Source organism: Streptomyces sp. 17_S59 (genome assembly GCF_056930295.1).
In genome coordinates this window covers 2,051,371-2,109,041 of the sequence record NZ_JBXOWD010000001.1, presented here as the reverse complement: position 1 = coordinate 2,109,041, position 57,671 = coordinate 2,051,371, and the positions used below count along the sequence as shown (strand labels likewise).

Annotated in this window: 44 protein-coding genes (2 of these 44 only partly in view); 26 read left to right on the top strand and 18 right to left on the bottom strand. The window is 70.0% G+C overall.

The annotated features are described in order from the left end of the window. The 5 genes from AC1Z4A_RS09295 to AC1Z4A_RS09275 form a co-directional block, all read left to right on the top strand. Window positions 1-846 carry the 3' portion of a carbohydrate kinase family protein gene (locus AC1Z4A_RS09295; protein ID WP_483677406.1) on the top strand. 288 nt of this gene lie to the left of the window's left edge, so 846 of the gene's 1,134 nt are visible here — the last part of the coding sequence; its start codon lies off the left edge, out of view; it ends in the stop codon at window positions 844-846. A gap of 168 nt (window positions 847-1,014) precedes the next feature. Then, complete coding sequence (locus AC1Z4A_RS09290; RefSeq protein WP_483677405.1) at window positions 1,015-2,019, top strand: PhoH family protein; 1,005 nt, start codon at window positions 1,015-1,017, stop codon at window positions 2,017-2,019. Between the two features lie 12 nt (window positions 2,020-2,031). After that, window positions 2,032-2,529, top strand: a complete 498-nt coding sequence (gene ybeY, locus AC1Z4A_RS09285) for an rRNA maturation RNase YbeY (RefSeq protein WP_483677404.1) — start codon at window positions 2,032-2,034, stop codon at window positions 2,527-2,529. Then, entirely contained in the window at window positions 2,526-3,830 is a 1,305-nt protein-coding gene (locus AC1Z4A_RS09280) for a hemolysin family protein (protein WP_483677403.1), read from the top strand. The genes ybeY and AC1Z4A_RS09280 overlap by 4 nt, the downstream gene beginning before the upstream one ends. Before the next feature lie 103 nt (window positions 3,831-3,933). Beyond that, complete coding sequence (locus AC1Z4A_RS09275) at window positions 3,934-4,332, top strand: DoxX family protein (protein WP_483677402.1); 399 nt, start codon at window positions 3,934-3,936, stop codon at window positions 4,330-4,332. Window positions 4,333-4,540: 208 nt separating this feature from the next. Here AC1Z4A_RS09275 and AC1Z4A_RS09270 read toward each other — a convergent pair whose 3' ends face one another. Further along, window positions 4,541-5,989, bottom strand: coding sequence for an MFS transporter (locus AC1Z4A_RS09270; protein WP_483677401.1), 1,449 nt, complete (start codon window positions 5,987-5,989; stop codon window positions 4,541-4,543). Between the two features lie 46 nt (window positions 5,990-6,035). Here AC1Z4A_RS09270 and AC1Z4A_RS09265 point away from each other — a divergent pair, with 46 nt between their 5' ends. Genes AC1Z4A_RS09265 through era form a run of 3 tightly spaced genes read left to right on the top strand, consistent with a single transcriptional unit; the run spans window position 6,036 to window position 8,326 of the window. After that, the gene (locus AC1Z4A_RS09265) at window positions 6,036-6,947 is read left to right on the top strand and encodes a helix-turn-helix transcriptional regulator (protein ID WP_483677400.1); all 912 of its coding nucleotides are present in this window, start codon (window positions 6,036-6,038) and stop codon (window positions 6,945-6,947) included. Window positions 6,948-6,980: 33 nt separating this feature from the next. Further along, window positions 6,981-7,328 (top strand): cytidine deaminase, encoded by a 348-nt coding sequence (locus AC1Z4A_RS09260; protein ID WP_483677399.1) that lies wholly within the window; start codon window positions 6,981-6,983, stop codon window positions 7,326-7,328. 56 nt (window positions 7,329-7,384) lie between these two features. Then, window positions 7,385-8,326 carry a GTPase Era gene (era, locus tag AC1Z4A_RS09255; protein WP_483677398.1) on the top strand — a complete coding sequence of 314 codons (942 nt, stop codon included), beginning with the start codon at window positions 7,385-7,387 and terminating at the stop codon, window positions 8,324-8,326. 8 nt (window positions 8,327-8,334) lie between these two features. Here the strand turns inward: era and AC1Z4A_RS09250 are convergent, their stop codons facing one another. Both AC1Z4A_RS09250 and AC1Z4A_RS09245 read right to left on the bottom strand, forming a co-directional pair. Then, the gene (locus AC1Z4A_RS09250; RefSeq protein ID WP_483677397.1) at window positions 8,335-8,604 is read right to left on the bottom strand and encodes a protealysin inhibitor emfourin; all 270 of its coding nucleotides are present in this window, start codon (window positions 8,602-8,604) and stop codon (window positions 8,335-8,337) included. A gap of 70 nt (window positions 8,605-8,674) precedes the next feature. Then, entirely contained in the window at window positions 8,675-9,739 is a 1,065-nt protein-coding gene (locus AC1Z4A_RS09245) for a M4 family metallopeptidase (protein WP_483677396.1), read from the bottom strand. Between the two features lie 292 nt (window positions 9,740-10,031). Here AC1Z4A_RS09245 and leuA point away from each other — a divergent pair, with 292 nt between their 5' ends. The 5 genes from leuA to AC1Z4A_RS09220 all read left to right on the top strand — a co-directional run bounded on the left by leuA (window position 10,032) and on the right by AC1Z4A_RS09220 (window position 15,135). Beyond that, a complete protein-coding gene (gene leuA, locus AC1Z4A_RS09240) occupies window positions 10,032-11,801 on the top strand; it encodes a 2-isopropylmalate synthase (protein WP_483677395.1) in 1,770 nt (589 codons plus the stop codon). A 207-nt stretch (window positions 11,802-12,008) separates the two neighbouring features. After that, window positions 12,009-12,740, top strand: a complete 732-nt coding sequence (locus AC1Z4A_RS09235; RefSeq protein WP_483677394.1) for a tellurite resistance TerB family protein — start codon at window positions 12,009-12,011, stop codon at window positions 12,738-12,740. A gap of 248 nt (window positions 12,741-12,988) precedes the next feature. Beyond that, window positions 12,989-13,735 carry a DNA repair protein RecO gene (gene recO / locus AC1Z4A_RS09230; protein ID WP_483677393.1) on the top strand — a complete coding sequence of 249 codons (747 nt, stop codon included), beginning with the start codon at window positions 12,989-12,991 and terminating at the stop codon, window positions 13,733-13,735. Window positions 13,736-13,766: 31 nt separating this feature from the next. After that, window positions 13,767-14,603: an isoprenyl transferase gene (locus AC1Z4A_RS09225; protein WP_483677392.1), complete on the top strand. Its 837-nt coding sequence runs from the start codon at window positions 13,767-13,769 to the stop codon at window positions 14,601-14,603. Then, window positions 14,596-15,135 (top strand): YcxB family protein, encoded by a 540-nt coding sequence (locus tag AC1Z4A_RS09220; protein ID WP_483677391.1) that lies wholly within the window; start codon window positions 14,596-14,598, stop codon window positions 15,133-15,135. The genes AC1Z4A_RS09225 and AC1Z4A_RS09220 overlap by 8 nt, the downstream gene beginning before the upstream one ends. 72 nt (window positions 15,136-15,207) lie before the next feature. Here AC1Z4A_RS09220 and AC1Z4A_RS09215 read toward each other — a convergent pair whose 3' ends face one another. From AC1Z4A_RS09215 to AC1Z4A_RS09200, 4 genes are all read right to left on the bottom strand, one after another. Further along, window positions 15,208-15,618 (bottom strand): Fur family transcriptional regulator, encoded by a 411-nt coding sequence (locus AC1Z4A_RS09215; RefSeq protein WP_483677390.1) that lies wholly within the window; start codon window positions 15,616-15,618, stop codon window positions 15,208-15,210. 112 nt (window positions 15,619-15,730) lie between these two features. After that, window positions 15,731-16,621, bottom strand: a complete 891-nt coding sequence (locus AC1Z4A_RS09210; protein WP_483677389.1) for a metal ABC transporter permease — start codon at window positions 16,619-16,621, stop codon at window positions 15,731-15,733. Beyond that, window positions 16,621-17,424, bottom strand: a complete 804-nt coding sequence (locus AC1Z4A_RS09205) for a metal ABC transporter ATP-binding protein (RefSeq protein WP_483677388.1) — start codon at window positions 17,422-17,424, stop codon at window positions 16,621-16,623. Before AC1Z4A_RS09205 ends, AC1Z4A_RS09210 begins: the two co-directional genes overlap by 1 nt. A 38-nt stretch (window positions 17,425-17,462) precedes the next feature. Beyond that, the gene (locus tag AC1Z4A_RS09200) at window positions 17,463-18,440 is read right to left on the bottom strand and encodes a metal ABC transporter substrate-binding protein (RefSeq protein ID WP_483677387.1); all 978 of its coding nucleotides are present in this window, start codon (window positions 18,438-18,440) and stop codon (window positions 17,463-17,465) included. 153 nt (window positions 18,441-18,593) lie between these two features. Between AC1Z4A_RS09200 and AC1Z4A_RS09195 the strand changes: the two genes are divergently transcribed. Beyond that, the gene (locus AC1Z4A_RS09195) at window positions 18,594-19,976 is read left to right on the top strand and encodes a glycine--tRNA ligase (protein WP_483677386.1); all 1,383 of its coding nucleotides are present in this window, start codon (window positions 18,594-18,596) and stop codon (window positions 19,974-19,976) included. Between the two features lie 81 nt (window positions 19,977-20,057). On the opposite strand, the gene AC1Z4A_RS09190 is transcribed toward AC1Z4A_RS09195, so the two are convergent. Further along, window positions 20,058-20,672: a Uma2 family endonuclease gene (locus AC1Z4A_RS09190; RefSeq protein WP_483677385.1), complete on the bottom strand. Its 615-nt coding sequence runs from the start codon at window positions 20,670-20,672 to the stop codon at window positions 20,058-20,060. A gap of 72 nt (window positions 20,673-20,744) precedes the next feature. Further along, window positions 20,745-21,164, bottom strand: coding sequence for a hypothetical protein (locus AC1Z4A_RS09185; protein WP_483677384.1), 420 nt, complete (start codon window positions 21,162-21,164; stop codon window positions 20,745-20,747). A gap of 188 nt (window positions 21,165-21,352) precedes the next feature. On the opposite strand from AC1Z4A_RS09185, the gene AC1Z4A_RS09180 reads away from it, so the two are divergent. Both AC1Z4A_RS09180 and AC1Z4A_RS09175 read left to right on the top strand, forming a co-directional pair. Next, on the top strand, window positions 21,353-22,582 hold the full coding sequence (locus tag AC1Z4A_RS09180) for a sensor histidine kinase (protein WP_483677383.1): 1,230 nt from the start codon (window positions 21,353-21,355) through the stop codon (window positions 22,580-22,582). After that, the gene (locus AC1Z4A_RS09175; RefSeq protein WP_483677382.1) at window positions 22,570-23,214 is read left to right on the top strand and encodes a response regulator; all 645 of its coding nucleotides are present in this window, start codon (window positions 22,570-22,572) and stop codon (window positions 23,212-23,214) included. Before AC1Z4A_RS09180 ends, AC1Z4A_RS09175 begins: the two co-directional genes overlap by 13 nt. 170 nt (window positions 23,215-23,384) lie before the next feature. Here the strand turns inward: AC1Z4A_RS09175 and AC1Z4A_RS09170 are convergent, their stop codons facing one another. The 3 genes from AC1Z4A_RS09170 to AC1Z4A_RS09160 form a co-directional block, all read right to left on the bottom strand. Beyond that, the gene (locus AC1Z4A_RS09170) at window positions 23,385-23,969 is read right to left on the bottom strand and encodes a TetR/AcrR family transcriptional regulator (protein ID WP_483677381.1); all 585 of its coding nucleotides are present in this window, start codon (window positions 23,967-23,969) and stop codon (window positions 23,385-23,387) included. Window positions 23,970-24,021: 52 nt separating this feature from the next. After that, on the bottom strand, window positions 24,022-25,026 hold the full coding sequence (locus AC1Z4A_RS09165) for an aldo/keto reductase (protein WP_483677380.1): 1,005 nt from the start codon (window positions 25,024-25,026) through the stop codon (window positions 24,022-24,024). A gap of 185 nt (window positions 25,027-25,211) precedes the next feature. After that, window positions 25,212-26,759, bottom strand: coding sequence for an MFS transporter (locus tag AC1Z4A_RS09160; RefSeq protein ID WP_483677379.1), 1,548 nt, complete (start codon window positions 26,757-26,759; stop codon window positions 25,212-25,214). Between the two features lie 53 nt (window positions 26,760-26,812). Here AC1Z4A_RS09160 and AC1Z4A_RS09155 point away from each other — a divergent pair, with 53 nt between their 5' ends. From AC1Z4A_RS09155 to AC1Z4A_RS09135, 5 genes are all read left to right on the top strand, one after another. After that, window positions 26,813-27,718 carry a helix-turn-helix transcriptional regulator gene (locus tag AC1Z4A_RS09155; protein ID WP_483677378.1) on the top strand — a complete coding sequence of 302 codons (906 nt, stop codon included), beginning with the start codon at window positions 26,813-26,815 and terminating at the stop codon, window positions 27,716-27,718. A 52-nt stretch (window positions 27,719-27,770) separates the two neighbouring features. After that, window positions 27,771-28,901, top strand: a complete 1,131-nt coding sequence (gene dusB, locus AC1Z4A_RS09150; protein WP_483677377.1) for a tRNA dihydrouridine synthase DusB — start codon at window positions 27,771-27,773, stop codon at window positions 28,899-28,901. A 375-nt stretch (window positions 28,902-29,276) separates the two neighbouring features. Then, window positions 29,277-31,997 (top strand): pyruvate, phosphate dikinase, encoded by a 2,721-nt coding sequence (ppdK, locus tag AC1Z4A_RS09145; protein ID WP_483677376.1) that lies wholly within the window; start codon window positions 29,277-29,279, stop codon window positions 31,995-31,997. A 660-nt stretch (window positions 31,998-32,657) separates the two neighbouring features. Then, on the top strand, window positions 32,658-33,686 hold the full coding sequence (locus tag AC1Z4A_RS09140) for an ArsR/SmtB family transcription factor (RefSeq protein WP_483677375.1): 1,029 nt from the start codon (window positions 32,658-32,660) through the stop codon (window positions 33,684-33,686). Window positions 33,687-33,941: 255 nt separating this feature from the next. Then, a complete protein-coding gene (locus AC1Z4A_RS09135) occupies window positions 33,942-35,960 on the top strand; it encodes a glycosyltransferase family 2 protein (protein WP_483677374.1) in 2,019 nt (672 codons plus the stop codon). A 66-nt stretch (window positions 35,961-36,026) separates the two neighbouring features. Here AC1Z4A_RS09135 and AC1Z4A_RS09130 read toward each other — a convergent pair whose 3' ends face one another. Continuing rightward, entirely contained in the window at window positions 36,027-37,901 is a 1,875-nt protein-coding gene (locus tag AC1Z4A_RS09130; protein ID WP_483677373.1) for an APC family permease, read from the bottom strand. Between the two features lie 223 nt (window positions 37,902-38,124). On the opposite strand from AC1Z4A_RS09130, the gene AC1Z4A_RS09125 reads away from it, so the two are divergent. Beyond that, a complete protein-coding gene (locus tag AC1Z4A_RS09125; RefSeq protein ID WP_483677372.1) occupies window positions 38,125-38,712 on the top strand; it encodes a hypothetical protein in 588 nt (195 codons plus the stop codon). A 140-nt stretch (window positions 38,713-38,852) separates the two neighbouring features. Here AC1Z4A_RS09125 and AC1Z4A_RS09120 read toward each other — a convergent pair whose 3' ends face one another. Then, window positions 38,853-40,160 (bottom strand): ricin-type beta-trefoil lectin domain protein, encoded by a 1,308-nt coding sequence (locus tag AC1Z4A_RS09120; RefSeq protein ID WP_483677371.1) that lies wholly within the window; start codon window positions 40,158-40,160, stop codon window positions 38,853-38,855. A 122-nt stretch (window positions 40,161-40,282) separates the two neighbouring features. Then, a complete protein-coding gene (locus tag AC1Z4A_RS09115; RefSeq protein ID WP_483677370.1) occupies window positions 40,283-41,224 on the bottom strand; it encodes an oxidoreductase in 942 nt (313 codons plus the stop codon). Between the two features lie 348 nt (window positions 41,225-41,572). Here AC1Z4A_RS09115 and AC1Z4A_RS09110 point away from each other — a divergent pair, with 348 nt between their 5' ends. Together AC1Z4A_RS09110 and AC1Z4A_RS09105 are read left to right on the top strand one after the other, a co-directional pair. Next, window positions 41,573-45,841 carry a LamG-like jellyroll fold domain-containing protein gene (locus AC1Z4A_RS09110; protein ID WP_483677369.1) on the top strand — a complete coding sequence of 1,423 codons (4,269 nt, stop codon included), beginning with the start codon at window positions 41,573-41,575 and terminating at the stop codon, window positions 45,839-45,841. 199 nt (window positions 45,842-46,040) lie between these two features. Next, window positions 46,041-52,907 (top strand): RHS repeat-associated core domain-containing protein, encoded by a 6,867-nt coding sequence (locus tag AC1Z4A_RS09105; protein WP_483683542.1) that lies wholly within the window; start codon window positions 46,041-46,043, stop codon window positions 52,905-52,907. 686 nt (window positions 52,908-53,593) lie between these two features. Here the strand turns inward: AC1Z4A_RS09105 and AC1Z4A_RS09100 are convergent. After that, the gene (locus AC1Z4A_RS09100; protein WP_483677368.1) at window positions 53,594-54,778 is read right to left on the bottom strand and encodes a helix-turn-helix domain-containing protein; all 1,185 of its coding nucleotides are present in this window, start codon (window positions 54,776-54,778) and stop codon (window positions 53,594-53,596) included. 130 nt (window positions 54,779-54,908) lie between these two features. Between AC1Z4A_RS09100 and AC1Z4A_RS09095 the strand changes: the two genes are divergently transcribed. Next, the gene (locus AC1Z4A_RS09095) at window positions 54,909-55,472 is read left to right on the top strand and encodes a flavoprotein (RefSeq protein ID WP_483677367.1); all 564 of its coding nucleotides are present in this window, start codon (window positions 54,909-54,911) and stop codon (window positions 55,470-55,472) included. 81 nt (window positions 55,473-55,553) lie between these two features. Here AC1Z4A_RS09095 and AC1Z4A_RS09090 read toward each other — a convergent pair whose 3' ends face one another. Then, complete coding sequence (locus AC1Z4A_RS09090) at window positions 55,554-56,900, bottom strand: hypothetical protein (RefSeq protein ID WP_483677366.1); 1,347 nt, start codon at window positions 56,898-56,900, stop codon at window positions 55,554-55,556. 26 nt (window positions 56,901-56,926) lie between these two features. Further along, window positions 56,927-57,418, bottom strand: coding sequence for a DNA-processing protein DprA (locus AC1Z4A_RS09085; protein WP_483677365.1), 492 nt, complete (start codon window positions 57,416-57,418; stop codon window positions 56,927-56,929). A 36-nt stretch (window positions 57,419-57,454) separates the two neighbouring features. Here AC1Z4A_RS09085 and AC1Z4A_RS09080 point away from each other — a divergent pair, with 36 nt between their 5' ends. Then, window positions 57,455-57,671, top strand: partial view of a hypothetical protein gene (locus AC1Z4A_RS09080; RefSeq protein ID WP_483677364.1) — the start only. 245 nt of this gene lie beyond the right edge of the window; the window shows 217 of its 462 coding nt (coding positions 1-217); it begins with the start codon at window positions 57,455-57,457; its stop codon lies beyond the right edge, outside the window.

The following is a 57,671-nucleotide window of genomic DNA, read 5'->3' as shown; positions in this document are numbered from 1 at the left end:
GGCGACGACATGTACGGGGAGTACTGCTGGGAGGCCCTGTCGCGCGGCGAGGGCATCGACCTCGGCCTGTCACGCATGGTGCCCGGCTGGCACTCGCCGGTCACCGTCTCGATGGCGTACGAGGGCGAGCGCACGATGGTCTCCCACGGGCACGAGGCCCCGCCGCCGGAGGAGCCCGCCCCGGAGTGCCCGCCGGCCGCGCGGGCCTGTGTGGCGCTGCTGGTGCCGGGGCGGCAGGAGGAGTGGATCGCCAGGGCGGCCCGCAAGGGGAGCCGGGTCTTCGCCGACGTGGGCTGGGACGAGACCGGCCGCTGGGACCCGGCGGACCTGGCCGACCTGGAGCACTGCGAGGCGTTCCTGCCCAACGCCGAGGAGGCCATGCGCTACACCCGCACGGACTGCCCGCGGGCCGCCGCCCGGGCGCTCGCGGACAAGGTGCCGGTCGCCGTGGTCACGATGGGCGAGCGCGGCGCGTACGCGGTGGACGGGGCCACGGGCGAGAGCGCCGAGGTGCCCGCCATCGCGGTGGAGGCGCTGGACCCCACCGGCGCCGGGGACGTCTTCGTGGCGGGCTTCGTCACCGGCACCCTCGCGGGGTGGCCGCTCGCGGACCGGCTGGCCTTCGCGGGGCTGACCGCCGCCCTGTCCGTGCAGGAGTTCGGCGGCTCGCTGTCCGCCCCCGGCTGGGTGGAGATCGCGGCCTGGTGGCAGCACGTGAAGTCGTTCAACGACCAGTCGCCGTCCGCGCTGCGCCGCTACGCCTTCCTGGACGGCGTGCTGCCGGCCGCGGCCCGGCCCTGGCCGCTGCGCCGGGCGGTGCCCACGCTGGGCTTCCGGCAGCCGTAGCGGGAAGGTGCGGGAGGGTGACGGGCCGTGGCGGGCGGGACGGACGGGCGGGGTGGCCCGGGGGCACCCGGAAAAAGCCCTCGGGCCTGCCGGTGCACCGTCGTACCCTTGGATTGTCAAGGTTCTTCGGACACGGAAAGAGGGATGAGCAGGCCCGAGCGCCGGCCCATGACTCAGACACCCACACGCCCGCAGGCGACAGCCCGCTTCACGGTCCCGGCCAAGCACCCCATGGTGACGGTCCTGGGTTCCGGGGACGCGCTCCTGCGCGTTATCGAGAAGGCCTTCCCGTCGACGGACATCTTCGTACGGGGCAATGAGATCAGCGCTACGGGGGAAGAGCGGGAAGTCGCCCTCGTCCAGCGGCTGTTCGACGAGATGATGCTGGTGCTCCGCACCGGACAGCCGATGACGGAGGACGCGGTGGAACGCTCGATCGCCATGCTCAGGGACGAGGAGAGCGGGGTCGAGGCCCCCTCCGAGGTCCTCACCCAGAACATCCTCTCCAGCCGCGGCCGCACCATCCGCCCCAAGACCCTCAATCAGAAGCGGTACGTCGACGCGATCGACAAGCACACGGTCGTCTTCGGTATCGGCCCCGCCGGTACGGGCAAGACCTACCTCGCCATGGCCAAGGCGGTCCAGGCCCTGCAGTCCAAGCAGGTCAACCGGATCATCCTGACCAGGCCCGCCGTCGAGGCGGGCGAGCGGCTCGGCTTCCTGCCCGGCACGCTCTACGAGAAGATCGACCCCTATCTGCGCCCGCTCTACGACGCCCTGCACGACATGCTCGACCCCGACTCCATCCCGCGCCTGATGGCCGCCGGGACGATCGAGGTCGCGCCCCTGGCGTACATGCGCGGCCGGACGCTCAACGACGCGTTCATCATCCTCGACGAGGCGCAGAACACGAACCCCGAGCAGATGAAGATGTTCCTCACCCGGCTCGGCTTCGACTCCAAGATCGTGATCACGGGTGACATCACCCAGATCGACCTGCCCGGCGGCACCAAGAGCGGCCTGCGCCAGGTGCGGGAGATCCTCGACGGCGTCCCCGACGTCCACTTCTCCATGCTCACCAGTCAGGACGTGGTCCGGCACAAGCTCGTCGGCCGTATTGTCGACGCCTACGAGCTGTACGACAGCCGCAACGGAAAGCAAAACGGAAAGTAACCCGCAAAACCCATGTCAATCGACGTCAACAACGAATCCGGCACCGAGGTCGACGAGCAGGCGATCCTCGACATCGCGCGCTACGCCCTGGCCCGGATGCGCATCCATCCCCTCTCCGAACTCTCGGTCATCGTTGTCGACGCCGAAGCCATGGAGCAGCTCCACATCCAGTGGATGGACCTCCCCGGCCCCACCGACGTGATGTCCTTCCCCATGGACGAGCTGCGCCCGCCGGCCAAGGACGACGACGAGCCGCCGCAGGGCCTCCTCGGCGACATCGTCCTCTGCCCCGAGGTCGCGAAGAAGCAGGGCGAGGAGGCGCCCACCGGTCACTCCATGGACGAGGAGCTGCAGCTCCTGACCGTCCACGGCGTGCTGCACCTCCTCGGCTACGACCACGAGGAGCCCGGCGAGAAGGCCGAGATGTTCGGCCTCCAGGCGGCGATCGTCGACGGCTGGCGCGCGGAGCGCGGCATCGAGGGCCCCTCCCCGGCCCCCACGTTCACGTGACCGGCCGGCTGATCGCCGCGGCGGTCCTGCTGCTCGTCGTCGCCTGGCTCGCGGCCTGCGCGGAGGCCGGCCTGGCCCGGACCACCCGGTTCCGGGCCGAGGAGGCCGCGCGGCTGGGGCGGCGCGGCAGCGCCCGGCTGATGGCGGTCGCCGCCGACCCCACCCGCTATCTCAATGTGGCGCTGCTGGTGCGCGTCGCCTGCGAGATGGCGGCGGGGGTCTTCGTCACCTACGTCTGCCTGGAGTCCTTCGACGCCACCTGGCAGGCGCTGACCGTCGCCGTCGCGGTGATGGTCCTCGTCTCGTACGTGGCCGTCGGGGTCTCCCCGCGCACCATCGGCCGCCAGCACCCGCTGGGCACGGCGACCGCGGCGGCCTATGTGCTGCTGCCGCTCGCCCGGATCATGGGCCCGGTGCCCCGGCTGCTGATCCTCATCGGCAACGCCCTCACCCCCGGCAAGGGCTTCCGCATGGGCCCGTTCGCCTCCGAGGCGGAGCTGCGGGCCATGGTCGACCTGGCCGAGAAGGAGTCCCTGATCGAGGACGAGGAGCGCCGCATGGTGCACTCGGTCTTCCAGCTGGGCGACACGCTCGTCCGCGAGGTCATGGTGCCGCGCACCGACCTGGTCGTCATCGAGCGCGGCAAGACCATCCGCCAGGCCCTGACCCTGGCCCTGCGCTCGGGCTTCTCCCGCATCCCGGTGACCGGCGAGAACGAGGACGACATCGTCGGCATGGTCTACCTCAAGGACCTCGCCCGCAAGACCCACATCAGCCGTGACGCGGAGACCGAGCTGGTCTCCACGGCCATGCGCCCCGCGGTCTTCGTCCCGGACACCAAGAACGCGGGCGACCTGCTGCGCGAGATGCAGCAGCAGCGCAATCACTGCGCGGTCGTCATCGACGAGTACGGCGGCACGGCTGGCATCGTCACCATCGAGGACATCCTCGAGGAGATCGTCGGCGAGATCACCGACGAGTACGACCGGGAGCTGCCGCCCGTCGAGCCGCTGGGCGAGGACCGCTACCGGGTCACGGCCCGCCTCGACATCGGCGACCTGGGCGAGCTGTACGGCCTGGCGGAGTTCGACGACGAGGACGTCGAGACGGTGGGCGGCCTGCTGGCCAAGTCCCTGGGCCGGGTGCCCATCGCGGGCGCGACGGCGGAGGTCCCGCTCTCCGAGCCGCGCAAGGACCCGACCCTGACGGGCCTGCGGCTGACGGCCGAGGCGGCGGCGGGGCGGCGGAACCGGATTGTGACGGTGCTGGTGGAGCCGGTGCGGGACGTGAACGCGGCGTAGCCGTAGCCGTGGCCTGGCCCTGGCCCAGCCCTGGCCTAGCCCGCTCGTGGGAATTGCCCCCGGCGCGGCTTTGCGGCCCGGCCGCGGCGGGGAGGGCTCCCGAGTGGTTCTCCTCAGAAAGATCGCCCGCCCCCTGCTGGCCTCGGCCTTCGTGACGAGCGGGCTGCAGGCCCTCCAGCACCCCGAGGTACTCGCGCCGATGGCCGAGCGCGTGGGGCTCGCCATCGCGGACACGGTCCCGGGGCTGCCCCGGGACGCGGTCGCGCTGGTGCGCGTGAACGCGGCGGTCCACGTCGGCGCGGGCGCGCTGCTGGCGGCGGGAATCCTGCCGCGGCTGTCGGCGCTGGCGCTGGCGGGGAGCCTGGTGCCGACGACGCTGGCGGGGCATGCGTTCTGGGAGGAGGACGAGCCGGGCAAGCGGATGCAGCAGAAGATCGGTTTCTTCAAGAATCTGTCGATCTTCGGCGGCCTGCTGATCGCGGCGGCGGACGGGGGTCGTTGACTTTCCCCACCCCGCCCCTTCCCGAAAGTCCTCAAACGCCGGACGGGCTGAATTTCAGCCCGTCCGGGGGCACCTCCTGGGGGCACCCCCAGCGGTAGCTGGGGGAGGTAGCTGGGGGAGTTTGAGGACCGGGGGTCCGGGGGCAGAGCCCCCGCCCTGCGGCGGAGCCGCATATCGGATACAGCGGGAAGGGGCGGGGTGGGGAAAGTCAACGACCCCGGCGTGCACCGGCACCGCGCAGGCCCAGGCCCGCCAGGATCGCCACCACCGCCACCAGCACCGTGTCCGCCCCCAGCGCCAGCTTGATGCCGCCGAGCGTCGCCGACGCGAAGCCCTCGCCGTCCTCCGTCAGCGCAGCCACCCGCGCCGACGACACCGCACTCAGCAGCGGAATCCCCACCGTCAGCCCCATCTGCTGCGAGCTGGTCACCAGGCCCGTCGCCAGGCCCTGCTCGGTGTCCGCCAGCCCGGACGTCGCCGTCACCCCGTACGCCACGATCGCCCACAGGTGCCCCACACAGCCCAGGGACACCGCGACCAGCGCCAGCCACGCTCCGGAGGAGACGCCGATGCCCAGCAGCCCCGCCGTGAAGACGGCCTGCACCAGCAACCCGCCCACCAGCGTGCGCACCGCCCCGAAGCGGGCGATGACCTTGGGTGCCGTCACCCCGGCGAGGACCGCCAGCGCGCCCATCACGCCGAAGAACAGGCCCGTCAGCGCGGCGGACAGCGCCAGCACCTCCTGGAGGTACAGCGTGAGCAGGAAGACGACCGCGGTCATCGTCGCGAACGTGGTGAGGCCGGCCAGGTTTCCCCAGGCCACCGTCCGCCGCCGCAGCATCGACAGGGACACCAGCGGCTCCGCGGCCCGTGACTCGACGACCACGAAGGCCACGAGCAGGGCCACCCCGGCGACCAGCGTGACGATGACGTCCGTGCCGCCGAAGCCGCGCTGGGCCGCGGTCGACAGCGCGTAGATCAGTGCCAGCAGACCGCCCGTCACCGTCACCGCACCCGGCACGTCGAGCTTCGGCCGCCGGTCGTCCCGGGACTCGGTCAGCAGCCGGGGCGCCGCCAGCAGCACGCCCGCGCCGGCCACCGCGAGCAGCCCCACCGTGGAGCGCCAGCCCAGCGAGTCCGTCATCACCCCGCCCAGCACCATGCCGATGGTGAAGCCCAGCGACATCAGCGTGCCGCTGATGCCCAGCGCCCGCTCGCGCTGCGGGCCCTCGGCGAAGGTCGTGGTCAGCAGGGACATGCCCGTCGGCACGATGGCCGCCGCACCCAGGCCCTGGAGCGCCCGCCCGGCCAGGAAGGAGGCCGGGTCCCAGGCGAGCGTGGCGAGCACGGAGGCCACGGTGAACAGCGCCAGCCCGGCGAGGAAGAGCTTGCGGCGCCCGTACAGGTCGGCCGTCCGGCCGAAGAACAGCAGGAAGCCGCCCGACGGCAGGGCGAACGCCGTGACCGCCCACTGGAGGTCGGCCTGGCTCATGCCGAGGTCGTCGCCGAGGACCGGCAGTGCCACGTTCAGGATGGAGAAGTCGAGCGCGACGATGAACTGCGCGGCGCACAGCACCATCAGGATGAGCTTCGCACGGGTGGACATGACGGGGGTCGGGGTTCCGGGTTCCGCCCGGACGGGGGTGTCGATCGCCATGCAAGCACTCTCCGGCTCCCGGAATGCCCGTGGGGAGAGAGTGCTTATGGTGGTGGTCGCACCACCAGGAGGCAGGGGGAGAGAGTTGAGAGAGCCGAGCGTCAAGCCGCGCCGCCGCCACGAGCTGCGCGACTTCCTGATGAGCCGTCGGGCCCGGGTGAGCCCGGCCGAGGCCGGGCTGCCGGACGGCGGGGCCCGCCGCCGCACCCCGGGCCTGCGCCGCGAGGAGGTCGCGGTGCTCGCCGGGGTGGGCGCCTCCTGGTACCAGTGGCTGGAACAGGGGCGGGACATCACCGTCTCCCCGCAGGTGCTCGACGCCGTGGCCCGCGTGCTCCGGCTGGACGGGCCCGAGCGCCGCCACCTGTACGTGCTGGCCGGGCTGAACCCGCCGCAGCCCGAGTCCGCGGACGACCCGGAGTACCTGTGCGACGGGCTGCACCGGCTGATCGACGGCTGGATGCCCTACCCCGCGCACATCATGGACCCGTACTGGAACATGGTCGCCTACAACGACGCGGCCGGCGCGGTCTTCGGCTTCCGCCAGGAGACCCGGCAGAACTGCCTGATCGACTTCTTCACCGACCCCGTCTACCGCTCGCGCGCCGCGAACTGGGAGCAGAACGCCCCGCACGTCGTCGCCTCGTACCGCGCGGCCTGCTCGGAGCGCCCCGACGACGAGGGCTTCCAGGAGGTCGTGGCGGAGGTGTCCGCGGAGAGCCCGGAGTTCGCCGAGCTGTGGGCGCGCGGCGATGTGCGGCCCGCGGGCCTGGTGCGCAAGGCCATGCACCACCCGCTCGTCGGCGAGCTGCTCTTCGAGAGCACCCAGCTGCGCGTGCCGGCCCGCCCCGACCTGACGATCGTGATGCACAACCCCGTGGCAGAGACCGAGACCGCCGCGAAGGTGGAGCGGCTCCTCTCGCAGGGCCGCCGGGGAGCCCTGTACCCGGTGGCCGGATAAGAGCCCGCCATGTGCCGCCCCTATGCTCCGGGTATGACGGAGACGCTGGATCCCGAAGACCGCAAGCTGATCACCCTGGCCCGGGCCACGCGTGCCCGCAACGCCGTCGCCGAGGGCGCCGCCGTCCGCGACGAGACGGGACGCACCTACGTCGCCGGGACCGTCGCCCTCGACTCGCTGCGGCTGAGCGCCCTGCGGACGGCCGTGGCCATGGCGGTGGCCAGCGGCGCGAAGTCCCTGGAGGCGGCCGCCGTGGTGTCCGGGGCGCAGGCCGTGCCCGACGAGGACCGCGCGGCCGTGCGGGACCTCGGCGGCCCGGACACCCCGGTGCTGCTCGCGGGCCCGGACGGCACCCCGGGCGCGATCGTCACCGCGGGCTGAGCCCGGGGCACGGGCGCTGGTCGGCGCTGTTCGGGGGATCGGGGAGAATGTGAGACATGGATAGAGCTTCCTCCCCTTCCCAGGCCCCCCACCGCGCGGGCTTCGCGTGCTTCGTCGGCCGCCCCAACGCGGGCAAGTCGACCCTGACCAACGCACTGGTGGGGACGAAGGTCGCGATCACCTCCAACCGCCCGCAGACCACCCGGCACACCGTGCGCGGCATCGTGCACCGCCCGGACGCCCAGCTCGTCCTCGTGGACACCCCCGGTCTGCACAAGCCGCGCACCCTGCTCGGCGAGCGGCTCAACGACGTCGTGCGGACCACCTGGGCCGAGGTCGACGTGATCGGCTTCTGCCTGCCCGCCGACCAGAAGATCGGCCCCGGCGACCGCTTCATCGCGGGCGAGCTGGCGGGGATCAAGAAGACCCCGAAGGTGGCGATCGTCACCAAGACCGACCTGGTGGACTCCAAGACGCTCGCCGAGCAGCTGATCGCCATCCAGAAGATGGGGCAGGACCTCGGCATCGAGTGGCGGGAGATCATCCCGGTCTCGGCCGTCGGCGACAAGCAGGTGTCGCTCCTCGCCGACCTGCTGGTGCCGCTGCTGCCGGAGAGCCCGCCGCTCTACCCCGAGGGCGACCTCACCGACGAGCCCGAGCAGGTCATGGTCGCCGAGCTGATCCGCGAGGCGGCCCTGGAGGGCGTGCGGGACGAGCTGCCGCACTCCATCGCGGTCGTCGTGGAGGAGATGCTGCCGCGCGAGGACCGGCCCAAGGACAAGCCGATGCTGGACATCCACGCCAACGTCTACATCGAGCGCCCCAGCCAGAAGGGCATCATCATCGGCCCCAAGGGCGCGCGCCTGAAGGAGGTCGGCATGAAGTCCCGCAAGCACATCGAGGCGCTGCTGGGCACGCCGGTCTACCTCGACCTGCACGTGAAGGTCGCCAAGGACTGGCAGCGGGATCCCAAGCAGCTGCGGAAGCTGGGCTTCTAGCCTCTCACTCAGGCTCCCTCCTTCAGCACCGTCCTGATCAGCTCGCGCTGCTCCTGGGTGAGATGCGGGTCGGCCAGGTGGACCGAGCGGCCGTCCACGTTGATCTCGTAGCGGAAGCCGTCCGGCACACCCCTGGCCGCTGTCATGTCGCGGCCAGGGGCGAGGGCGCGGTGGGCGAGGGCTTCCAGGTGCGTCGCGTCGGGCCGGCCTTCGGTGTCCAGCTCGGCCCGGCGCTCGATGCCCGCGAAACCGCCGGTTCGGGTGATGACGATACGCATGCCGTCATCCCTACCCCATGGCTCGCGATCATTCCCGGTCCGCAGGGCCCGCTTCCGGGGCCGTCCGGCCCTATGCCGCGGGGACGCCCACCTGGCTCCACGCCTTGAGCACGGCCTGGACCGCGTCCCCCTCGCCGTACAGCGTGCGGGCCGTGGCCGCCGTCAGCCGGGCGAAGGCCGCGAAGTCGGCGTCCTGGGCCAGCTGCCCGCCGGTCAGCGCGGCGTACCAGATGTTCCCCGCGCGCTCCCAGGCGTGCCCGCCGAGGGCCGTCGCCAGCAGGTAGAAGGCGTGGTTGGGGATGCCGGAGTTGATGTGCACACCGCCGTTGTCGCGGTTGGTGCGCACGAAGTGGTCCATGGTGGCGGGCTGGGGGTCCTTGCCGAGCTTGTCGTCGTCGTAGGCGGTGCCCGGCGCCTTCATGGAGCGCAGCGCCTGGCCGGTGACGTCGGGGCCCAGCAGCCCCGCGCCGATCAGCCAGTCGGCCTGGTCGGCGGTCTGGCCCAGGGAGTACTGCTTGATCAGCGAGCCGAAGACGTCCGAGAGGGACTCGTTGAGCGCGCCGGACTGGCCGTAGTACTCCAGGTTGGCCGTGTGCTGGGTCACGCCGTGGGTCAGCTCGTGGCCGATGACGTCCACGGAGACGGTGAAGTCGACGAACAGGTCGCCGTCGCCGTCCCCGAAGACCATCTGCTCGCCGTCCCAGAAGGCGTTGTCGTAGCCCCGGCCGTAGTGGACGGTGGCGTTCAGCGGCATTCCGGCGTTGTCGATGGAGTGCCGGCCGTAGACCTTGAGGTAGAGGTCGAAGGTGGCGCCGAGCCCGGCGTTGGCGCGGTTGACCGTGGCGTCCTTGGAGGGCGCGTCGCCCTCGCCGTGCACCTTGCGGCCCGGGGTGGCCTCCACGTGGCCCGCGTCGAAGATGGTGCGCTGCGGCTTGTCGGAGAGGGCCGCGCCCGCGGCCGAGGAGTCCACCGTGGTACGCGATGCGGCGATGCGGCGGCGGGTGCGGAGGACACCGTCGTGCTCGAGCGTGCGGCGGGCGGGCTCGTGGTGCCGGGGATCCTCGGACTGGGCCAGCCGGTCGAGCAGGTGCGGCGGCACGATGCCGCGGAAAAGAGTGCTCTCGGTGGGGTTCATGGCGGCAATCTGGCACCGGCTGACGGGAAAGTCACTGCCTGCGACCGGGATTCCCGCAATCGAGTGGCCGCATTCCGCGCGTCCCGCATAGTGGACCGCGGGTTCACTTTTCTCCCGTCTCGGCTAGTGTGCTGTGCACCATGCGTGACGTGCTGCTTCTCCTTAGCTGCCGCGGCGAGGGCCTGTAGTCGATAGGCCGACCCCCTCCCCGCGGAGTTCGGTGTTGCGGTCACCTTCTCGTGATCAGCCCCGTCGGCCCTCCCGAGCGGATACCCCGAGGAGCCCTCCGCAGATGCCCGAGATTTCCGAATCCGTCGGTCGCCCCACGCCCGTTACCGCGGCCACCGTCACCCAGCGGCCGTCCGGGATGCCGGTGCACAAGTACCGCCCGTACGAGGCCGTGGACATCCCCGACCGGACCTGGCCGGACCACCGCATCACCAAGGCCCCCCGCTGGCTGTCGACCGACCTGCGGGACGGCAACCAGGCGCTGATCGACCCCATGTCGCCCGCCCGCAAGCGCGAGATGTTCGACCTGCTGGTGAGCATGGGCTACAAGGAGATCGAGGTCGGCTTCCCCTCCTCCGGGGCCACGGACTACGAGTTCGTACGGTCGATCATCGAGGAGGGCGCCATCCCCGAGGACGTGACGATCTCCGTCCTCACCCAGGCCCGCGAAGAGCTGATCGAGCGGACCGTCAGCTCCCTGCGCGGCGCCCGCCGCGCCACGGTCCACCTCTACAACGCCACCGCCCCGGTGTTCCGCCGGGTCGTCTTCCGGGGCTCGCGCGAGCAGGTCAAGCAGATCGCGGTCGACGGCACCCGGCTGGTGATGGAGTACGCCGACAAGATCCTCGGCGACGAGACGGTCTTCGGCTACCAGTACAGCCCGGAGATCTTCACCGACACCGAGCTGGACTTCGCGCTGGAGGTCTGCGAGGGCGTCATGGACGTCTGGCAGCCCGAGGCCGGCCGCGAGATCATCCTGAACCTGCCGGCCACCGTGGAGCGGTCCACGCCCTCCACCCACGCCGACCGCTTCGAGTGGATGTCGCGGAACCTCTCCCGCCGCGAGCACATCTGCCTGTCGGTCCACCCGCACAACGACCGGGGCACCGCCGTCGCGGCCGCCGAGCTGGCCATCATGGCGGGCGCCGACCGGATCGAGGGCTGCCTGTTCGGCCAGGGCGAGCGCACGGGCAACGTCGACCTGGTCACCCTGGGCATGAACCTCTTCTCCCAGGGCGTCGACCCGCAGATCGACTTCTCGGAGATCGACGAGATCCGCCGGACCGCCGAGTACTGCAACCAGATGGAGGTCCACCCGCGCCACCCCTACGCGGGCGACCTGGTCTACACCGCCTTCTCCGGCTCCCACCAGGACGCCATCAAGAAGGGCTTCGAGGCGATGGCGGCCGACGCGGCCGCCGCCGGGAAGACCGTGGACGACATCGAGTGGGCGGTGCCCTACCTGCCCATCGACCCGAAGGACGTCGGCCGCTCGTACGAGGCGGTCATCCGCGTCAACTCCCAGTCCGGCAAGGGCGGCATCGCCTACGTCCTGAAGAACGACCACAAGCTGGACCTGCCGCGCCGGATGCAGATCGAGTTCTCGAAGATCATCCAGATGAAGACCGACGCGGAGGGCGGCGAGGTCACCCCGCAGGAGATCTGGTCCGTCTTCCGGGACGAGTACCTGCCCACCCCCGACAACGCCTGGGGCCGCATCGCCCTGCGCGGCGCCCACACCACGACGACCAGCGAGGGCCGGGACGCGCTCACCGTCGACGCCGTGCTGGACGGCGCGGACACGGTGCTGACCGGTTCCGGAAACGGCCCGATCTCGGCGTTCTTCGACGCGCTCGCCGGGGTAGGAGTGGACGCGCGGCTGCTGGACTACTCCGAGCACACGATGAGCGAGGGCGCGAGCGCACAGGCGGCCTCGTACATCGAGTGCGTGATCGACGGCAAGGTGCTCTGGGGCATCGGCATCGACGCCAACACCACCCGGGCGTCGATCAAGGCAGTGGTCTCCGCGGTGAACCGGGCATACCGGAGCTGACGGGACCGACCGGACTGACGGGCCCGCCCTCCCGGCGGGCCCTGTCAACGCGGCGCCACCGAAAACACCGCATCCGGTGGGCTCGGTGGCGCCTACGGCCAGCAGCCGCCCGGACTCCGGGCCGGAGGTACTGACGCCACATCACGGATGTGGCTAACATCACGTCAACGCGGCGACGAGGCCGTGGCGTTATGGAGGTGCGCCGTGATGGACGCGCAAGGCCGACACAGCCCGGACCGGTGTGTGGTGGGCGTACGCACCGTATGGCGCACCGTCGGTGACGGCGAGTTCTTCTGCCCCGGCTGCGGTGGCGACCGCAACTACCACCGCCGTACGGGGCGCCGCCGCCTTGTCGCGTTCGGGGTGCCGCTGCTGCCGCGCGGGCCGGTCGGGCCGATCGTGGAGTGCACGGCCTGCCGTGGCCGCTACGCCATGGACGTCCTCGACCACCCCACCACCACCCGCTTCTCCGCGATGCTCCGCGACGCCGTGCACACGGTGGCCCTGGCGGTGCTGGCCGCGGGCGGCACGGAGGCCCGTACGGTGCGGCGCGCCGCGGTCGGGGCGGTGCGGGCGGCGGGCTTCGCGGACTGCAGCGAGGAGCAGCTGGTCACGCTGATCGAGGCGCTCGCCGCGGACACGGGGCGGCTGCCCGGGCGATATGCCTCCGCCCCGCCGCCGGGCGGGGCCGGGCGGGACGGCTTCGACCCGTGCGGCACGGCGCTGGCCATCGAGCTGCACGAGGCGCTGGAGCCGCTGGCTCCGCACCTTGCTCCGGCGGGGCGGGAGTCGATCCTGCTGCAGGGGGCGCGGATCGCCCTTGCGGACGGGCCGTACCGGCCGGCGGAGCGGGAAGTTCTTGCGACGGTGGGCCGGGCGCTCCTGATCTGCCCCGAGGACACGGACCGCCTCCTGGCGGCGGCGCGAACGCCGTCGTAGGGGGCCTGCGCGCATTCCCCACCCCGCCCCTTCCCGGCTGTATCGATGTGCGGCTCCGCCGCGCGGCCTCAAACGCCGGACGGGCTGAAAATTCAGCCCGTCCGGCGTTTGAGGCCGCGCTTGATTTGCGGCTCCGCCGCGCGCCGCGCGGTCCGGGGTCTGGGGCGCAGCCCCAGTTTCGGGAAGGGGCGGGGTGGGGAAAGCCCCGCAGGGCCGAGCCACGTTCCGCCGTACGGGACAATGACCCCATGAGTCTGTTCCGCGACGACGGCATCGTGCTGCGCACCCAAAAGCTGGGCGAAGCGGACCGCATCATCACCCTCCTCACCCGCAGCCACGGCCGCGTCCGCGCCGTCGCCCGCGGCGTCCGCCGGACCAAGTCGAAATTCGGCGCCCGCCTCGAGCCGTTCTCGCACGTCGACGTGCAGTTCTTCGCCCGCGGCAGCGAGCTGGTCGGGCGCGGGCTCCCGCTCTGCACCCAGAGCGAGACCATCGCCCCGTACGGCGGCGGCATCGTCACCGACTACGCCCGCTACACCGCCGGCACCGCCATGCTGGAGACCGCCGAGCGGTTCACCGACCACGAGGGCGAGCCCGCCGTGCAGCAGTACCTGCTGCTCGTCGGGGGCCTGCGGACGCTCGCCGCGGGCGAGCACGCCCCGCACCTCATCCTCGACGCGTTCCTGCTGCGCTCCCTCGCCGTCAACGGCTACGCACCCAGCTTCGGCGCCTGCGCGAAGTGCGGAATGCCCGGACCGAACCGGTTCTTCTCGGCCGCCGCGGGCGGCGTGGTCTGCGGGGAGTGCCGGGTACCCGGAAGCGTCGTACCCTCCTCGGAGTCGATCGAGCTGCTGGGCGCGCTGCTGACGGGCGACTGGGCCGCGGCGGACGCCTGCGAGGCCCGGTACGTCCGGGAGGGCAGCGGACTCGTCGCGGCCTATCTGCACTGGCACCTGGAGCGCGGCCTCCGCTCGCTCCGGTACGTCGAGAAGTAAGCGAAACAGGGATCAAGGAGAAGTGGCACCCATGGCTGTACGCGGGTTTCTGGGCCGTCCCCGACGCGAGTACCGCACCCCCGACCCGCACCCCTCCGGCGCGCGGCCGCCGAAGATCCCCGGCGAGTTGGTGCCCGGGCACGTGGCGATCGTCATGGACGGCAACGGCCGCTGGGCCAAGGAGCGCGGCCTGCCCCGCACCGAGGGGCACAAGGTCGGCGCCGAGCGCGTGCTGGACGTGCTCCAGGGCGCCGTCGAGATGGGCGTCGGGAGCATCTCGCTCTACGCCTTCTCCACCGAGAACTGGCGGCGCTCGCCCGACGAGGTGCGCTTCCTGATGAACTTCAACCGCGACTTCATCCGCAAGACCCGCGACCAGCTCGACGCGCTGGGCATCCGGGTGCGCTGGGTCGGCCGGATGCCCAAGCTGTGGAAGTCGGTGGCCAAGGAGCTGCAGATCGCCCAGGAGCAGACCAAGGACAACGACCGGCTCACGCTGTACTTCTGCATGAACTACGGCGGCCGCGCCGAGATCGCGGACGCGGCGCAGGCGCTGGCGGCCGATGTGAAGGCGGGCCGGCTCGACCCGTCGAAGGTCACGGAGAAGACCTTCGCGAAGTACCTCTACTACCCGGACATGCCGGACGTGGACCTCTTCCTCCGCCCGTCCGGCGAGCAGCGCACGTCCAACTACCTGATCTGGCAGAGCGCCTACGCCGAGATGGTCTTCCAGGACGTCCTGTGGCCCGACTTCGACCGCCGCGACCTGTGGCGCGCCTGCCTGGCGTACGCCCAGCGCGACCGCCGCTTCGGCGGTGCGATCCCCAACGAGGAGCAGCTCGGGAAGGAGCCGGCGGCCGGTGAGTGAGGCCCCGACGGCGCCGCCGGTGGCGGACGGGGTCATGCTCGAGTTCGACCTGACGGTCGCGGACCTCCGGGCCGCGCTCGTCGCCCGGGGCCGCGCGGTGCGCAGGGCGCGCGTCCTCAACTGGGTCCTCGTGGCCGCGCTGGTGATGAATGCGTGGGGGCTGACCCTCGCCATCGCCCGGGACGGTCTCGGCGGGGTCGCCCCCAAGGACTGGGGGCCGGCCGTCTTCCTCATCGTGTTCGCCGCCTTCCAGGTGCTGGGCCTCCAGGCCTACCTGGCGCGTGGGCGCCTGCGGCAGCACGGCCCACGGCGGGTGACGCTGAGCGCCGACGCCGTCTCCTGCACGGGGGCGCAGACGGCCACCACCCAGGCATGGCCGCAGTTCAGCTGCTACCTGGAGCGGGAGAAGCTCTTCGTCCTGCTGAGCGCGGACAAGCGGTGCCTGACCGTCCTGCCCAAGCGGGGACTCGCCACCCCCGGCGACGCGGACCGCCTCCGGGCGCTGCTCGACATGCGGCTGCCCCGCGCCTGACGCACGTACTACACGAATCGCCCCGGACACCGAAGGGTGTCCGGGGCGATTCACGTTATGGACCGGGCACGGTCACCGCTTCGCCGCACACTCCCCGCACGTGCCGAAGATCTCGACCGTGTGGGCCACGTCCACGAAGCCGTGCTCCTCCGCGATGGTGTCGGCCCACTTCTCCACCGCCGGACCCTCGACCTCGACGGCCTTGCCGCACATCCGGCAGACCAGGTGGTGGTGGTGCCCGCTGGAGCAGCGGCGGTAGACCGCCTCGCCCTCGCTGGTGCGCAGGACGTCGACCTCTCCGGCGTCCGCGAGGGACTGGAGGGTGCGGTACACGGTGGTCAGGCCCACCGAGGCGCCGCGGTGCCTGAGCATGTCGTGCAGCTCCTGTGCGCTGCGGAACTCGTCCACCTCGTCGAGCGCGGCCGCGACCGCGGCCCGCTGCTTGGTGGCTCGGCCGCGTACCGGGGGACCGGCGGTCGCCACAGTTGCCTCCTCAAGCTCGCTGAACGCCTCTGCACGTCTTGCCAGCCCAATTGTGCCAGGCCCGGCAGCCGCGCCCGGCAATCAGTCGAACCGGCGGAACGGATCCGGCCGCTCAGACGCGGACGTCGTCGGCCGGGGCGCCGGGGCCCTCCGCGTCGAGCGTGCAGCGCTCGGCCGCGGCCGCCCTGTTCGCCCGTTTCCTGGCCAGCGGTGTGGCCAGCGCGGTGAGGGCGATGAAGACGCCGATGGCCATCAGGACGATCGTCGCCCCGGAGGGCACGTCCACGTAGTACGAGGTGACGGTGCCCGAAAGGGTCACGAGCACGCCCACCGCGACCGCCATCGCGAAGGTCGTCGCAAAGCTGCGGGCGATCTGCTGCGAGGCGGCCACGGGGATCACCATCAGGGCGCTGACCAGCAGCAGGCCGACCACGCGCATGGCCACCGTGACCGTCACCGCGGCGGTGACCGCCACCAGCAGGTTCAGCAGCCGCACCGGCAGCCCGGTGACCCGGGCGAACTCCTCGTCCTGGCAGACCGCGAACAGCTGCCTGCGCAGGCCGACGGTCGTGAGGATCACGAAGGCCGCCAGCAGGCAGATCGCGACGATGTCCTGCTCGGAGACGGTGGTGATGGACCCGAAGAGGTAGGTCGTGAGGTTGGCGCTGGAGCCGCTGGGGGAGAGGCTCATCAGCATCACGCCGCCGGCCATGCCGCCGTAGAACAGCATGGCGAGCGCGATGTCACCGCGTGCCTTGCCGTAGGAGCGGATCAGCTCCATGACCACCGCGCCGAGCACACACACGGCGGTGGCCACCCACACGGGGCTGGTGTTGAGCAGGAAGCCCAGGCCCACGCCGGTGAGGGCGACGTGGCCGATGCCGTCGCCCATCAGCGCCTGGCGGCGCTGCACGAGGTAGATGCCGATCGCGGGGGCGGTGACGCCGACGAGGAGGGCGGCGAGCAGCGCCCGCTGCATGAAGGCGAGTTCGAGGATGTCCATCAGCTCAGCAGCCCCGTTCTGATCGGTTCCGCGGACGGGTCGGCGTGCGGGTGCACATGGTCGTGGCCGGGCAGGGCGTGCTGGCCCACGGCCTTCGGCGGGGCGCCGTCGTGGACGACGCAGCCGTCGCGGAGCACCACCGCCCGGTCGATGAGCGGCTCCAGCGGGCCCAGTTCGTGCAGCACGAGCAGGACCGTGGCGCCCCGGGCGACCTGCTCGCGCAGGGCGTTCGCCAGGACTTCCTGGCTGCCGAGGTCCACGCCGGCCATCGGCTCGTCCATGATCAGCAGTTCGGGTTCGCCGGCCAGGGCGCGGGCGATCAGCACCCGCTGGTGCTGGCCGCCGGAGAGGGCGTTCACGGAGTCCTTCAGCCGGTCGGCCATGCCGACCAGCTCCAGGGCGCGGTGCACGGCCTCGCGGTCGGCCTTCCGGGTCGGCCCCAGCTTCGTACGGGCCAGCCGGCCGGCGGAGACGACCTCGCGCACGGTCGCGGGCACCCCGCTGGCGGCGGTGGTGCGCTGCGGCACGTAGCCGACGCGGGCCCAGTCCCGGAAGCGGCGCTGCGGGGTGCCGAACAGCTCCAGCTCGCCGCCGGTGAGCGGGACCTGGCCGACGACGGTCCGGACGGCCGTGGACTTGCCGGAGCCGTTGGCGCCGAGCAGGGCGACGACCTCGCCGCTCCGCACGGTGAGATCGACTCCGCGCAGCACGGGCCGCGAGCCCAGCGAGGCCGTGGCCCCGCGCAGGGCTATGACGGGCTGCTCCGATATGGGGGGCCGCTCGGATATGGCGGGCTGCTCCATGGCTACCTCCTTCAAGGCGCTCATCGCGCTCGCTGTGGTCACTTGGTGCCGAGCGCCTTCTGCAGGGCGGCGAGGTTGGACTCCATGACCTCGAAGTAGTCACGGCCCTTCGAATCGTCCGTGATGCCCTCCAGCGGGTCCAGGACGTCCGTCTTCAGGCCGAGGTCCTTGGCCAGGGTCTGCGCCGTCTTCGGGCTGGCGAGGGTCTCGAAGAAGACCGTGCCGACGTGGTGGTCCTCGGCGAGCCTGTGCAGCTCCTTGACCCGGGCGGCGCTGGGCTCGGACTCCGGGTCGAGGCCGCTGATGGCCTCCTCGGTCAGCCCGTAGCGCTCGGCGAGGTAGCCGAAGGCGGCGTGGGTGGTGATGAAGGTGTCCGAGGCGCGGTTCTTCAGGCCCTCGGCGAACCTGGTGTTCAGTGCACCGAGCTTCGCGACCAGCGCGTCGGCGTTCTTCCGGAAGTCGGCCTCGTGCTCCGGGTCGGCCTCGGCGAGGGTCTTGGCGACACCCTTGGCGACCTCGGCGTACTTCACGGGGTCGAGCCAGATGTGGGGGTCGGCGCCCTCTTCGTGCTCGGAGTGGGAGTCGTTGTCACCGGTGGTGTGGTGGTGGCCGTCCACCTCGGTGCCGTGCTTCTCGAGCGCGGTGAGCGAGGCCGCGTCGACGGCGTGCTTGTTTCCGGACTGTTTGACGGCCTCGTCGACGGCCGGTTGGAGACCCTTGAGGTAGACGACCGCCCCGGCCTTGGCGAGGGACCCGGTCTGCCTCGGGCTCAGCTCCAGGTCGTGCGGCTCGACGCCGGGCTTGGTCAGGCCCTTCACGCTGACGTGCTCGCCGCCGATCTCCTCCGCCAGGAATTCCAGGGGGTAGAACGACGCCACGACCTGCAGTTTCCCGTCCTTGTCGCGGCCCGTGCCCGTGTCCGAGGAGCAGGCGGAGAGCGTCGCCAGACCGAGCGCGGCGGCCACGGCGACGGCGGCGGTGCGTATTCGGCGGGAGCGGATCGGTCGTACGTTCATGACACTCATTTTCAACAAAGATGGAAACGATTGTCAACAAAGCTGCGGTCCGAGGTTGGAGTCAAGCCAAGGCCAGAGCCGATTTGGTGAGGAGGGCGGCAGCGCCGGTAACCTGAATCATTCGCTGTTCGTCGTCGCAATGAAGAGAGCACCGTGGCCGCCGACAAGATCGACACCATCGTCAGCCTGAGCAAGCGCCGTGGCTTCGTCTATCCGTGCAGTGAGATCTACGGCGGACAGCGTGCCGCCTGGGATTACGGACCGCTCGGCGTGGAGCTCAAGGAGAACCTCAAGCGCCAGTGGTGGCGCTACATGGTCACCTCGCGCGAGGACGTCGTCGGCATCGACTCGTCGGTGATCCTGGCCTCCGAGGTGTGGGTGGCCTCCGGTCACGTCGCGACCTTCACCGACCCGCTGACCGAGTGCACCTCCTGCCACAAGCGCTTCCGCGCGGACCACCTGGAGGAGGCGTACGAGGCCAAGCACGGCCGCCTGCCCGAGAACGGCCTCGCCGAGGTCAACTGCCCCAACTGCGGCAACAAGGGTCAGTTCACCGAGCCCAAGCAGTTCTCCGGCCTGCTCTCCACCCACCTCGGCCCGACCCAGGACACCGGCTCGGTCGCCTACCTGCGCCCCGAGACCGCCCAGGGCATCTTCACCAACTTCGCCCAGGTCCAGCAGACCTCCCGGAAGAAGCCGCCGTTCGGCATCGCCCAGATGGGCAAGTCCTTCCGCAACGAGATCACGCCGGGCAACTTCATCTTCCGCACCCGCGAGTTCGAGCAGATGGAGATGGAGTTCTTCGTCAAGCCGGGCGAGGACGAGCAGTGGCAGGAGTACTGGATGGAGCAGCGCTGGAACTGGTACACCGGTCTCGGCATGCGCGAGGAGAACATGCGGTGGTACGAGCACCCGAAGGAGAAGCTCTCCCACTACTCCAAGCGCACCGCTGACATCGAGTACCGCTTCCAGTTCGGCGGCAACGAGTGGGGCGAGCTGGAGGGCGTCGCCAACCGTACCGACTACGACCTCGGCGCGCACTCCAAGGCCTCCGGCCAGGACCTGTCGTTCTTCGACCAGGAGGCCGGCGAGCGCTGGACCCCGTACGTCATCGAGCCGGCGGCCGGTGTCGGCCGTGCCATGCTCGCCTTCCTGCTCGACGCCTACGTCGAGGACGAGGCCCCCAACGCCAAGGGCAAGCTGGAGAAGCGCACGGTGCTGCGCCTCGACCCGCGCCTGTCCCCGGTGAAGGTCGCCGTCCTGCCGCTCTCCCGCAACCCGGAGCTGTCCCCGAAGGCCAAGGGCCTGGCGGCGGACCTGCGCAAGCACTGGAACATCGAGTTCGACGACGCCGGCGCCATCGGCCGCCGCTACCGCCGCCAGGACGAGATCGGCACGCCGTTCTGCGTCACGGTCGACTTCGACACGCTGGACGACAACGCGGTCACGGTGCGCGAGCGCGACACGATGAAGCAGGAGCGGGTGTCTCTCGACCAGATCGAGGGGTACCTGGCCTCGCGCCTCATCGGCTGCTGACGGCTGCCCGACCTGCTTGAACGCCGGGGGCCCGGCACCGTTTCACGCGGTGCCGGGCCCCCGGCGTTCGTGCGCTCGGGCTCAGGCCTTCCAGCCCTCGGTGTCGAGTTCGAAGTCGAAGGGGGCGGGGATACGGACCTTGTCGCCGAACTTGACCTGGGTGTGTGCCCGGTAGCCCTCGTCCGGGGCCGGGTCGTGGTAGACGGTGACCGTGGCCTTCTTCATGTCGATCAGGACGTATACGGGCACCTCGCCCAGGCCGTAGACCTTCACCTTGTCGGTGAGGTCCCTGGTCCTCGTCGAGGGTGACGTCTGCTCGGCCACCAGGGACAGCGCCGAGCCGGGTAGCAGGATGTCGTCGATGCAGATGGCTTCTGTGTCCGCGACGTGCAGGTCCGGGCCGTAGCCTCGCTCCTGCTGTGGGAAGACGTACAGATTCGGGGTCGTCATGGCGTCGTGGCCCGACGGGACGTGGGGGTCCAGCTGGTGCCGCAGCGAGTTGAGGATCGAGAGGTACCGACCCTTGGACCACGGCGACATGACGATGTTCCCCCCGATGATTTCCGCCTTGTAGCCGATGGGCAGGTCCTCGTTGGCCTGCTTCAGGTCGTGGCAGAGTTGTTCGAACTCGGTCTTCGGCTCGTCGTCATTTATCGGCTGGAACGCTTCTCGCGGGGTCTCCACCATGACTGCCATGATGCACCTCCTTGCTCGGTGAGCGATTCGACACACACCGTAGCGACCCCCACTGACAACCACCCCCCCGCTTCAGCCCTCCCCGCCCGATCCGCCCCGCAACGCCACCCCCGCGCACACCATCGCCAGGGGCAGCTCCGCCGCCAGGGCCATGGCGAGGGCCGAGCCGAAGTCGGTGCCGGGGGCTGCCGTCATCACGTCGAACCACGTGTCCACGACCAGCAGCGTCGCCGTGACCAGGGCGGCCGGGGCGCGGCGGGGGTCGTTCCGGGCGGTGAGCAGGCCCGTCGCGATCAGGGCGCCGGCCTCCAGCGCGTCCAGGCCGATCCAGGCGTTGGGCTGCGACGTGGCCGGCAGGCCGTTGGCCAGGCAGACCAGCCAGGGGAGCAGGGCCACCCCGCACGCCACCAGACCGCGCCCCAGCAGGCGGCGGCGCCGTTCGGGCGCCGTGGCGAAGCGCTCGGAACGGCAGGGGAGTTCGAGGACGGCCATGGCGCCGGGCTCCTTCTCGGGTCTCGTACGGAGGGCGGGGGACGGTGTTTCCGCTGCTTCCCAGCCTCCCCCGCCGGGCGCCCGTTGTCGGTAGCGCGGCTGTCCGTCCTGGGGGTGGCACTGGTGTCACCCCGGAGCGGGCAGCAGCGCCATGGACCAGCGCCGACCAGGCGTTTTACCGTTCTCGCATGCGTTCTTCCAGTTTCCTGCGCCCCTTTGACGGGGCCGGCCGTGCCACTGCCTTCCTCTCCGTCGGCGTGCTGCTCCAGCTCGTCGCGCTCCTCGTTGTGGCAGTGCCCTGGCTGCCGGGCGGGCCGACGCAGGCGCTGAGCGTGCTGGCGGCCCTGATCGTGCCGCTGGCGGCCCTGGCGGCCGCCGCTCCCGTGCTGAGCGCCGCGCAGCGGGCGCGGTTCCGGACCCGGCTCGGGGTGGAGATACCGGCGCCGGAGGCGGCCGGGGGAGTGCTGCCGTGGCTGCGCTCGGAGACGGCCTGGCGGCAGGTGCGCTACCACCTGGTACTGGGGCCGCTGCTGGGGCTGGCCGGGGCGTGCGTGCTGCTGCTGTGGGCGGCGGCCGCGGTGGCCGCCACCGTCTACGTGTGGATCTGGGCGGTACCGCCGGAGACGCGCCTCGATGTCTTCGGCTACACCACCCAGGCCGCGTACGTCACCGCGGGCGGCATCGCCGGGCTGTACGGGGCGGCCTGGCTGTCCGGCGCGCTGGCGCGGCTCGACACCCGGCTTGCGGTGCACCGGCTCGGACTCAGCCGCGCCGAGCAACTCGCCCGCCGCGTCGAGGACCTGACGGAGCGTCGCTCGGAGGTCGTGGCCGCGACGGACGCCGAGCGGCGGCGGATCGAGCGGGACCTGCACGACGGCGCCCAGCAGCGGCTGGTCTCGCTGGCGGTCAACCTGGGCCTGGCGAAGGCGACGCTGCCGGACCTGCCGGAGGACGCGCGCAAGGTCATCGACGAGGCGCACCGCGAGGCGAAGGACGCGATCGAGGAGCTGAGCAACCTCGTGCGCGGCCTGCACCCCGCCGTCCTGGAGGACCGCGGCCTGGACGCGGCGCTGTCCGGCATCGCGGAGCGGGCCCCGCTGCCCGTGCGGGTGAAGGTGGACCTGCCCGCGCGGCCGGCCCCGACGATCGAGGCGGTGGCCTACTTCGTCGTCTCCGAGGCGCTGGCCAACGTGGTCAAGCACGCGCAGGCGTCGGGGGTGGATGTCACGGTCGAACGCTCCGGGGGCATACTGCTCGTCGTCGTCTCCGACGACGGCGTGGGCGGAGCCGACCCTTCGGGCGGCACGGGGCTGGCGGGGCTGGCCAAGCGGGTCGCGTCGGTCGACGGCACATTTTCGATCAGCAGCCCCGTGGGGGGCCCGACCGTAGTGACCGTGGAGCTGCCGTGCGCGCTGTGATCGCCGAGGATTCCGTCCTGCTCAGAGTGGGCCTGGTGAGGGTCCTGGAGGCGGCCGGATTCGAGGTGGTCGCGGAGACCGGGGACGCGGAGTCCCTGCTGGCCGCGATGGAGCTGCACCGGCCGGACCTCGCCGTGCTCGACGTCCGGATGCCGCCGGGCTTCACGGACGAGGGGGTGCGGGCCGCGCTCGAGGTACGGGCGCGGTGGCCGGAGACGGCGGTGCTGCTGCTCTCCCAGTACGTGGAGGAGCGGTACGCCACCGATCTGCTGACCGGTGACACGGCGGGCTTCGGCTATCTGCTCAAGCAACGGGTCGCGGACGTCGAGGAGTTCATCGAGGCCCTGCGGCGCGTGGCGGCGGGCGGCACGGCGCTGGACCCGCAGGTGGTCTCCCAGCTGCTGGTCCGCCGCCACAGCGACCCCCTGGACCGGCTGACGCCGCGCGAGCGGGAGGTGCTGGCGTCGATGGCGGAGGGCCGGTCGAACGCGGGCATCGCGGAGCAGCTGGTGATCAGCGAGAGTGCGGTGGCGAAGCACATCAACAGCATCCTGGCCAAGCTGGACCTGCCGAAGGCCGACGCGGACCACCGGAGGGTACTGGCGGTGCTGAGGTTTCTGGGGGTGGGGTGACTTTCCCCCGTTCCGGGGGCAAATGCAGCCCCTCCGGCGTTTGAGGAGCGGGGGTCCGGGGGCGGAGCCCCCGAACTTCGCCCCCGCGCGCAGCGCGAGGGGCCCGGGGGGGCTGGGGGCTTGCCCCCAGTTTCGGGAAGGGGCGGGTAGGGGAAAGCCCCGCAGGGCCCCTACGCCCGCAGCCCCCGCAGCACCAGCTCCACCACTGCCTCGAACGCCGCGTCGATGCCCGGTTGCGACCACTCCGCCGCATACCCCGGATCGTGGAAGCGATTACTCGCATCCCAGATCGCCCGCGCCGTCGTCGCCGCGTCCACCCCCCTGAACTCGCCCCGCGCGACGCCGGATTCCACGATCCGGGCCAGCTGCTCGAGCATCATCCCGATGTGCCGCTCGACGGTTTCGCTGTTCTCGCCGGCGAGGACCATGTACGTCGCGAACAGCTCCGGATCGTCGCCCGCCTTGCGGCGCTTCGCGGCGAAGAGGGCGGCCAGCCAGCTGCGCAGGCGAGGCTCGGCAGACTCCTCGGAGTCGGCGATCGCCAGCAGCTCCACGTGCGACCGCGCGAGCCAGCGGTCGGTGACCGCCTCGCGCAGGGCGGCCTTGCTGCCGAAGTGGCGGTAGACGCTCCCGTGGCTGACGCCGAGCGCACGGGCGACGTCGACCACGGTCGCCTTGGCGGGGCCGAAGCGGCGCAGTACGTCCTCGGTGGCTTCGAGGATGCGGTCGGGGGTGAGCGGCTCGGGCGGCGGCATCAGGGTACGGATCCCTTCGGGGAACGGAGGCTCGTACGACCGTACCCGGCCCTCAGTGCTCGCTGTCCAGGTGGGCCATCTGCGCCGCCGGGTAGCGCTCGCCCGCGGCGGCCCCGGCCGGGACCGCCTTCTCGATGGCGGCCAGATCGCCGGCGCCGAGCGTGACGTCCAGCGCGCCCAGCGCCTCCGTGAGGCGGTCGCGGCGGCGGGCGCCGACCAGCGGGACGATGTCCTCGCCGCGGGAGAGGACCCAGGCGATGGCGATCTGCGCCACCGTCGCGCCGCGCTCCTCGGCGACCTTGCGGAGGGCGTCGACCAGGTCGAGGTTGTGCTGGAGGTTCTCGCCCTGGAAGCGCGGGCTCATGCCCCGGAAGTCGTTGGCGGCGAGCTTCAGGTCGCGGCCGAAGTGACCACTGATCAGGCCGCGCGAGAGCACGCCGTACGCGGTGACGCCGATGCCCAGCTCGCGGCAGACGGGCAGGATCCGCTCCTCGATGCCGCGCGAGAGCAGCGAGTACTCGATCTGCAGGTCCGCGATGGGCGCCACGGCGGCGGCCCGGCGGACGGTGTCGGCGCCCACCTCGGACAGGCCGATGTGGCGGACGTGGCCGGACTCGACCAGCTCGGCGATGGCACCGACGGTCTCCTCGATCGGCACGTCGGGGTCGACGCGGGCGATCCGGTAGACGTCGATGTGGTCGACGCCGAGCCGCTGGAGCGAGTAGGCGGCGAAGTTCTTCACGGCGGCGGGGCGGCCGTCGTAGCCGGACCAGCCGCCGTCCGGGTCGCGCAGGGCGCCGAACTTCACGCTGGTCAGGGCCTTCTCGCGGTTGGCGGCGCCGGTCGTGCGCAGGGCCTCGCCGATGAGCATCTCGTTGTGGCCCATGCCGTAGAAGTCGCCGGTGTCGAGGAGGGTGACGCCGGCGTCGAGGGCGGCGTGGATCGTGGCGATCGACTCGGTGCGGTCGGCGTCGCCGTAGAGGGCGGACATGCCCATGCACCCGAGGCCGAGTGCGGAGGTCAGGGGGCCGGTGGTGCCGAGGGTGCGGTGCTGCATGGGGGTCTCCTTCGGGGAGGGGAGAGAAGGAAGAGGGGGATGGGGCGGGGCGAGGGGGAAACCTCGCCGCGCACCGCCCACTGAAGAGTGACACATGGACTGACAGATTTCAATATCTGTCAGTCCATGTGCGTGTCTCCGTGTCTCCGTGTCTCCGTGTCCGAGCGTCTCCGCGTCTCCCCGCGTCAGCGCACCGTCCGCGGCAACCGCAGCGTCAGCAGCACCGTCGCCGCCACCAGCACCAGCTGCACCCCCAGCGTGATCACCAGCGCCTCCCGCATCCCCGAGCCCGGCGCCAGCGACAGGAAGAGCGAGCCCAGCGTGGCCACGCCCAGCGCCATGAACGACTGCTGCGTGGTCACCAGCACCCCGCTGCCCACCCCCGCCCGGTCCACCGGCACCTCGCTCAGCACCAGCCGGATGGTCAGCGGCATCAGGGTTCCCTGGCCCAGCCCCTGCACAGCCAGCCCCGGCGCCAGGCCCAGCGGGCCCAGCCCGTCCCAGCCGAACCAGAACGTGGCGGCCACCGTGATCAGCCCGGACGCCTGGATCAGCGCCCCCGCGGTCGCCAGCCGCCGCCCGTACCGCAGGGCGAGCCGGGGCCCGGCCAGCGAGCCGGTCAGGAAGGTCACGCACATCGGCACCAGGGTCAGGCCCGCCGCCATCGGCCCCAGCCGCAGCCCCTCCTGGAGCGCCACCGCGAGGACGAACATGAAGCCGCCCCAGCCGATCGAGAACGGGACGATCAGCGTCAGCCCGCGGCGCACCGCGTCCACCCGCAGCAGCGACGGCGGTACCAGCGGCGTCCGCCCGGCCCGCTCCTCGCGCCGCTCCACCACCACGAGCGCCGCGGCCGCGCACGGGAACACCGCCAGCAGCACCCAGGACCACACCGGCCAGCCCGTCGCCCGGCCCTCGGTCAGCGGTATCAGCAGCGACACCAGGGTGACCGAGAGCAGCACCGTGCCCCAGCCGTCCACCGCGGTCGGGTGCTCCGAGCGCGTCTCCGGCACCGCGCGGACCGCCAGCAGCAGCGCGGCCAGCGCGATCGGCGCATTGATCAGGAAGATCGACCGCCAGCCGGTCCCGGCGACGTCCATGGAGACCAGCACCCCGCCGAGCACCTGCCCGACCGCGCTCACCACCCCGGCCGTGCCGCTGTACAGGCTGAGTGCCCTGGTCCGCCGGTCCCCGCTGGTCGTGGCCTGGATGGTGGCCAGCACCTGGGGCAGCATCAGCGCGGCCGACGCGCCCTGCGCGACCCGGGCCGCCACCAGCGTCCACGCGTCCGGCGCCAGCCCGCAGGCCACGGAGGTGAGCCCGAAGGCGACCGTGCCCCAGACGAACAGCCGCCGCCGGCCCACCATGTCGCCGAGCCGCCCGCCGAGGACGAGCAGCACCGCGTAGGCGATGCCGTAGCCGCCCACGATCATCTCCAGCACCGCCGGGCTCGCGTGCAGGTCGCGGCCGATCGTCGGCAGGGCCACGTTGACGATGAAGAAGTCCAGGAACGGCAGCGCCGCGCCCAGCAGCACGGTCGCCAGGCCCAGCGGGGTCAGGGCGGGCGGGGCGGATCCGGCCGGGGGCACCGGGGCCGCCGGGACCGTCGAGGGAGCCTGCTTCTGTGTCGTAGTCGCAGGAGTCGTAGGGACAGAGGCCGTGGCTGCTATGCGCGGTTCACTCACGGATACGACGATGGCGGCAGCCCCAGCCCGGTACCAGAGTGTCCTCATCCTGGTACAAGCAGTACCTGGCAACAGGCTGGGAGGTCCCGCACCCTGGAGTCATGACGACGATGACGCTCGATCCTCCCGCCGTACCCACTCCTACGGCGGACGACGTACGCCGGAGCGAACTCGCCGCCTTCCTGCGCTCCCGCCGCGAGCGCATCACCCCCGAGCAGGTCGGCCTCCCGCGCGGCCCCCGCCGCCGCACCCCCGGCCTGCGCCGCGAGGAGGTGGCCCAGCTCGCCGCCGTGGGCGTCACCTGGTACACGTGGCTGGAGCAGGCGCGCGACATCCAGGTGTCCGTCCAGGTCCTGGACGCCGTCGCGGGTGCCCTGATGCTCGACCGCAGCGAGCGCGCCCACCTCTTCGCCCTGGCCAACGCCGCGGACCCGCGGCCCGGCGCCGACTGCCCGGGCATCACTGACGAGCTGCGGATGATGCTGGAGCGGCTGGAGCCCTTCCCCGCCTGCATCCAGAACGCGCGGTACGACATCCTCGCCTACAACCGCACCTACCGGTATCTGATGGGCGACCTCGACGAGCTGCCGCCCGAGGACCGCAACTGCCTGTGGCTCTACTTCACCCACCCCGGCTGGCGCGCCACCACCGCCGTCGACCGGGAGGAGGCGGTGCGCGCCATGGCCGCCAAGTTCCGCGCCGCCATGGCCGAGCACCTCGCCGAGCCCGCCTGGAAGTGCCTGCTCAGGCGGCTGCTCGACGCCTCGCCCGAGTTCCGGCGGGTGTGGGCGAGGCACGAGGTGGTGCACCCCGCCAGCCACCGGACCCGGATCCTCCAGTCGGAGCGCGTGGGGCCGCTCCGCCTGAACTACACCAGCCTGTGGACGGGCCCCACGCCCGGCGCCCGCATGCTGACCTTCACCCCCGCCGACGAGGAGACCCACGCGGCGCTGCGGCGGCTGCACGCCTTCGCACTCGGCGAGGAGCGCGGCGGCTCGCCCGAATGAGGGACAATGGACGGTCCGCCCACCTCCGTACGACTTCGAGGAAGCTCCCTCCATGACGCTCCAGATCGGTCCGCACTCGGTGCAGCCGCCGGTGGTCCTGGCCCCGATGGCGGGGATCACCAACGCTCCCTTCCGCACGCTGTGCCGTGAGTTCTCCGGGGGCAAGGGGCTCTTCGTCAGCGAGATGATCACCACCCGCGCGCTGGTGGAGCGGGACGCCAAGACGATGCGCCTGATCCACTTCGACGGGACCGAGAAACCCCGCTCGATCCAGCTCTACGGCGTCGACCCGGTGACCGTCGGCAAGGCCGTCCGCATGATCGTGGACGAGGACCTCGCCGACCACATCGACCTCAACTTCGGCTGCCCCGTGCCCAAGGTCACCCGCAAGGGCGGCGGCTCCGCGCTGCCGTACAAGCGGAACCTGCTGCGCTCGATCCTCCGCGAGGCCGTCGGCAACGCCGGCACGCTGCCGGTGACCATGAAGATGCGCAAGGGCATCGACGACGAGCACACCACCTACCTCGACGCCGGGCGGATCGCCGTGGAGGAGGGCGTCACCGCCATCGCCCTGCACGGCCGCACCGCCGCCCAGCACTACGGCGGCACCGCCGACTGGGACGCGATCGCCCGCCTCAAGGAGGCCGTCCCCGAGATCCCGGTGCTGGGCAACGGCGACATCTGGTCGGCCGAGGACGCGGTGCGGATGATGCGCGAGACCGGCTGCGACGGCGTGGTCGTCGGGCGCGGCTGCCTGGGCCGGCCGTGGCTCTTCGGCGACCTCGTGGGCGCCTTCGAGGAGGACGGCGGCCGCCCCGCCGCCGCGCCCGCCCTGCGGGAGGTGGCCCGGGTGATGCTGCGCCACGCCGAGCTGCTCGGGCAGTGGCTGGAGAGCGAGGAGCGCGGGGTCATCGACTTCCGCAAGCACGTCGCCTGGTACACCAAGGGCTTCTCGATCGGCTCGGAGCTGCGAAAGAAGCTGGCAATCGCCTCTTCTCTGGACGAACTGGACGCTCTTTTGAGCGAGCTGGACCTGGATCAGCCCTGGCCCGTCGGCGCCGACGGGCCGCGCGGACGCACCTCCGGCCGCAATCGGGTGGTCCTTCCGGACGGGTGGCTCGACGACCCGTACGACTGTGCGGTGGTGGGTTCGGATGCCGAACTGGACACTTCCGGCGGGTGAACGAGGCGTGATTCTCGCCACCTCTGATAGGGGGCTCGCTCAGATGAGCACTCTTGAGGGGGTTGCACCTTTCCAAGGGGTGGCACTGCGTGCCACCCCTTTTGCCTTCAAGTCTCGATGGCGTGCAATGCAATCCATCGACGATCAGTGATGAGGTGATCGGTTTTCAGTCATCTTGCGTTCAAGAGGTAAACGAAGCTCAAGGGTCCCTCATTTGAGCGCGCAACTTTCGATCTGCTGGCGGATGGGTGGTTGCGCCCCCAGGTTGGCGGAGTAGACCTCCCTAGAAGCCTTCGATCTGGGTACGCTCCCCGCCGTCAGGGCAGCCCTCCCCCCAACTGCGTCCCGGGAGGCCCCAGTGAGGAGTCGATTCCCGTGCCGGTATCCGAAGATCGCCAGAAGTTCGTCTACGACTTCACCGAGGGCAACAAGGACCTCAAGGACCTGCTCGGCGGGAAGGGTGCCAACCTCGCCGAGATGACCAACCTCGGTCTGCCCGTGCCCCCTGGCTTCACCATCACCACCGAGGCCTGCAAGGTCTACCTGGAGGGCGGCGAGGAGCCGCCGTCGATGCGGGACGAGGTCACCGCCCACCTCGAGGCGCTCGAGCAGCACATGGGCAAGAAGCTCGGCCAGGCCGACAACCCGCTGCTGGTCTCGGTCCGTTCGGGCGCCAAGTTCTCCATGCCCGGCATGATGGACACGGTCCTCAACATCGGCCTCTCCGACGAGTCCGTGACCGGCCTCGCCGCCCAGGCCGGCGACGAGCGCTTTGCCTGGGACTCCTACCGCCGCCTCATCCAGATGTTCGGCAAGACCGTGCTGGGCGTCGACGGCGAGCTGTTCGAGGAGTCCCTGGAGGAGGCCAAGCGCGCCAAGGGCGTCGCCACCGACGTCGAGCTGGACGCCGCGGACCTCAAGCGGCTGGCGGACGAGTTCAAGGCCATCGTCGCCAAGGAGACCGGCCGCGACTTCCCGCAGCAGCCCCGCGAGCAGATGGACCTCGCGATAAGGGCGGTCTTCGACTCGTGGAACGGCGACCGCGCCAAGCTCTACCGCCGCCAGGAGCGCATCCCCGGCGACCTCGGCACGGCCGTCAACATCTGCTCGATGGTCTTCGGCAACCTCGGCCCCGACTCTGGTACCGGCGTCGCCTTCACCCGCGACCCCGCCAGCGGCCACCAGGGCGTCTACGGCGACTACCTCCAGAACGCGCAGGGCGAGGACGTGGTCGCGGGCATCCGCAACACCATGCCGCTCGCCGAGCTGGAGCGCATCGACAAGGCCTCCTACGACCAGCTGATGCAGATCATGGAGACGCTCGAGACGCACTACAAGGACCTGTGCGACATCGAGTTCACCATCGAGCGCGGCAAGCTCTGGATGCTCCAGACCCGCGTCGGCAAGCGCACCGCCGGGGCCGCCTTCCGCATTGCCACGCAGCTGGTGGACCAGGGCCTGATCGACGAGGCCGAGGCGCTCCAGCGCGTCAGCGGCGCCCAGCTCGCGCAGCTGATGTTCCCGCGCTTCGACGACAAGGCGAAGACCGAGCTGCTCGGGCGGGGCATCGCCGCCTCGCCGGGCGCCGCCGTCGGCAAGGCCGTCTTCGACTCGTACACCGCCGTGAAGTGGTCGCGCTCGGGTGAGAAGGTCATCCTGATCCGCCGTGAGACCAACCCCGACGACCTCGACGGCATGATCGCCTCCGAGGGCATCCTGACCTCGCGCGGCGGCAAGACCTCGCACGCGGCCGTCGTGGCGCGCGGCATGGGCAAGACCTGTGTCTGCGGCGCGGAGGAGCTGGAGGTCGACACCAAGCAGCGCCGGATGACCGCCCCGGGCGGGGTCGTCGTCGAGGAGGGCGACGTCGTCTCCATCGACGGCTCCACCGGCAAGGTCTACCTCGGCGAGGTCCCGGTCGTCCCGTCGCCGGTCGTCGAGTACTTCGAGGGCCGGATGCATGCGGGCGCCGACGACGCGGACGAGCTGGTCCAGGCCGTGCACCGGATGATGGCCTACGCCGACCGCACCCGCCGGCTGCGCGTGCGGGCCAACGCCGACAACGCGGAGGACGCCGCCCGCGCCCGCCGCTTCGGCGCCCAGGGCATCGGCCTCTGCCGCACCGAGCACATGTTCCTCGGCGAGCGCCGCGAGATGGTCGAGCGGCTCATCCTGGCCGACACGGAGACCGAGCGCGACGAGGCGCTGGGCGAGCTGCTGCCGCTGCAGAAGGCCGACTTCGTGGAGCTGTTCGAGGCCATGGACGGGCTGCCGGTCACGGTCCGCCTGCTCGACCCGCCGCTGCACGAGTTCCTGCCGGACATCACCGAGCTGTCGGTGCGGGTCGCGCTCGCCGAGGCCCGCCAGGAGGCGCACGAGAACGAGCTGCGCCTGCTCCAGGCCGTGCACAAGCTGCACGAGCAGAACCCGATGCTGGGCCTGCGCGGCGTCCGCCTCGGCCTGGTCATCCCCGGCCTGTTCGCCATGCAGGTGCGGGCCATCGCCGAGGCCGCGGCCGCGCGCCGGGCCGCCAACGGCGACCCGCGGGCCGAGATCATGATCCCGCTGGTGGGCACGGTCCAGGAACTGGAGATCGTCCGCGAGGAGGCGGAGCAGGTCATCGCCGAGGTCGAGGCCGCCACCGGCACCGATCTGAAGCTCACCCTGGGCACGATGATCGAGCTGCCGCGCGCCGCGCTGACGGCCGATCAGATCGCCGAGGCCGCCGAGTTCTTCTCGTTCGGGACGAACGACCTCACGCAGACCGTGTGGGGCTTCTCCCGCGACGACGTCGAGGCCAGCTTCTTCACCGCGTACCTGGAGAAGGGCATCTTCGGCGTCAGCCCCTTCGAGACGATCGACCGCGACGGCGTCGGCTCGCTGGTCCGCGCGGCGGCCAAGGCCGGCCGGGCCACCCGGCCCGACCTCAAGCTGGGCGTCTGCGGTGAGCACGGCGGCGACCCGGAGTCGGTGCACTTCTTCCACGAGGTGGGCCTGGACTACGTCTCCTGCTCGCCCTTCCGGGTCCCGGTGGCCCGCCTGGAGGCGGGCCGCGCGGCGGCGCTGAACGGCAAGGGCGGCAGCGACAGCCGCTGACCGCCGGCCGATAAGGCTCCGGAGCCGTGTATGGGATGACCTCGACCCTCACCCCCTGACGGCTCCGGACTGAACGGAGGGGCGGCACCCGTGCGGGGGGCCGCCCCTCCAACTGTCAACGACCGAACAGGCGGTTTGTGGGCAGGCGTTCCGCAGGGCGATGGGGGTGCCCCCATGCCGTTCAGGCAATGGGGGAGGGTGGGCACAAACCGGACCACCGGCCCGCACTACGAGGGGGTCCGGGGCGCAGCCCCGGTTACGGGAAGGGGCGGGATAGGGGAAGAGTCCCGGCTCAGCCCCGGCACCGGGTAACCGCTCCGTAACCCACCCGGCACGAACGATCAAGGCGGCACAGCCGCCCGCGGCACGGTGAAGGGGCGACGCCCGTGCGGGAGCGCCGCCCCTCTTTACTCCCCCACCGGGAGTTGTTGCCGCCCGCATCGGCTCGGGCGGCAACTTACGTACTCAGCGGCCGCTTTTTCGCTCGCCACCCCCCACGGGAACGAGCGGGGCGGCCCTGAGTGCGTGAATAGCATTTCGCTTGTGCGATGTTCGCCGCGAGTCCTTTCAACTGTGGCCAAAAGGGCGTGGTAACACCACGTGTCGGTGTGCATACTCAGTGAGCGGGGGGTGGCCACGGATGTCTCATGTGGGGGTTTGGTGCTGCGTGTCCATTTCTCTGGACTCGATCTGGCCCGGTTGCGCCTGGCCGGTGACCCGGATGTGCTCTGGGAAACCGTATTGAGCCTGCACCGGCTCCGGGACAAACAAGCTGAGTCGATCTTCGGGGATTGGCGCTCGGAAACCCGCCCTCGGTTGAATGGTGAAACGCGGCTACTGGCCCCGCTGGTTCCGCCGCGTGGGTATTTCCCGGACTTCCTGACGCCCGCCGAGGGCTTACTCGGACTCGAGTCCGGCATTGAGGCGCTGCGGGCCACCCCGGTCGAGCGGGTGCACCAGGAGCTGGGCCGGCTGTCCACCGTCCGCACCCTGCCCGCTTGGATACGATCGCTGTCCGAGGGCGACGCCCGGGCCTTCGGCAAGCTGATAGGCGCCCTGCACGCCTACCACGACGCCGCCATAGCCCCGTACTGGGCGCACATCCAGGCCCAGATCGAGGCCGACCGGGCGGTGCGCGGCCGGGCGCTGCTGGACGGCGGGGCGGATGCGCTGCTGTCCTCGTTACCGCCCACGATGCGCTGGCGGGCTCCGGTGCTGGAGGTCGACTACCCCGTCGACCGCGATCTGCACCTGAACGGGCGCGGCCTGGTGCTGCTGCCGTCGTTCTTCTGCCGGCGCACCCCGGTGACCCTGCAGAACACGGAGCTGACGCCCGTCCTCGTCTACCCCGCCCGGACGATGTCGGAGACGGCGCCCGCCGTGCCCGCGGCCCCGCGCTCGCTCGGCAAGCTGGTGGGGCACACCCGCTCGGCGGTCCTGGGCTCCATCGGCGGCGGCTGCACGACCAGCGAACTGGCCCGCAGGGTGGGCGTGTCGGCGGCCTCCGCCAGCCAGCACGCCGGGGTGCTGCGCGAGGCCGGGCTGGTGCTGACCCTGCGCAACGGCAGCGCGGTCATGCACACCCTGACGCCGCTGGGCGCGGCCCTACTACGCGGCGGCCACCGCCCGCAGTCGCGCCCGAGGGCGCAGTCGCCGCTGCAGGGGCGCTCGACGCAGGCCACGATGTAGCGGCGGATCTCCCCGGCCGGACCGTACCGACCGTCGATCGGTCGATCAACGGAGGGCCGGGCCCCGCGCCCGCCGCTCCACCGAAGCATGTCGGCCACTCCGCCGTGCACCCTGCCCCGGCCCCCGCTGATCATCCTCGAACGCCGGTACGAGTGCTCGTATACCCTGAAACGACCTGTGCCGGGACCCCGGCCCCCCACCCCGCGCCCCCGAGCGGCCAGCAGGCCCGCAGGCCGCAGGAACGGAGTACGCCCCATGTCCGGCCCGGACGTCACGGTCATCATCGCCGCGTACAACGCCATGCCGTACCTGACCCGCAGTGTCACCTCCGTCCTGGAGCAGACCCTGGGCGCGGACCGGATCGAGCTGATCGCCGTCGACGACGGCTCGACGGACGGCACGGCGGCCGAGCTGGACCGCCTGGCGGCCGGCGCACCGCGGATGCGGGTGATCCACCAGGCGAACTCCGGCGGCCCGGCCGGCCCCCGCAACCTCGGCCTCGACCTCGCCGCCGGCCGCTACGTCTTCTTCCTCGACGCGGACGACCACCTCGGCCCGGAGGCGCTGGAGCGCATGGTCGCCGCCGCGGACGAGAACGGCTCGGACGTCGTCCTCGGGCGGATCGTCGGGGAGGGCGGGCGCCGCGCCCCGAAGTCGATGTTCGGGCGGAACCAGCCCGGCACCGACGTCTTCGCCTCCCGCGTCTACTGGACGCTCAACCCGATGAAGCTGTTCCGGCGGACGCTGATCGACAGGCTCGGGCTGCGCTTCGACACCGGCCTGTCCATCGGCGAGGACCAGCCCTTCACCGCCACCGCCTACCTCAAGGCCGCCGCGATATCCGTCGTCGCCGACTACGACTGCCTCTACTGGGTCGCGCGCGAGGACGGCAACAACATCACCGCGCAGCCGCACGGCACGCGGATGCGCATGGACCTGTTCCGGATGATGACGGAGCTGGTCGCCCGGCACACGGAACCCGGCCCGGACCGCGACACCCTGATGCACCGTCACTTCGCCGTCGAGCTGCGCGACGCCGTGCTCCAGCTGTGCCGGGAGCCCCACCGGGACGTCCAGGACAAGCTCCTCAAGGAGCTGGGCGACATGGTCGCGCCCTACTACCACGAGGGCCTGGCCGCCCGGCTGCCCGCCGTGGTCCGGCTGCGCTGCCACCTCGTCCGGCACGGGCTGCTGGACGAGCTGCTCACGCTCGTCCGCTGGGAGCTGGACCGGGGAGCCGCCAGCTACGGCATCACGACCCTCGCCGCCGCGGCCGCCGACGGCCCCGAGGTCCTCGTCGAGAACGGCCGGGCCTACGCCCAGTACCCGTACTTCCGCGACTCCACGCTGAACATCCCCGACGACTGCTACGACATCACCGCCGAGCTGCGCGCCCGGCACCACGTGGAGTCCGCGCAACTGGACGCCGCGGGGCTGCGGCTCACCGGCCACGCCTATGTGCACCGCATAGCCACCCGCGACGTCACCACCGAGCTGATCCTGCGCAAGCGCGGCACCGCCACCGAGCACCGCCTCCCCGTGCGGCACACCGCCACGCCGGGCCTCGGCGCCGACGAGGACGGCGGCCTCTTCGACTACTCGACCGCCGGCTTCGAGGTCACCGTGGACCTCGCCACCGCCGCCGACGGCGCCCCGCTGACCGCCGGAATGTGGGACCTGTCCCTGGCCATGGGCGCGCAGGGCGTCGTCAAGGAGGCGCGGCTGGGCAGCCGCCGCGCCGAGTCCGTCGGCACCGGCACGACCACGCTCGTCACCGAGCGCGGCACCGCGGCCGCGCTCTTCACCACCAAGCCCTACGGCAACCTCACCCTCGACCTCGGCGAGACCCGCCACAAGGTCCGCCCCCACCTGCGCGTCGGCGGCGCGGCCTGGGCCCCGGACGCGCCCGCCACCCTCGCCGTCAGCGGACGCTGCACGCTGGCCTCCCGGCCGCCGGGCTCGCTGACGCTGCGTGCCACGGGCGGCGACGGCGCGGCGGTGCGGGTGCCCGTCGAGCCGGGCCCCGACGGGAAGTTCACGGTGCTCGTGCCCTGCACCACCGCCGGGGAATGGCGGTTCGAGCTGTGCCTGTCCGTCTCGGACAAGAAGTGGTCCGTGCCCGTGCCGCCCCAGCCCAAGCTCAAGGTCGCCCGCTGGCGCCGCCTGGGCCTGCCCTGGTATGCGAAGCCGGTGCCGGGCGCGGAGGGGCTGACGCTGCGCGTCGGCCGGGTCGAGGTGCTGAAGGCCGTACGGGGCCGGCTGGCCCGGCCGTGAGCGCGCCCGGGGCCCGGACACTCGGTGTCCGGGCCCCGGGCACGGTCACGGAGATCGGCGGAAGGGTCAGCCCTCCTGGGCCCCGATCCGGAACCGCAGCCGGCAGATGACCGCGTCCGTGTCCCGCCGCACCGCGTGGGCGACGACCGCCCCGCGCTGGTTCTGCAGCAGCCGCTGCCAGAGGTGCGCGGGCTCCACCTCGGGGATGAGGACCGTGACCCGGTTGTCGGGGTGCCGGTCGGACAGCTCGCGGACGTAGTCGACGATCGGGCGGCCCAGGGCGCGCGTGCGGGAGGGCAGCTCCACCAGGTCGACGCCCGGGCTCCACAACTCCCAGTCGCGGCGCAGTGATTCGGCTGCCCGGCGGCCCTCCTCGTCAGGGTGGGTGACGGTGACGGCCACGACCTCGTCGCCCAGCGACACGGCCGAGGTCAGCGCCTTGCTGGTGAGCCGGGACAGCGAGGAGACGGGCACCACGACCACGGAGTGGCAGCGGCGGGGCGCCTCGGGCACCCGGCCCAGCTCCAGGCGCTCGCCGATCCGCCCGTACGAGCGGTGGACGACCTCGAAGGCCAGGACCATCAGCGGGAGCGCGAGGACGATCAGCCAGGCGCCCTCGGTGAACTTCGTGGCGGTGACGACGATCGTCGAGACGCCGGTGAGCAGCGCGCCGAAGCCGTTGAGCAGCGCCTTGCCGCGCCACCCGGCGGAGCGCTCCTCGCGCCAGTGACGGACCATGCCGACCTGGCAGATGGTGAAGCCGACGAAAACCCCGATCGCGAAGAGCGGTACGAGCGTGTTGACGTCGCCGCCGGAGAAGACGAGCAGCAGCGCGGAGACGGCGGCCAGGGCGAGCACGCCGTGCCGGTGGACCTGGCGGTCGGCCTTCAGGCCGAAGACGTGCGGCAGGTAGTTGTCCCGGGCGAGCAGGCCCATCAGCACCGGGAGCCCGCCGAAGGAGGTGTTCGCGGCGAGCGCCAGCAGGATGACGGTCGCGAACTGCACGACGTAGAAGGCCCAGTTGTGGCCGAGCGAGGCGTCGGCGAGCTGGGCGAGGACGGTGACGCCCTCCACCGGCTGGAGGTGGAAGCGGCCGGTGAGCACGGACAGCCCGATCAGCATGATGCCCAGCAGGGCTCCCAGTGCCACCTCGGTGCGCTGCGCGCGGCGGGTGGCCGGGGCGCGGAAGGACGGCACGGCGTTGGCCACGGCCTCGACGCCGGTGAGGGCGGAGCAGCCCGAGGCGAAAGCTTTCAGCAGGAGCAGGGCGCCGACGGAGGTGGCGTTGTCGGCGAGCACGGACGCGTGTCCGGTGGCGGCCTCGGTGCTCGCGGGCGCGTCGCGGAACAGCCCCATGACGATCATGACGAGGATCGAGCCGACGAACACGGCGGTCGGCACGATGAACGCCTTGGCCGACTCGGCGATGCCGCGCAGATTGACGCCGGTCACCAGGACGAGGACGCCCAGGCATATCCACACCCGGTCGTCGTAGAGGGAGGGGAAGGCGGAGGTGAGGGCGGCCACGCCGGCCGTGACCGAGACGGCCACGTTCAGGATGTAGTCGAGCACCAGGGACGCCGCGGTGACCAGGCTCGTCCGCCGGCCCAGGTGCCGCTTGGCGACCGCGTACGAGCCGCCGCCGTCGGGGAACGCCGCGATGACCTGCCGGTAGGAGGCGACGAGCACGGCCAGCAGCGCCGCGATCGCGAGCGTGACCGGCAGCGTGAAGCCGATGCCGTGCGCCCCGGCCGCCGCCAGCACGAGGACGATCGCCTCGGGGCCGTAGGCCACCGATGCCATGGCGTCCAGGGACAGTGCCGCCAGTCCTTGGGTGGCGGTCAGCCGGTGCCGGTCCTCCGCGGTGGTCCGCGCGGCGCCGGTATCAGGCGGTTCTTCGCCGGTCCCGGCGGCGTGCTCCGATTTGGCCAGCATGGACATCTTTTGTCGTACCTCCGTTACGTCCGGAGGCTCAGAGTGCGCTCGCACTGATCGGGCGTCGCCGGTCCTTGGCGCTGTCTTGTCGCCTTTTGGCGTAATCCAAACGCGTTCTTGACGCCCCGGCCCGTGCCCCGTCAGGGCGGCGCAAGGATTGGACAAGACCACGTCAGCGCCCCGTCAACATCCGCTGTGGGGACTGCCCGGCCGCTCTAGCGTCTGCATTATGGGACGCCGACAGACATTCCGGTCGCGAGCACGGGTACGCGAAGAGGGCGGTGCGCACCCCGGCACGCTCCGGCCGCCGGCAGGCGCCGTGCTCGCCCGGGACCGCACCTGGCGGCGCGAGATGCTCTGGGCCTGGTGGAGCGGACTCCTCCTCGGCGGCGTGCTCGTCCTCGCGGACCTGGCCCGGGGCAGCCTGGACTGGCCGCGCGGCGGCTGCTGGGCGTTACTCGGCGCCCTGCTGATCGCCGTACTCCACCCGTCCCGGGTGACCGCGGGCGAGAACTGGCTGGCCTCCCGCGGCCTGCTGCGCGAACACCGCGTCCGCACCGACCTCCTCACCCAGGTCCGCCGAGCGGACGGCATCGCCCCGCGCCTGGTCCTGCGCGATGCGGGAGGCGGCCGCGTGGAACTGGACCCGAAGGTGCTGGCGGCCAACCCCCTGCTGTGGCACTGCCTCGACACGGGCGCCCGCCGCGCCCGCGAATCCGGCCTCCTCCGCGAGGGCGCGGCCCCGCTGACGGCCCTGGCGGAGCGCATCGACGGGGAGGGGGCGCGGGGGGTGCTGCGGGCTTCGGGGCTGGAGTAGGGCCGTTGGCGTTGTGCCTGTTGCTGCTGTCCGCGAGCCCGGCCGCCCGGCCCGGGCCCTGGTGAGGGCGCGGGCGCGGGCGCGGGCGTCGGGCGTCGGCTACTTCGGAATTGTTCCTTCGGAACGACTACTTCGAACGACTACTTCGGGACGGCCCAGAGCTGGCGCTGGTACGTGTTCGCCGTGTGCAGCTCGACCGCCGTGCCGTCGGCAGTGCTCCCACCGGTCACGTCGAGGACCTTGCCCGACGCGACGTGCACGATCTGGCCCTTGGCGTTGACCGACCAGCGCTGCGAGGCGCCTCCGTTGCAGTCGAAGAGCTCGATCTTGCTGCCGTCGGTGCCGGCGTTGCGTGCGTTGTCCAGGCACTTGCCCAGCGCACGGAACGTGCCGTCCTTCCCCAGGATCCACGACTGCGCCGCCGAGCCGTTGCAGGCGTAGAGCTGGATCTGCGTGCCGTTGGCCGCCTTCCCGCCCTTGACGTCGAGGCACTTGCCGCCGAGTCCGGTCACCTTGCCCTGGGGCGGGACGGCCGCGCCGGCGCCGGCGGCGAGGTAACGCAGGCCCTGGGTGTCGAACTGCTGGACGTAGCTGCCCGCGCGGGCGTCCTGGTAGCCGTGGTTCGCCGTGCACATCACCGGCTTCTCGCCGGAATCCTTGCCCACGGCGCAGTCGCCGCGCGTCGCGCTGCGGTCCGCGTGCGTCAGCCCCATGGTGTGGCCGAGTTCGTGGCTGATGTGGTTCCGCATGAACGTCTCGCCCCAGGAGGGCGCGGGCTTGCCGTCCGCGGTGAAGAATTCGCTGTCGATGTAGGCGTGCCCGCTGGTCACCGTGCCCGGGACCGACGAGGAGATGAGACCGCAGCTCAGGTTGGGCGTGCCCGATCCGTCGCGGACGATCTTCCAGCCGCTCTGCCCGTTGTCGGTCGGCGGCACACACGGGCGCTTGAGCACACCGATGACGATCTCGCCCTTGGGCCGGACGTAGTTCCAGCCCACTGGGGTGGTGTCGACGGAGATGGGCAGGCCGGTGACGCGCTGGAGTTCGGTGGCGGACGCCTTCACATAGCGGCCCAGCCAGTCCACGGCCTGCTGGTCGTAGAACTTGACCGTGTAGCCGGTCGCCAGCGACTTGGTCATGCCGGTCGCGAGCTTCCAGCCCTCGCCCTGGGTCGCCGCGGCCACCGCCGCCCTCGTGTGCGCGGGTGCCGCGCCCAGCGACATGACACCGTTCTGGAAGACCGTCCCGTCGGCCTCGGAGGCGGTGCCGGAGTCCGCATCGCCGGACGGCTCGTCCGCTCCCGGACCGGCACTCGCCGGTGCGGTGGCGGTCTCCGCCCTGGTGCCCTCGGTGCCGAACGCGCTGGGCATGACCTGCGTCGTCACCGCGATCGCCGCCACGGCACCCGCGGCGGCGACGGCTATTCGGCGCTTGCCGGTAAGTCGCATGTCCTTGTCGAACCTTCCCCGTTGACTCACTGGTCGCCCGGGCACACGCCGTTCCGGCGGCCCGGGCCGGAGTGATCCTAAAGGGTGTCCGATGACGCGCGGGGAGGGCTGCCGGACCCTCCCTAAGGCTTGCTCCGCCACGGGTAGCTCACCCCGGTGAGCCGCTCCGAGGCCGCCCAGAGCCCCGCGCTCGCCCGGTCGTCGAGCGTCCACCCGGCCCGGACCGACCGCGCGGGCGCCCCGCGCCAGAGCATGATCCGCGGCCCGATGAAGTCGTCCGGCCGCACGCCGGGCGCGGTGGCGGCGTACAGCGAGGGCAGCGCCCCGTCCTCGGCGCTCTGCGCGACGGCGCGATTGAGCAGCTCCACGGCCCGCTCGGCCCAGGCGCGCTCCTCCATCCGCACTCCGGCGGTCTGGAGGTTGGTCGCGGCGTACCCCGGGTGCGCGGCCGCGGCCACGATCGGCGACTTCTCGGCGACGAGCCGCCGTGCCAGCTCGTGGGTGAAGAGCAGATTGGCGCTCTTGGACCGCCCGTAGGCGATCCAGCGGCGGTAGCGCCGGTCCATGTGCAGATCCCGCGGATCGACCGTCCCGAGGTAGTGCAGCCCACTGGACACGGTCACGACCCGCGCCCCGGCCCCGGCGGCGCGCAGTCTGGGCAGGAGCAGCCCGGTGAGCGCGAAGTGCCCGAGGTGGTTGGTGCCGAACTGCATCTCGAACCCGTCGACGGTGCGGCGCTGGGGCAGCGCCATGACGCCGGCGTTGTTGACGAGCAGATCGATCCGCTGCTCGGGAAGCTCGTCGGCGAACGCCCGGACGGAGGAGAGATCGGCGAGATCGAGCAGCTCCAACCGGACATCAGAGCCGGGAACTTGAGCCCGCATCAGTTCTTCGGCGGCCTTCCCCCGAGTGGCATCCCGACAAGCCAGCACCACCCGAGCCCCCCGCCGCGCCAGCTCGCGCGCGGTCACGAAGCCGATGCCGCTGTTGGCCCCGGTGACGAGGGCGATGCGGCCGCTCTGATCGGGGATGTCGTCGACGGTCCAGCCATTCCAGCCATTCATCTACGCTGCGCTCCTTCGCGATCCGGGGTGGTGCGGTGGAGATTGGTTACGGGCGAGTAGCTGCAATGGGGCCCAGGTTACGCCGGGCGGGGCAGTGGCACAGTGTTCCCATCCGACACGCTTTGTGTCTGATGTCACTTGCGATGCGTGCTCGCTATGGAGTCATTTGATGCCTTTAGCGTCATATTTCGAGTATGGACCGCGTGGTCCTGGCTGCCCTACGTTCCCTTGCACACGAGTTCGAGTGTTCTTCAAGTTCTGCGTGTTCGGCTCTGGGGAGGGCTGGGGGATGTTTCGTCATGCGCGCATGCGCGCATGCGCGCGTTAGGCGGCGCCGTCGCTTGCGGGATGGGTCTCGCGCTGGCGATCGGCGCGTTACCGCAGGTGGCGGCAGAGGCGGCGGCGCCACGGAGCACGGCCCGCGCACCGGGCGGCGAGGCGGACGGTTCGTTACCCGCCTCCTCCGAAGCGGAGGCACTGGCCCGGGCGAAGCGATCGGGCAAGAACGTGGAAGTCGCCTCGCTGCGCGGCGAGACCCGGGACGTGTTCGCCACACCGCAGGGAAAACTGGAAGCGCGCGTATATCTGCGCCCGGTACGCGCGAGAGTCGGCGGCGAGTGGAAGCCCGTCGACACGACATTGGCCAAAGGCGGCGACGGCAGGATCGCCCCGCAGGCCACGACCATCGGCGTGAAGTTCTCCGGCGGCGGTGACGCCCCACTCACGGAACTCGACCGCGGCGGCCGCAAATTGGCACTGACCTGGCCCTCGAAACTGCCGGCCCCTCGCCTCGCAGGCGACACCGCCACGTACCCCGAGGTCCTGCCGGACGTCGATCTGCGCGTGGCCGCCCAGCCCGACGGCTTCACCCAACTGCTCGTGGTGAAGTCGGCCAAGGCCGCGGCGAACCCGGAACTGTCGCAACTGCGCCTGAAGATGAGCGGCGACGGCCTCACGGTCCAGCAGACCGCGCAGGGCGGGCTGACGGCAGTCGACCAGGGTGCGGGCGGCGCGGTGTTCGAGGCGCCGACGCCCATGATGTGGGACTCGAGCCCCGGCCCGGCGACGCTCAGGAACAAGGCGGCCGCAAAGACCGCAGCCGGCACGGCCGTTGTCCCGGCCCCCGCCCGCCAGGAGCCGGGCCCCGGGGAGTCCGGCAAGCTCGGCCAGGTCGGTGTGAACGTCCCTTCCGGCGGCCGCGAACTCGTCCTCACACCGGACAGGAAAGTGCTGGCCGCCCCGGACACGGTCTACCCGGTCTACATCGACCCGCACTGGTACTCCCCGCGGTCCTCGGCATGGACCATGGCCTCGAAGTACTGGTCCGACACCCCGCAGTGGCAGTTCAACGGCAACAAGGACGCCGGCATGGGCTACTGCGACTGGGCCCACTGCAACCCGGGCGACACCAAGCGCCTCTTCTACGAAATCCCGACCTCGGAGTTCGCGGGCAAGAACATCATGTCGGCGGAGTTCGTGGTCCCGGAGACCTGGTCGGCCTCGTGCGACAGGAAGGGCGTGCAGCTCTGGCGCACCAAGGACATCTCGTCCTCGACCACCTGGAATTCCCAGGACTCGTCGAGCTTCTGGCTCAAGAAGCTGGGCGAGTACGAATTCGCCTACGGATACGAGGGCTGCTCGGGCGGGGATGGCGAGTTCAACGTCCTCGACGCGGTCAAGGAGGCGGCGGCGAAGTCCTGGTCCTCGCTGACGTTCGGCCTCAAGGCATCCGACGAGGACGACACGTACGCCTGGAAGCGCTTCTCCGACCGCGCGTACCTGCGCGTGCACTACAACCAGCCGCCCCCGCAGATCGCCATGTCCCAGCTGTCCATGGAGTACGGAGGCTCCTGCCGCATCCCGGAACAGGCTGTGCATGTCCGCAGCCTGGGCCAGGTCTACGCGAGCAACGTCACCGACCCCGACGGCGACGACGTGGCGGTGGAGTTCATGGCGGAGTGGGATGCCGGTGACGGCAAGGGGGACGTCCCCCGCTGGACACCCGGGCTGACGAGCTTCAAGAGGTCCGGCTCGGACTTCTCGATGACGTTGCCGAGCACCATCACGGTCAACACGTCCGTCAACTGGTACGTACGCGCCTACGACGGGGAGGGATACTCCCCGTGGTCGTACGCGGGATCGCCCAGCGGCTGCTACTTCGTACGCGACCCGAAGACGCTCCCGGCACCGAAGGTGACGTCCGGCGACTACCCCGAATCGAAGCCGTCGGGGACCGGAACCGGGCCCGACGGCGGCGCGGACGACCCGTGGTTCGACGGCGTGGGCAAGTACGGCACGTTCACTGTCGGCCCGGCGACGAAGGACATCACGAAGTACCTCTACGGGATCAACGGCGACGCCACCCCGAAGAACACGATCGAGACGACTGAGGGTGCCGCACGGGCGATCAAGGCCCTGCCGGGCGAGCCCGGGCTCAATTTCGTCACCGTGCAGTCGATGGACGCCGCGGGCAACATGAGCGAGCCGTACACCTACCGGTACAAGGTGCGCGCCGGGCAGCCGGAGCGTGCGGTGTGGTCGATGGACGACGGCCCGGACGCGACGCAGGCGCAGGGCTCGACCCCGCCCCGTACAGCACAGCTGCACGGCGGTGCGACACCCGGTACTGACGGCGGCGTGCAGGGCAAGTCGCTCTCCCTCAACGGGGCGGACGGCTACGCGAGCACGGACATCCCGGTGGTGGACACCTCACGCGGCTTCACGGTCTCGGCGTGGGCGAAGATGGCGAAGATGCCGAGCGAGACCGCGATCATCGCGGCGCAGCCGGGCAACCACTCCCCGGGCTTCGAGCTGTACTACTCCAAGGATTACGACCGCTGGGCGTTCAACCAGTACGGCGCGGATGCCGAGGGTTCGTTTCCGGTGCGGGTGATGCAGAAGAGCCCGGGTGGTGTGAAGGCGGGGGAGTGGACGCACTTGGTGGGCGTCTACGACAACGTCGCCGGGGAGCTGCAGCTGTACGTCAACGGCCGTCAGGAGGCGGCGGTCCCGTACAGGACGCCGTGGGAGGCGCGCCGGGGCCTGCAGATCGGTGCGGGCTCGTACAACGGCAAGCCGGCGAATTTCTTCTCCGGCCAGATCGACGAGCTGCAGATCTTCGACATGCCCGCCTCGGCGAACGAGGTCTCCCGCCTCTACGCGAAGCAGAACATCCGGGGCCCGGGCCGTCCGGCGCGCGCGGTCTTCTCCTTCGAGGAGGAGACGGGCGCCAAGGAGCTGACCGGCCACGCGGACGTGATGCCCGCGGTCTTCCACGGCGGCCCGAAGCCGGGTGCGGAGGGTGTGGACGGCAAGGCGCTGTCGCTGGACGGTGTGGACGACTACGCCACGGTGGACGCGCCGCACCTCGACACCACGGGCAGCTTCGCCGTCTCGGTCTGGGCGCGTCTGGCCAAGACCAAGCCGAATCGCGCGGCAGCGGTCCTGACGTACGCAGGTGCCAATGCGAGCGGTGCGGAGCTGTACTACTCGAAGGACTACGACCGGTGGGTTTTCAACCAGCACACGGCTGACGTGCCCAATCCCGCATTCAACAAGATCATCCAGAGCGCGGGCCCGGCACCCGAGGGCGGTGAGTGGGCGCACCTGGTGGGCGTCCGTGACACCGTCGCCGGGACCCTGACCTTGTACGTCAACGGGACGGCAGCGGGCACGGTGCCCATGACGAACACGGTGTACGGCAGGCAGCTGCAGATCGGCGCCGGGGTGTACTCGGGACAGGCCGGCTACTTCTTCCCCGGCGAGATCGACGACATCCGCCTCTACGACCGTCCGGTGTCGGCCCGGGAGGTGCAGCAGCTCTTCAAGCAGCGCGCGCTGGTGAAGGGGCGGTGGCAGTTCGACACGGCTGCCGGCAACCCACTGGTGTCCCCGGACGCGCTGACGGACAAGGGCGCGGTACGGCACGACATGACGCTGACCGGCAAGGCCGCGATCGGCGAGGGGCGAGTGGACACGGGGAGCTTGAGGCTCAACGGGGTTGACGCGGCTGCTTTCACGAACGGGGTGCCGGTCGACACCAGCGGCAGCTTCACGGTGACCGCGTGGGCGCAGCGGGTGGCTGACAGGCCGGGCCGGGCGATGACGGTGCTGAGCGCGGAGGGGAAGTACCAGAACGCGTTTGCGGTGCGGTACGTGCCGGGGACGAAGGGGCCGGACGACCAGGGCGCCGAGGGGCATGGGCGCTGGCAGGTGACGATGCCGGGGAAGGACGCGGAGAAGGACGTCACGGTCACGACGGTGGAGAACAGTGACTTCGGTGATGCGAGCAGCTGGAATCACCTGGCGGTGGTTTACGACGGCTTCACCAATGAGCTGCGTCTTTACGTGAACGGGAATTTGGAGCAGTTCTCCTGCCCGGCTGGCACCGCCGGAACGGTGTGCGCGGACCGGTCCTCCCGCACTGCCAACGCGCTGACGTTCGGCGCCACAAAGTCGCTCCAGGTCGGACGGGCCATGGTCAAGGGGACGGGCGATGAGTACTGGTCGGGCCAGGTCGACGACGTGTGGGCCTTCCAGGGGGCGCTGACCGGCAAGCAGGTCAAGCAGCTCGTCGCCGATGTCGACGGCACGCCCACGCGAGTACCGAACGACTGAGCCGGACGCGGTCCGGGCGCTGTTGCCGACGGCGCCCGGCCGGCATGACACGCCGCAATCACGGCTTCCGCAGCATCACGCCTGCCCTTCAGTGCATCCGTGATGCCTCAGCGAGGGATGACGAAGGATGAAACGCAGATCCAGATTACGTAGATCGGTATGGCAAGCCCGTATAGCCCTGACCGTCTCGGGCGTGCTGATGGGCACGCTCCTGCAAGGAGCCGGATTTCCCGCACCCGGCGGCAGCGGTATCGGCTTGGCCGGTTCACCCGTGCCGGGCAAGGCGGTCAGAAGCAAGGCGAGAACGGTCGATCAGACGCCCAAGAGCCCAAAGGAGCCTCCCAGGGCCGCTTGGGCAAAAGGTAAGAGCGCAGTCATCGACCTGGCCGCGCTCTCGAGCACCGGAGGGAACAAGCCCGGCAAGGCGTTGACCGCCGACGGCATGCCGGTAAGCCTCCTCGCAGCCCCTCAGAACCAGCACGCCGGCAGCCCGAAGGAAGGATTTGCCGCCGCTGCGCCCCTGGGCAAGGCCGAGCTGCGCGTCCTCGACCAGAAGGCCAGTCGAAGGGCAGGAATCAATGGCCTGCTGTTCTCCGTCACGCCCGATCGCCCGAAGTCTCATGAGCAGGCGGCAGACGGAATCACTGGCATACGTGTGGATTACTCCCGCTTCGCCCAGGCGTATGGGGGCGGGTATGCCTCTCGTCTGCAACTCTTCGAATTGCCACCCTGCGCTCTCACCACACCCGACAAGGCCGGCTGCCGGGCGGCCAAGTCAGTCCAGACCCAGAACGACACCGAGAAGCAGACGCTTACTGCCCGCAAGGTATCCCTGAGGGCAGGCGCGGCGACAGTACTCGCGGCAGCCCCCGCAGCATCCGGTGAAAAGGGCGACTACCAAGCCACTCCCCTCTCGCCGTCGTCACAGTGGAAGACGGACCTGAATTCCGGCGCCTTCAGCTGGTCGTACAAGATGCCGGTGCCTGACGTGCCCGGTGGCTTGAAGCCCAACCTGGGGCTCGACTACTCGTCCTCCTTGATCGATGGCCGCACCGGCAACACGAACAACCAGTCCTCCTGGGTGGGCGACGGATTCGATCTTTGGCCCGGCTTCATCGAGCGCCGCTACAAGGCGTGCTCGGAGGACGGAGAGGAACGAGCCGACGGCAACAAGCCCGGCGACCTCTGCTGGGCGTACGACAACGCCTTCATCTCCTTCAATGGCAAGACCGGCGAACTGGTCCCGGCCGGGGACAACCAGTGGAAGCTGAAGAACGACGACGGCACAAAGATCGCCCGCCTGGCAGGCAGCGAGCACGACAACGGCGACAACGACAGTGAGTACTGGCGGGTGACCACGCCCAACGGGACTCGCTACTACTTCGGGTATCACAAGCTCAACGGCTGGGCGAAGGGCAAGGACACCACGGACTCCACGTGGACCGTCCCGGTTTACGGCAACAATGCCGGTGAACCCTGCCACAAGGATGCCTTCAAGGACTCCTGGTGCCAGCAGGGCTGGCGCTGGAACCTCGACTACGCGGTCGACCGGCACGGAAACGCGGTCGCCTACTACTACGGCCAGGAGACCAACTCCTACGGACGCAACCTCGAGTCCAAGGACGGCACGTCCTACGTCCGTGGCGGCTACCTCAAGCGCATCGAGTACGGCCTGTCCTCGTCCGACCTGTATGCCAAGCCGCTGGCGAAGGTCGAATTCACCAACGCCGAACGCTGCCTCCCGCAAGACAAAGTGACCTGCGCGGAAGACACCATCGACGACAAACGGCAGTACTGGTACGACACCCCGTGGGACCTCAACTGCAAGGCCGGCACCGAGTGCGACAAGGGCCGTCTGGCCCCGTCGTTCTGGACCCGCAAGCGGCTGACCGACGTCTCCACGAGCATCCTCAAGAGCGACGGCAGCTATGCGCCCGTCGACTCCTGGAAGCTGGGCCACCGCTGGGGCATGGCCGACACGGACTACCAGCTCCTGCTGGACTCCATCGAGCACACCGGCCGGTCCGCCACTCCGGCGATCACGCTGCCGAAGACCACCTTCGCCTATGCGCAGCGACCGAACCGTCTCGACAGGACGGGCGACGGGAAGGCGCCGTTCATCAAGGAACGCCTTTCCACGATTGCGGACGAGACCGGCAGCCAGACAGACGTCACGTACTCGCAGCCGGTCTGTGACTGGGACAAGCTGCCCTCACCCGAGTCGAATACGACCCGCTGCTTCCCCCAGTACATCGGGGGCAGCGGCAACGCAGACCCGACCCAGCAGTGGTTCAACAAATACGTGGTCGATTCCGTCACCGCCACGGACCGCACGGGCGGGGCCCCGGACATGGTGACGCGTTACGACTACCTCGACGGTGCCGCATGGCATTTCGACGATGACGACGGGCTCGTCAAGGAGAAGTTCAAGACCTGGTCCCAGTGGCGGGGCTACGGACACGTACGGGTACAGACCGGCAGCCAAGGCGTCGGTGGCATGAAGACCCAGTCGGACACATACTTCCTGCGCGGCATGGACGGTGACAGGAAGACGACCGGCGGTGGGACCAAGTCCGTTGCCGTTTCTCTCGGTGCGGGTGAGGGAGACCCGCTCACCGACCACGAATCGGGCGCCGGATTCTCCTACAAGAAGGAGACCTACTCCGGGCCGGGCGGCAAGGTGCTCGCGAAGACGGTCAGCCGCCCGTGGCACCACGAGACCGCCAAGAAGGAACGCTCCTGGGGCACCGTCACCGCCAACTTCACCGGCACTGAATCCGCCCGGACGTACACCTCTCTCGACGACGGTGCGGGCGCGAAGTGGCGAGAGACCGCCACGGCCACCGCCTACGACGAGGCGACCGGCCGCGCAACCCAGGTGGACGACTACGGCGACGCGGCCACTACTGCCGATGACCGCTGCACTCGCACGACCTACGCGGACAACGCCGAGGCGAACATTCTGAGTCTGCCCTCCCGCATCGAAATAGTCGCGGCGTCCTGCAACGCCCCGGTCGTCGACCGGGCAAAGGCCGTCATCTCGGACGTCCGCACCGCTTATGACGGTGGCGCTTATGGAGCCGCCCCGACCAAGGGCGACACCACCAGTGTGGCCACCCTCAAGAAGCACGACGGCAATCAGGCCACGTATGTGGAGTCCGGTACCACTGTCGACGGCTTTGGCCGCCCTCTGACCGTCACCGACATCACCGGGGCTGTCGTCTTCGACACGGCGGGCAAGCTGATCTCCTCCGCCAAGCGCACGGATGGCCACACGATCAGCACGGCCTACACCCCCGACACGGGCTACGCCACTACCGTCACCATCACCACGCCCCCGGCCAAGGTCGGTGACGCCTCGACCGCGCAGACCAGCGTGACCACCCTGGACCCGCTGCGCGGGCAGCCGCTCGCCAAGACCGATGCCAACAACAAGCGGACCAGCTTCGAATACGACGCCCTCGGCCGCTCCACCAAGGTCTGGCTGCCCAACCGGCCCAAGCGCACCGACGGAGCGCCCAGCCTCGAGTACACCTACACGATCAGCGACGGGAAGCCGGTAGCCGTAGGCACCAAGTCCCTGAATAACAAGGGCGGACAGCTGACTGCGTACACCCTGTACGACGGCTTCCTTCGCCCCCGCCAGACCCAGGCCCCCGGCCCCGACGGCGGCCGTCTGCTCACCGACACCTTCTACGACGACCGCGGCATGACGGCCAAGGTCTTCGCCTCGTACTACGCGACCGGGGCACCGGCCACGAGCCTGTTCGCTCCGGACAACGCCCTGAAGGTGGAGTCGCAGACCTGGAACGCCTACGACGCACTCGGCCGACGAATCGAGTCCAAGCAGGTCGCTGGCAACAGCGACGCCGGAAAGGTGCTGGCCACCACTCGCACCATCTACGGCGGTGACCGCACCACCGTCATTCCGCCGGTCGGCGGTACGGCCACCACGACTGTCGTGGACGCCCGGGGCCAGACGACGGAGCTGCACCAGCTGCACGACCGCAGCGCGACGGCAGAAGCGGACATCACCCGCTACACCTACAACCCGGCCGGGAAGCTGGCACAGGTCACCGACCCGATGGGCAACTCCTGGTCGTACGAGTACGACCAGGCAGGCCACACCGTAGGCGTCAACGATCCCGACAAGGGCACCACGACCAGTTCCTATGACGACTTCGGCCGACTGATCTCCACATCCGATGCCCGGAAGAGCAAGAACATCCTCTTCTACGGCTACGACAATCTCGGTCGCAAGACCGAACTCCGCGAAGGCTCTGCGACCGGCACCAAGCTTGCGGAGTGGACGTACGACACGGTCCCTGGCGCCAAGGGACAGCCGGCTTCGAGCATCCGCTACGCGGACGGCAATGCCTACACCTCGCGGGTCGACGAATACGACGCGCTGTACAGGGCGACGCGCTCCAGCGTGGTCATTCCGGCTGCCGAGGGAGCCCTGGCCGGCACGTACCGTTCCGGCACGGTCTACGACCCGTCCGGCACGGTCCAGAGCGTGAGCTTCCCCAAGGCGGGCTCGCTGCCGGGCAATGCCGTCGTCTACATCTACGACGACATTCTGCGCCCCACCGAACTCAGCACCTTGGATGGCATCAGGGCAGCCGTCAGCAGCTACAGCCTTACCGGGTTACCGCTGCAATCCAAGCTGGACCGCAACGGCGCAAGATTCACCCAGGTCACCAACGGCTATGAGTGGGGCACTCAGCGCCTGTCCACTTCGCGGGTCGACCGCGAGAATGCCCGTGCCGCGGACAAGGCGGCCACGTACACCTATGACGAGGCCGGCAACGTCCGAGCCGTGTCCGATGCGGCATCGGACGGCATGGACACCCAGTGCTTCAACTACGACTACCTCAGTCGCGTCACCGACGAGTGGACCCAACCCACCGCGACGTGTGGCCCCGCCCCTGCCGGGAATCTGATTGGCGGCCCGGCTCCGTACTGGAACTCGTACACGTACGACCAGACCGGAAATCGCCTGACCGAAACACGGCATGACTTGGTCGGCAATGCCGCAAGGGACACGAAGCGCACGTACGCGTACCCGCCCGCCGGCAAGCCTCAGCCGCACACGGTGACCGCGGTCGAGATGAACGGCCCGACGGGCACGGCCAAGGACTCCTACACCTACGACCCGGTTGGAAACACGGCGACTCGCACGATTGCCGGCGACACCCAGGCATTGGACTGGGACTCTGAAGGCCATCTGGCCAAGGTTGTGGAGCCGAAGAACGACAAGACGGCCAAGGCCACCTCGTATCTCTATGACGCTGACGGTCAGCGGCTGATAGGCCGTACCGACATCGAGACCACTCTCTATCTCGGAGCCACCGAGATCGCGCTGGACAAGGGATCCAACAGCCCCAAGGTGACCAGGTACTTCGACCTGGGCAATGGGCAGCAGGCGGTCCAGAGCGACGACGGCAGCGCTTCCTTCATCGTCAGTGACCACCTCGGCACCGGTCAGCTGGCCATCGACAGCGGTGCTGTGTCTGCTGCACGACGCCGTACCACGCCGTTCGGAACACCCCGTGGCGAGCAGCCGGCGAACTGGCCGGGCAGCAAGGGATTCGTGGGCGGGACTGTCGACACCACGACGGGACTTACTCACCTGGGTGCTCGTGAGTACGACCCCTCAATGGGGCGCTTCATCAGTGTCAACCCGCTCATGAACCTGGGGGACCCCCAGCAGAATCATGGCTACACGTACGCCAACAACAACCCGGCCACGCTTTCCGATCCATCCGGTCTGATGCCTGCCGACTGCGTCGTCATCATCGGCGTCAGCTGCACGCGTCATGAGAACGGCAGTTGGGATGTGGTGGCGAATGAAAACTATCGCGGTAACACCCCTGAGCCCACTCAGAACGACTACGAGAGCGACTATCGGTTCAACGAGGCGCGCAACTACGCACATTGTGGTTGGTCTTCCTGCGGCAACATCTGGGATGTCCCGGAGCCGGTGCAGAAGAAACAGCAGGTGGACTCGTGGAAGCCTGATCCGACATGGCTAAAGGTCGTCAAAACCTTTGTCGAAGAAGCCCCGAAAATGATTGGGCCCGACACAGACGCATGGAAGGACTGCTGGAACTTCCAACTCTCGGGGTGTAAATGGGCTGCGGCTGACCTTCCCTGGCTCAAATCGGTGAAGCTTCTCAAAGAGGCCAAGGATGTCAAGAAGGTAGCCGACGCGGGCAAGGAGGTCTCGCCGCTGTGCCACAGCTTCCTGCCTGGAACGGAAGTCCTGCTTGCTGACGGGTCGAGCAGAAAAATCGAAGACGTCAAGACCGGTGACGTGGTCCTCGCTACGGACCCCGAGACAGGTGAGACAAGGCCGCGGGAAGTCGTTGCTGGGATTGTCACGGAGGACGACAAGGACTTCACCGAACTCACGGTGAAGACCGAGCAGGGCGAAGCGCATATCGTTGCCACTGACACGCACCCCTTCTGGGATGCAGCCCGGGCAGCCTGGGTCGATGCCGGCAAGGTGCATCCCGGCGCTCAGCTGAGCAAGCCGGACGGTGGCGTGACCGAGGTTGCGACGGTCAGCCACTTCCGCAAGCGTCAGCGCACGCATGACCTGACTGTCAGTGGTACGCACTCGTACTATGTGCTGGCAGGGGCTACGCCGGTCCTGGTGCACAATTGTGACCTCCAAGCGTATGCCGACAGCTTGCGCCCCGGGTTCAATAAGGTAGATGGTCCTTTCTTCGCGGCAAAATATACGTCCCCGTCAGGTGGAACTTACTTTGGTCACTCAGGTCATGGCCTGACGCCAACTCCCGATGGAGAGGTGGATTCGCTGGTTCGGCAGTTCGCGCCGGAGGGCGGTCGCTATCATGCGGGATGTGCTGAGACGATGTGTCTCATCCAGGCTGAGGCGGCCGAGGGTGCAGCCGGAGTTCGAGGGGGATCGTTCGAAGTGGTAAAGGTGAGGGGCTTGAATTCGCCACCCGGCGGCGCACACGGTACCCCCGCCAGTCCTTGCCTGACGGTTTGCCAGCCCAGGCTGCGGAATCAAGGAATAACCTTCCAAGGGGATTGACGTGAGTAGACAACACCTCCGGGTCAATCGATTCGGCTTCGCCGAATATGAAGACATGATCGAACTCTCCCGTGGAATGGATATCTCTGAATTGACGGGAGTCTTGAGTTCAATCGTGGAGCTGGTCCTCTCGGAGGAATCGAGTTTGCTTGATTCGCTAACGGATGGCGCCCAAGCAGACTTTGTGGTTCCTCTGGGAATGTGTGCGAGGATGCTGTCGATCGGAGAGTACTCGCCAGTGGAGTTGGTCTCTGCGGCCTGCACCGTGAGGTATTGCGCCGAGGCGCACATATCAGAGTTTCCGAGTGATCTCGCACAGATGCTGTCTCAGCTACCTCGCTGAGCTATAGCGATAGCAAACTGGAAGCCCTGTCAGGAGTGTCCTGGCGGGGCTTCTGCGTGCGGTGACGGAAGTAGTTGACGCATACATCAGCGGACGAGGGCAGGACAGGGTGGCGGTTTGTTGCTGCCGCCGTTGGTCGCCTCGGTGGTCTCCGGGGTGCCGAGCGCGGTGCTGAGGGTGTCGATGGCCTCGCGCTTGAGGCGGAGTCGGACGTGGGCGTAGACGGCGGTGGTGACGCCGATGTAGGCGTGACCGAGCAGTTCTTTGATTACGTCGAGTTCGACAGCACAAGGCCGGGGCTGTCAGACGTCGCTGATAGCCCCGGCCATCACCTCGCCGTGCATTACATCCCCAGCCAGGCCCCGTAGTTGCTGAACGTGTCCGGCATCCGCCGCTTCGCCGATTCCAGTCCCGCGTACGTCTCCCGGACGGTCGGGTGGTATCGCGTCTGCTGCGGAGCCACCTTGCGGGCCAGCTGCAGGTTCTTGAAGGCCGCGTCCGTACGGCCGGTCCACATCGCGGCGCGGGCGACCTCGGTGAAGTGGTGGGCCCGACGGGAGGGAGGCCAGCCGTCGGGGATCGGTGCCTCCTCGGCCACCCGTATGGCCTCGGGATACTGGTCCAGCTCGGCGAGGACGCTCACGCGGTGGGCGAGGACGTTGGTGGGCCCGAACGACAGCCAGTGAATCTTCTCTGCCGCACCCGTGCGCTCGGCGATCCGCTGCGCCTCCGCGAGGTGTCCGTCGGCGGTGGCCTCGTCCTTGTCGCGGCCGGCCAGCACCGCCGCGCCCAGGTGCAGCTGGCCGGTGACGACATCCCGTACCCGGCCCGGCTCGGCCTGTGCCAAGGTGGCCATTCCCAGCTCTATGAGCCGCTTGCCCGTGCGGTAGTCGCTGGCGCGGAGATAGGCCAGGGCGCGGAGGTACTGGAGCATCCCGCCCAGCACCGGGTCCGACGCGCGCTGCGCGGCCCAGTCCAGCCGGTCCAGGGCAACTGTGCACAGGTCAGGGAAGCCGAGCTTCGTGGTCACGTCGTAGGCCGTGCGGTACGCGCTGGCTAGGACACGCCAGTTGCGGTCCTTGACGGTCGTGTGCGCCGCGGTGGTGGCCTCGTGGATCAGGCCGGGCAGACCAGCGGCGACCTGCTTGATGCGCGTCGCCCGGACCAAGGCGCACAGCTCCTCGGCATGCGCTTCCAGATCCCCCACAGCGCGCGGAGTCACGTCCGGGTCCGGCCCGAGATCGTAGATGTTCAGAGCCTCGCGGATCGGCTGGATCAGCCCGTCCAGCTGGTCCGCCCGGAGTTCGTCTAGATAAGGCTGACCAGTGAGTTCGGTGACGGGCACCGAGAGGGCGCGGGCCAGGGCCCCGGTGACGGAGGGGCTCGCGGGCAGAGCACCTTGTTCCACTTTGGTCAGCGTGCTGTAGGAGACGTGGGAGAGTTCCGACAACTCCCTCTGAGTCAGGCGGCGGACCTTGCGCGCACGCGCGATGCGGGCGCCGGTGTGCTCGTCACTGTGCGTGGGCATATAGAGCTCCGTTCTGACACGACACAAGAACGGTACCGCCGCCTACGGACAGAGCAATGGCGAACGTTCTTGGCCACCACGGCGGTTGGGGCCGCTTGCGACCGCCGACCGGACCCGGTGAACTGCCGAAATGACCAACCGGACGCTGTACCTGATCGCCTGTGCCGCCCCGCCTGCCCGCCGGATCGATGTCGGCATCCGCGCCGCACAGGCCGCAGACTGGGATGTCTGTCTGATCCTCACCCCGTCGGCCCACCGCTGGGCTGCCGAGGACGCTCACGGAGAGATCGACCGGTTGAGCGAGCTGACTGGTCACCCCATCCGCCATCAGTACAAGCTGCCCTCGCAGGAGGATGTCCTGCCCGCCCCCGACGCGATACTCGTTGCCCCGCTGACCACGAACACCCTCAACAAATGGGCGGCCGGCATCAGTGACACCCTCGCCTTGGGCCTCATCGTCGAGGGCATCGGCCTCGGCCTTCCCATCGTCGCGCTCCCGCACTGGAACGACGCTCAAGGGCAACACCCTGCCGTGCCCCGCAACGTCCAGACCCTGCGCGACGCGGGCGTCACCCTGCTCCTCGGTGACGGCGGGTTCGTCCCCCACAAGCCGCGGACGGGCGACCCCGATGCGTACCCGTGGCATTCGGCCGTCGATGCCCTGGCGCAGTGCGTGAGTGTCAGCGGTGTGTGACAGCCTCCTGCCCATGAGCTTCGACCTTGCAGTCTGGGAGGGCGCGGTGACATTGCCGCCCTGCCTCTGAGGCCCTCTGCGTCAGCAGCCGAGTGTTTCCAGGAGATGGTCGTCCAGCTCGGAGAAAAATGCCTCTCGCCGCCAGGGCTTGAGTTCCTGGCGTGCGCACCGGAGCCGGATGGCCGGGACTCTGCCGCCGGTCTTGTTCGTTGCGTCGATGCAGTCGTGCAGTAGCTCGGCGGCGCCCCGGGGATCGCTCAGGCGTACTCGGGCCAAGGCCTGGTCTGTGGTGACGATGGTGCGTTGGACCCGTTCCCTGGGGGAGCCCAGTGATGCTGCTGTTCGAGCGAAATTGTCGTGGGCGCTCTGCGGATTGCCTACGTGAAGAGCGCAGACACCTTCGAAGCCGCGCAGATGCTCTGCGCTGAAGCTGTGTGGTGCTGGGTCGTCATGGTGTGCGTTGCTCACGTCGTACCAGGCCAGTTCCAGTGCCCCGTGGGCTTGCGGTGCATGGCCCGCCCGTGCGGCGATTTCCGACTGCAGGGCGTGAGCGCGGGCTCGCACCATGAGGCTTCCGCCCGATTGTGCTTCCTGGACCGCGGCATCGACGAGCTGGCCTGCCTTGTCCAGTCCGGGCATCGAGTAGAGGGTGACCAGGGCGTGGCTCAAGTGGAAGGCGGCTCGCCGCCAGGGGGAGGCCAGGAACTGGGCGGCGTTTGCGGCCTTTGCGTAGAGGGCCTTCGAAGTCGCGTCATCTCGGCTCTCGAAAGCCAGGCGGCCGGCCAGCGTATATGCCGACGCAGCAGCGAGCCGCAGGCTCGGAAGGACCGAGGCCGGGACTGAAGCAGTCAGCAGCCGGTTGCAGGCCTCGACAGCGGGAGACAGGAGGAGCTGCAGTCGTGAGAACGGGAGGGATCCGACCTGGGTGTTGACGTCGTCGACCAGCCCTATCAGTACAGCGGGTAGCCCTTCGTCGATCTGGGATGGGTCCGCCAGGCCCCTGGTGAGTTCGTCTTGTGCGGTGGGGGACAGGAGGGCGAGGAGGCCGCCGCCGTGTTCCGTAGCGGTTCGCGCAATGGTCGATTTCAACTCCTCGAGATGTGCTGCACTTTCACCCAGATGGGCAAGTGCCTCCAGCAGTTCGGAGAAGTCGGACCCGGGCCCGAGCGCGATGCCGCCTGCCGGGGTCCGGGCATAGAAATGGGCCAGCAGCAGCTGGTAGCGCATGTTCGGCAGGACCGGTTTGTCGCTCTCCCAGCGAGCGACAGAGCGCTGGACTCCGGACACGTCCGGCAAGGCGCTCAGAGGCTGCCCCGCGTGGCATGCCTGGGCGAGAAGACCACGCGCGGTGTCGGCGAGGGACAGCCCACGTCGGCGACGCAGTGCCTTGAGCATGGCTGCTCCTGCTGACTTGTCGCGGACGTTCATGGCGTCATTGTGCGACAGCGTCGGCCTCAGATGGGCACGATCAGATGTGGCTTCCCCTGCTGGGCACAGTAGTTCAGGGTTTGCCATGTGCCGGACCCGCCGCTGGGGTTGCTCTCTTTGAGAGGGAATCCAATGGTCATTCGACTGCGGTCGACCATCCAGCGGTTGCGGGCGTGGTACGAGTCGGCGTTCAGCTCGGTGGCTGCCAATTCGACTACCTGCTCGATCCGGTCGCTTGCCTGCTCCACGGCCCGTCGGGCTTCCTCTGGCTGGCGGGCGAGGGTGCTGGGCGTGACGACGGTCAGCCGAGCCTTGGTTCGTTCGGCCAGCCATGTCAGGGCGAGGCTGTCGATGCCCGGGGCCCCGCCGATGAGGAAGCGGGTGTGTTCATCGGCGAACGGGCCGAGGTAGGCGCCGAACAGCTGGCGATAGTCATCGAGATCACGGTGATTCGTGGACCGAGTACCGGTGATGGCCACCGCGAAGTCTGTGATCAACTTCGTGTCATAGGTTGTCATATCCCTCTGCTGCCCTCTGCACGCTGAGATCGTCATATGGACACCTACAGCCAATCTTTCACGCATTGGCTCGCGCAGGCTTTTGACGACCCCGAGAAGGCGGTGGCGTACTGGAGCACTGGTCAGGCGGTTCCGCTGCCCAGTGGCAAGCGCTGGGATGTGGCCGAAGTAGACGTCGAATCGGCCCGCGTTGCATTCATGTGGCTCCGTAGGTACGGGCGCCCGACTGGCCCGTGCCTGGTCAGCCGCGCTG

Coding starts and splice junctions, on each gene's coding strand:
- AC1Z4A_RS09085 (WP_483677365.1), bottom strand. CDS start 57,418: ATGACAACCTATGACACGAAGTTGATCACAGACTTCGCGGTGGCCATC.
- AC1Z4A_RS09250 (WP_483677397.1), bottom strand. CDS start 8,604: ATGCGTATCGTCATCACCCGAACCGGCGGTTTCGCGGGCATCGAGCGC.
- AC1Z4A_RS09190 (WP_483677385.1), bottom strand. CDS start 20,672: ATGGCAGTCATGGTGGAGACCCCGCGAGAAGCGTTCCAGCCGATAAAT.
- AC1Z4A_RS09170 (WP_483677381.1), bottom strand. CDS start 23,969: ATGCCGCCGCCCGAGCCGCTCACCCCCGACCGCATCCTCGAAGCCACC.
- AC1Z4A_RS09100 (WP_483677368.1), bottom strand. CDS start 54,778: ATGCCCACGCACAGTGACGAGCACACCGGCGCCCGCATCGCGCGTGCG.
- AC1Z4A_RS09090 (WP_483677366.1), bottom strand. CDS start 56,900: ATGAACGTCCGCGACAAGTCAGCAGGAGCAGCCATGCTCAAGGCACTG.
- AC1Z4A_RS09290 (WP_483677405.1), top strand. CDS start 1,015: ATGACTCAGACACCCACACGCCCGCAGGCGACAGCCCGCTTCACGGTC.
- AC1Z4A_RS09110 (WP_483677369.1), top strand. CDS start 41,573: ATGGGTCTCGCGCTGGCGATCGGCGCGTTACCGCAGGTGGCGGCAGAG.
- AC1Z4A_RS09160 (WP_483677379.1), bottom strand. CDS start 26,759: ATGAGGACACTCTGGTACCGGGCTGGGGCTGCCGCCATCGTCGTATCC.
- AC1Z4A_RS09105 (WP_483683542.1), top strand. CDS start 46,041: ATGGGCACGCTCCTGCAAGGAGCCGGATTTCCCGCACCCGGCGGCAGC.
- AC1Z4A_RS09125 (WP_483677372.1), top strand. CDS start 38,125: ATGGGACGCCGACAGACATTCCGGTCGCGAGCACGGGTACGCGAAGAG.
- AC1Z4A_RS09245 (WP_483677396.1), bottom strand. CDS start 9,739: ATGAACCCCACCGAGAGCACTCTTTTCCGCGGCATCGTGCCGCCGCAC.
- dusB (WP_483677377.1), top strand. CDS start 27,771: ATGACGCTCCAGATCGGTCCGCACTCGGTGCAGCCGCCGGTGGTCCTG.
- AC1Z4A_RS09115 (WP_483677370.1), bottom strand. CDS start 41,224: ATGAATGGCTGGAATGGCTGGACCGTCGACGACATCCCCGATCAGAGC.
- AC1Z4A_RS09120 (WP_483677371.1), bottom strand. CDS start 40,160: ATGCGACTTACCGGCAAGCGCCGAATAGCCGTCGCCGCCGCGGGTGCC.
- AC1Z4A_RS09210 (WP_483677389.1), bottom strand. CDS start 16,621: ATGGACATCCTCGAACTCGCCTTCATGCAGCGGGCGCTGCTCGCCGCC.
- leuA (WP_483677395.1), top strand. CDS start 10,032: ATGCCCGAGATTTCCGAATCCGTCGGTCGCCCCACGCCCGTTACCGCG.
- AC1Z4A_RS09225 (WP_483677392.1), top strand. CDS start 13,767: ATGGCTGTACGCGGGTTTCTGGGCCGTCCCCGACGCGAGTACCGCACC.
- era (WP_483677398.1), top strand. CDS start 7,385: ATGGATAGAGCTTCCTCCCCTTCCCAGGCCCCCCACCGCGCGGGCTTC.
- AC1Z4A_RS09205 (WP_483677388.1), bottom strand. CDS start 17,424: ATGGAGCAGCCCGCCATATCCGAGCGGCCCCCCATATCGGAGCAGCCC.
- AC1Z4A_RS09155 (WP_483677378.1), top strand. CDS start 26,813: ATGACGACGATGACGCTCGATCCTCCCGCCGTACCCACTCCTACGGCG.
- AC1Z4A_RS09185 (WP_483677384.1), bottom strand. CDS start 21,164: ATGGCCGTCCTCGAACTCCCCTGCCGTTCCGAGCGCTTCGCCACGGCG.
- AC1Z4A_RS09235 (WP_483677394.1), top strand. CDS start 12,009: ATGGACGCGCAAGGCCGACACAGCCCGGACCGGTGTGTGGTGGGCGTA.
- AC1Z4A_RS09265 (WP_483677400.1), top strand. CDS start 6,036: ATGGTGGTGGTCGCACCACCAGGAGGCAGGGGGAGAGAGTTGAGAGAG.
- AC1Z4A_RS09180 (WP_483677383.1), top strand. CDS start 21,353: ATGCGTTCTTCCAGTTTCCTGCGCCCCTTTGACGGGGCCGGCCGTGCC.
- AC1Z4A_RS09260 (WP_483677399.1), top strand. CDS start 6,981: ATGACGGAGACGCTGGATCCCGAAGACCGCAAGCTGATCACCCTGGCC.
- AC1Z4A_RS09130 (WP_483677373.1), bottom strand. CDS start 37,901: ATGTCCATGCTGGCCAAATCGGAGCACGCCGCCGGGACCGGCGAAGAA.
- AC1Z4A_RS09200 (WP_483677387.1), bottom strand. CDS start 18,440: ATGAACGTACGACCGATCCGCTCCCGCCGAATACGCACCGCCGCCGTC.
- ybeY (WP_483677404.1), top strand. CDS start 2,032: ATGTCAATCGACGTCAACAACGAATCCGGCACCGAGGTCGACGAGCAG.
- AC1Z4A_RS09165 (WP_483677380.1), bottom strand. CDS start 25,026: ATGCAGCACCGCACCCTCGGCACCACCGGCCCCCTGACCTCCGCACTC.
- AC1Z4A_RS09135 (WP_483677374.1), top strand. CDS start 33,942: ATGTCCGGCCCGGACGTCACGGTCATCATCGCCGCGTACAACGCCATG.
- recO (WP_483677393.1), top strand. CDS start 12,989: ATGAGTCTGTTCCGCGACGACGGCATCGTGCTGCGCACCCAAAAGCTG.
- AC1Z4A_RS09095 (WP_483677367.1), top strand. CDS start 54,909: ATGACCAACCGGACGCTGTACCTGATCGCCTGTGCCGCCCCGCCTGCC.
- AC1Z4A_RS09270 (WP_483677401.1), bottom strand. CDS start 5,989: ATGGCGATCGACACCCCCGTCCGGGCGGAACCCGGAACCCCGACCCCC.